This is a genomic window from Corynebacterium sp. HMSC068H04 (assembly GCF_001811255.1).
Classification (GTDB): Bacteria; Actinomycetota; Actinomycetes; order Mycobacteriales; family Mycobacteriaceae; genus Corynebacterium; species Corynebacterium hesseae.
Genome location: NZ_KV803998.1, coordinates 1 through 46,869, shown reverse-complemented (window position 1 = coordinate 46,869; position 46,869 = coordinate 1). Strand labels below are relative to the sequence as shown.

41 protein-coding genes, 1 tRNA gene and 2 pseudogenes are annotated in these 46,869 nt (G+C 61.6%); 31 read left to right on the top strand and 13 right to left on the bottom strand.

Going from position 1 to position 46,869, the window contains the following annotated elements:
* Positions 1 to 254 precede the first annotated feature (254 nt).
* Positions 255 to 758 (bottom strand): Cys-tRNA(Pro) deacylase, encoded by a 504-nt coding sequence (gene ybaK, locus HMPREF2792_RS07655; RefSeq protein WP_070532481.1) that lies wholly within the window; start codon positions 756 to 758, stop codon positions 255 to 257.
* Between the two features lie 37 nt (positions 759 to 795).
* Between ybaK and HMPREF2792_RS07650 the strand changes: the two genes are divergently transcribed.
* The gene (locus tag HMPREF2792_RS07650) at positions 796 to 1,401 is read left to right on the top strand and encodes a sigma-70 family RNA polymerase sigma factor (RefSeq protein WP_070532479.1); all 606 of its coding nucleotides are present in this window, start codon (positions 796 to 798) and stop codon (positions 1,399 to 1,401) included.
* Positions 1,401 to 1,673 carry a mycothiol system anti-sigma-R factor gene (gene rsrA / locus HMPREF2792_RS07645; RefSeq protein WP_070520186.1) on the top strand — a complete coding sequence of 91 codons (273 nt, stop codon included), beginning with the start codon at positions 1,401 to 1,403 and terminating at the stop codon, positions 1,671 to 1,673. Before HMPREF2792_RS07650 ends, rsrA begins: the two co-directional genes overlap by 1 nt.
* 59 nt (positions 1,674 to 1,732) lie before the next feature.
* Here rsrA and HMPREF2792_RS13455 read toward each other — a convergent pair whose 3' ends face one another.
* Together HMPREF2792_RS13455 and HMPREF2792_RS07640 are read right to left on the bottom strand one after the other, a co-directional pair.
* Positions 1,733 to 1,807: a 50S ribosomal protein bL37 gene (locus tag HMPREF2792_RS13455; protein ID WP_100227335.1), complete on the bottom strand. Its 75-nt coding sequence runs from the start codon at positions 1,805 to 1,807 to the stop codon at positions 1,733 to 1,735.
* An 85-nt stretch (positions 1,808 to 1,892) separates the two neighbouring features.
* On the bottom strand, positions 1,893 to 2,150 hold the full coding sequence (locus tag HMPREF2792_RS07640; RefSeq protein ID WP_010189168.1) for a WhiB family transcriptional regulator: 258 nt from the start codon (positions 2,148 to 2,150) through the stop codon (positions 1,893 to 1,895).
* A gap of 590 nt (positions 2,151 to 2,740) precedes the next feature.
* Between HMPREF2792_RS07640 and HMPREF2792_RS07635 the strand changes: the two genes are divergently transcribed.
* A complete protein-coding gene (locus HMPREF2792_RS07635; RefSeq protein WP_070532476.1) occupies positions 2,741 to 3,199 on the top strand; it encodes a hypothetical protein in 459 nt (152 codons plus the stop codon).
* Between the two features lie 10 nt (positions 3,200 to 3,209).
* On the opposite strand, the gene HMPREF2792_RS07630 is transcribed toward HMPREF2792_RS07635, so the two are convergent.
* Together HMPREF2792_RS07630 and HMPREF2792_RS07625 are read right to left on the bottom strand one after the other, a co-directional pair.
* On the bottom strand, positions 3,210 to 4,511 hold the full coding sequence (locus HMPREF2792_RS07630) for an Rv3212 family protein (RefSeq protein WP_070532472.1): 1,302 nt from the start codon (positions 4,509 to 4,511) through the stop codon (positions 3,210 to 3,212).
* Positions 4,508 to 5,896, bottom strand: a complete 1,389-nt coding sequence (locus HMPREF2792_RS07625) for a DEAD/DEAH box helicase (protein WP_070532469.1) — start codon at positions 5,894 to 5,896, stop codon at positions 4,508 to 4,510. Before HMPREF2792_RS07625 ends, HMPREF2792_RS07630 begins: the two co-directional genes overlap by 4 nt.
* Before the next feature lie 104 nt (positions 5,897 to 6,000).
* Here HMPREF2792_RS07625 and HMPREF2792_RS07620 point away from each other — a divergent pair, with 104 nt between their 5' ends.
* From HMPREF2792_RS07620 to HMPREF2792_RS07585, 8 genes are read left to right on the top strand one after another with little or no spacing between them, the layout of a single operon-like run.
* On the top strand, positions 6,001 to 6,222 hold the full coding sequence (locus tag HMPREF2792_RS07620) for a DUF3107 domain-containing protein (RefSeq protein ID WP_070520196.1): 222 nt from the start codon (positions 6,001 to 6,003) through the stop codon (positions 6,220 to 6,222).
* Positions 6,223 to 6,254: 32 nt separating this feature from the next.
* Positions 6,255 to 7,196: a DUF3152 domain-containing protein gene (locus HMPREF2792_RS07615; protein ID WP_070532466.1), complete on the top strand. Its 942-nt coding sequence runs from the start codon at positions 6,255 to 6,257 to the stop codon at positions 7,194 to 7,196.
* A gap of 33 nt (positions 7,197 to 7,229) precedes the next feature.
* Complete coding sequence (locus tag HMPREF2792_RS07610) at positions 7,230 to 8,003, top strand: hypothetical protein (RefSeq protein WP_070532463.1); 774 nt, start codon at positions 7,230 to 7,232, stop codon at positions 8,001 to 8,003.
* Between the two features lie 3 nt (positions 8,004 to 8,006).
* Entirely contained in the window at positions 8,007 to 11,183 is a 3,177-nt protein-coding gene (locus tag HMPREF2792_RS07605; RefSeq protein WP_232748496.1) for an ATP-dependent helicase, read from the top strand.
* Positions 11,176 to 14,388: an ATP-dependent helicase gene (locus HMPREF2792_RS07600; RefSeq protein WP_070532460.1), complete on the top strand. Its 3,213-nt coding sequence runs from the start codon at positions 11,176 to 11,178 to the stop codon at positions 14,386 to 14,388. The genes HMPREF2792_RS07605 and HMPREF2792_RS07600 overlap by 8 nt, the downstream gene beginning before the upstream one ends.
* Positions 14,389 to 14,430: 42 nt before the next feature.
* Positions 14,431 to 15,543, top strand: coding sequence for a potassium channel family protein (locus HMPREF2792_RS07595; protein WP_070520204.1), 1,113 nt, complete (start codon positions 14,431 to 14,433; stop codon positions 15,541 to 15,543).
* Positions 15,543 to 16,274, top strand: coding sequence for an NAD(+) diphosphatase (locus HMPREF2792_RS07590; RefSeq protein ID WP_070532457.1), 732 nt, complete (start codon positions 15,543 to 15,545; stop codon positions 16,272 to 16,274). The genes HMPREF2792_RS07595 and HMPREF2792_RS07590 overlap by 1 nt, the downstream gene beginning before the upstream one ends.
* On the top strand, positions 16,249 to 18,300 hold the full coding sequence (locus HMPREF2792_RS07585) for an ATP-dependent DNA helicase UvrD2 (protein ID WP_198530310.1): 2,052 nt from the start codon (positions 16,249 to 16,251) through the stop codon (positions 18,298 to 18,300). Before HMPREF2792_RS07590 ends, HMPREF2792_RS07585 begins: the two co-directional genes overlap by 26 nt.
* On the opposite strand, the gene HMPREF2792_RS07580 is transcribed toward HMPREF2792_RS07585, so the two are convergent.
* Entirely contained in the window at positions 18,297 to 19,127 is an 831-nt protein-coding gene (locus HMPREF2792_RS07580) for a TOMM precursor leader peptide-binding protein (RefSeq protein ID WP_070532449.1), read from the bottom strand. The two genes, HMPREF2792_RS07585 and HMPREF2792_RS07580, sit on opposite strands and share 4 nt — an antisense overlap.
* Positions 19,128 to 19,200: 73 nt before the next feature.
* Between HMPREF2792_RS07580 and HMPREF2792_RS07575 the strand changes: the two genes are divergently transcribed.
* On the top strand, positions 19,201 to 19,698 hold the full coding sequence (locus tag HMPREF2792_RS07575; RefSeq protein WP_070520212.1) for a M48 metallopeptidase family protein: 498 nt from the start codon (positions 19,201 to 19,203) through the stop codon (positions 19,696 to 19,698).
* Here HMPREF2792_RS07575 and HMPREF2792_RS07570 read toward each other — a convergent pair.
* The gene (locus tag HMPREF2792_RS07570) at positions 19,695 to 21,113 is read right to left on the bottom strand and encodes a zinc-dependent metalloprotease (protein ID WP_070520214.1); all 1,419 of its coding nucleotides are present in this window, start codon (positions 21,111 to 21,113) and stop codon (positions 19,695 to 19,697) included. The two genes, HMPREF2792_RS07575 and HMPREF2792_RS07570, sit on opposite strands and share 4 nt — an antisense overlap.
* Before the next feature lie 93 nt (positions 21,114 to 21,206).
* On the opposite strand from HMPREF2792_RS07570, the gene HMPREF2792_RS07565 reads away from it, so the two are divergent.
* A complete protein-coding gene (locus tag HMPREF2792_RS07565) occupies positions 21,207 to 22,283 on the top strand; it encodes a YlbL family protein (RefSeq protein WP_070532446.1) in 1,077 nt (358 codons plus the stop codon).
* A gap of 20 nt (positions 22,284 to 22,303) precedes the next feature.
* On the opposite strand, the gene HMPREF2792_RS07560 is transcribed toward HMPREF2792_RS07565, so the two are convergent.
* Both HMPREF2792_RS07560 and HMPREF2792_RS07555 read right to left on the bottom strand, forming a co-directional pair.
* Entirely contained in the window at positions 22,304 to 23,041 is a 738-nt protein-coding gene (locus HMPREF2792_RS07560; protein ID WP_369816012.1) for a beta-N-acetylglucosaminidase, read from the bottom strand.
* Between the two features lie 36 nt (positions 23,042 to 23,077).
* Positions 23,078 to 23,668 (bottom strand): PPA1309 family protein, encoded by a 591-nt coding sequence (locus tag HMPREF2792_RS07555; RefSeq protein WP_070520224.1) that lies wholly within the window; start codon positions 23,666 to 23,668, stop codon positions 23,078 to 23,080.
* A 123-nt stretch (positions 23,669 to 23,791) separates the two neighbouring features.
* Here HMPREF2792_RS07555 and HMPREF2792_RS07550 point away from each other — a divergent pair, with 123 nt between their 5' ends.
* From HMPREF2792_RS07550 to HMPREF2792_RS07525, 7 genes and pseudogenes are all read left to right on the top strand, one after another.
* Positions 23,792 to 26,770, top strand: a complete 2,979-nt coding sequence (locus HMPREF2792_RS07550) for a UPF0182 family protein (protein WP_070520226.1) — start codon at positions 23,792 to 23,794, stop codon at positions 26,768 to 26,770.
* 157 nt (positions 26,771 to 26,927) lie between these two features.
* Positions 26,928 to 27,004: transfer RNA gene (locus HMPREF2792_RS07545), tRNA-Met, on the top strand.
* 168 nt (positions 27,005 to 27,172) lie between these two features.
* Positions 27,173 to 29,713 (top strand): annotated as a pseudogene (locus HMPREF2792_RS07540) (type I restriction-modification system subunit M); the annotation flags it as partial.
* A 7-nt stretch (positions 29,714 to 29,720) separates the two neighbouring features.
* Positions 29,721 to 30,209 (top strand): restriction endonuclease subunit S, encoded by a 489-nt coding sequence (locus HMPREF2792_RS13295; protein WP_232748495.1) that lies wholly within the window; start codon positions 29,721 to 29,723, stop codon positions 30,207 to 30,209.
* A 90-nt stretch (positions 30,210 to 30,299) separates the two neighbouring features.
* Positions 30,300 to 30,947 (top strand): restriction endonuclease subunit S, encoded by a 648-nt coding sequence (locus HMPREF2792_RS13290; RefSeq protein ID WP_227485839.1) that lies wholly within the window; start codon positions 30,300 to 30,302, stop codon positions 30,945 to 30,947.
* A gap of 9 nt (positions 30,948 to 30,956) precedes the next feature.
* Positions 30,957 to 31,733 carry a type I restriction endonuclease gene (locus HMPREF2792_RS07530; protein WP_070532440.1) on the top strand — a complete coding sequence of 259 codons (777 nt, stop codon included), beginning with the start codon at positions 30,957 to 30,959 and terminating at the stop codon, positions 31,731 to 31,733.
* Positions 31,631 to 32,041: pseudogene (locus HMPREF2792_RS07525) on the top strand (Sir2 family NAD-dependent protein deacetylase); the annotation flags it as partial. The gene HMPREF2792_RS07530 and the pseudogene HMPREF2792_RS07525, both read left to right, overlap by 103 nt.
* An 18-nt stretch (positions 32,042 to 32,059) precedes the next feature.
* Here the strand turns inward: HMPREF2792_RS07525 and HMPREF2792_RS07520 are convergent.
* The gene (locus tag HMPREF2792_RS07520) at positions 32,060 to 32,581 is read right to left on the bottom strand and encodes a hypothetical protein (protein WP_070524723.1); all 522 of its coding nucleotides are present in this window, start codon (positions 32,579 to 32,581) and stop codon (positions 32,060 to 32,062) included.
* A gap of 125 nt (positions 32,582 to 32,706) precedes the next feature.
* Here HMPREF2792_RS07520 and HMPREF2792_RS07515 point away from each other — a divergent pair, with 125 nt between their 5' ends.
* The 5 genes from HMPREF2792_RS07515 to HMPREF2792_RS07495 are packed head-to-tail and all read left to right on the top strand — an operon-like array spanning position 32,707 to position 38,596.
* Complete coding sequence (locus HMPREF2792_RS07515; RefSeq protein WP_070524721.1) at positions 32,707 to 34,590, top strand: HtaA domain-containing protein; 1,884 nt, start codon at positions 32,707 to 32,709, stop codon at positions 34,588 to 34,590.
* Positions 34,591 to 34,633: 43 nt separating this feature from the next.
* Positions 34,634 to 35,692, top strand: coding sequence for a heme/hemin ABC transporter substrate-binding protein (locus tag HMPREF2792_RS07510; protein ID WP_070532438.1), 1,059 nt, complete (start codon positions 34,634 to 34,636; stop codon positions 35,690 to 35,692).
* On the top strand, positions 35,673 to 36,728 hold the full coding sequence (locus HMPREF2792_RS07505; RefSeq protein WP_070524716.1) for a FecCD family ABC transporter permease: 1,056 nt from the start codon (positions 35,673 to 35,675) through the stop codon (positions 36,726 to 36,728). Before HMPREF2792_RS07510 ends, HMPREF2792_RS07505 begins: the two co-directional genes overlap by 20 nt.
* Positions 36,728 to 37,534 (top strand): heme ABC transporter ATP-binding protein, encoded by an 807-nt coding sequence (locus HMPREF2792_RS07500; RefSeq protein ID WP_070524714.1) that lies wholly within the window; start codon positions 36,728 to 36,730, stop codon positions 37,532 to 37,534. Before HMPREF2792_RS07505 ends, HMPREF2792_RS07500 begins: the two co-directional genes overlap by 1 nt.
* A 3-nt stretch (positions 37,535 to 37,537) precedes the next feature.
* Entirely contained in the window at positions 37,538 to 38,596 is a 1,059-nt protein-coding gene (locus tag HMPREF2792_RS07495) for an HtaA domain-containing protein (protein WP_070524713.1), read from the top strand.
* 15 nt (positions 38,597 to 38,611) lie between these two features.
* On the opposite strand, the gene HMPREF2792_RS07490 is transcribed toward HMPREF2792_RS07495, so the two are convergent.
* Positions 38,612 to 39,787 carry an esterase/lipase family protein gene (locus HMPREF2792_RS07490; protein ID WP_070524711.1) on the bottom strand — a complete coding sequence of 392 codons (1,176 nt, stop codon included), beginning with the start codon at positions 39,785 to 39,787 and terminating at the stop codon, positions 38,612 to 38,614.
* A 348-nt stretch (positions 39,788 to 40,135) separates the two neighbouring features.
* Between HMPREF2792_RS07490 and HMPREF2792_RS07485 the strand changes: the two genes are divergently transcribed.
* The 6 genes from HMPREF2792_RS07485 to HMPREF2792_RS07460 all read left to right on the top strand — a co-directional run bounded on the left by HMPREF2792_RS07485 (position 40,136) and on the right by HMPREF2792_RS07460 (position 45,165).
* Positions 40,136 to 41,545, top strand: coding sequence for a SulP family inorganic anion transporter (locus tag HMPREF2792_RS07485; protein WP_070524759.1), 1,410 nt, complete (start codon positions 40,136 to 40,138; stop codon positions 41,543 to 41,545).
* Positions 41,546 to 41,723: 178 nt separating this feature from the next.
* Positions 41,724 to 42,386, top strand: a complete 663-nt coding sequence (locus tag HMPREF2792_RS07480; RefSeq protein WP_180963879.1) for a biliverdin-producing heme oxygenase — start codon at positions 41,724 to 41,726, stop codon at positions 42,384 to 42,386.
* Positions 42,387 to 42,512: 126 nt separating this feature from the next.
* Entirely contained in the window at positions 42,513 to 43,295 is a 783-nt protein-coding gene (locus HMPREF2792_RS07475) for an HtaA domain-containing protein (protein ID WP_083299245.1), read from the top strand.
* A 228-nt stretch (positions 43,296 to 43,523) separates the two neighbouring features.
* On the top strand, positions 43,524 to 44,012 hold the full coding sequence (locus tag HMPREF2792_RS07470) for a ferritin (protein WP_070524707.1): 489 nt from the start codon (positions 43,524 to 43,526) through the stop codon (positions 44,010 to 44,012).
* A 135-nt stretch (positions 44,013 to 44,147) separates the two neighbouring features.
* Positions 44,148 to 44,516 (top strand): hypothetical protein, encoded by a 369-nt coding sequence (locus HMPREF2792_RS07465; RefSeq protein ID WP_083299238.1) that lies wholly within the window; start codon positions 44,148 to 44,150, stop codon positions 44,514 to 44,516.
* A 442-nt stretch (positions 44,517 to 44,958) separates the two neighbouring features.
* Complete coding sequence (locus HMPREF2792_RS07460) at positions 44,959 to 45,165, top strand: HAD-IA family hydrolase (RefSeq protein ID WP_070524703.1); 207 nt, start codon at positions 44,959 to 44,961, stop codon at positions 45,163 to 45,165.
* Here the strand turns inward: HMPREF2792_RS07460 and HMPREF2792_RS07455 are convergent.
* Entirely contained in the window at positions 45,162 to 46,208 is a 1,047-nt protein-coding gene (locus HMPREF2792_RS07455) for an ROK family transcriptional regulator (RefSeq protein WP_070532436.1), read from the bottom strand. The two genes, HMPREF2792_RS07460 and HMPREF2792_RS07455, sit on opposite strands and share 4 nt — an antisense overlap.
* Positions 46,209 to 46,227: 19 nt before the next feature.
* On the bottom strand, positions 46,228 to 46,869 hold a 642-nt coding region (locus HMPREF2792_RS12650), incomplete at its 5' end, for an IS3 family transposase (RefSeq protein ID WP_118781213.1).

Sequence of the window (46,869 nt, the reverse complement as noted above, 5' to 3'; positions counted from 1 at the left end):
GGAAAACAACACGTTTTGTCGTTTAGGCCGGTATCAAAGGTATTTAATAAGCGTCCTGGTCAATAAAAAAGAGCCATCTGGCGCATACGTCCAGAAGACCCTTTTTAATCATAGCAAGGGACCATGTCCTTACTTTCTGACTCTGACTATAGGTGGCACGTCCCCGTGATGTCAAGATTCTTGACTAGTACGGCTATTCCACCGTCGTAAACGTCCAAAAAGCCACTAGACATCACAGTTCTAGCGCGTGAGGTTTAGGCGGCGAGCACGTCAGCGAAGGAAAGGTCGAGCACACGGGGGAGATCCTCCGGGTTCATCTCGATGTCGAGTCCCCGCTTGCCACCGGAGAAAAAGATGGTGTCGAAAAGCAGCGCCGTTTCATCAACCACTGTCGGGAGGATGTGCTTGTGTCCCAGCGGGGAGATGCCGCCGGGGATGTAGCCGGAGGATTTGGAGGCGTCGGCAGGCGTGGCCATCGTGGCCTTAGAAGCGCCGAAGGCAGCGGCGGCCTTCTTGAGACTGAGCTGGTAGGTAACCGGAAGGACGCACACGGCGAGCTGGCGCTTGGGGCCTTTGCCGGCGCTCAGGTCGATGACGAGGGTTTTGAAGATGCGCTCAGGCTCGACGTCGAGCGCCGCCGCGGCCGCGTCGCCGAAGTGCTCGCGGCCACCGTCGAAGGTGGAGACACTGTGGTCGATTCCTGCCTCTTCGAGGATTTTGAGAGCGGGGGTAGCGGCGTGCGGGGTCTTCTTGGCCATAGAATCCACCCTAGTCCGGAGCGCTAGGATGGTGAGCATGGCCACCGAAACGACGAGCGAGACGCTTCAGAAACAGCGATTGTTTGAGGAGCAAGCCTTGCCCTTGCTGGATCAACTGTATGGCGGAGCGATGCGCCTAACGCGCAACCCCCAGGATGCAGAGGATCTCATCCAGGAGACCTACCTCAAGGCCTATAGCAATTTTGATTCCTTCAAACAGGGGACGAATCTCAAGGCCTGGCTGTATCGCATCATGACGAATACCTACATCAACTCCTACCGGAAGGCCAAGCGCCGTCCGGTGGAATCCTCAGCGGATGAGCTGAGTGATTTTCAGCTCTACACCACGGCCGGGCATGACTCCACGGGCCTGGAATCGGCGGAGGTCGAGGCCCTCAAGCAGATGCCGGATTCGGAGATTTCCGAGGCCATGAATGACCTACCGGAGGACTACCGCATGGTGGTGTACTACGCGGATGTAGTGGGTCTGGCCTATAAGGAAATTGCGGACGTGATGGGCACACCGTTGGGAACCGTGATGAGCCGCCTCCACCGCGGAAGAAAACTGCTCCGCGCGGCGTTGAAGGACGTAGCACGTGAAAAAGGCATTGGTCGCAACCACCCAGAGATGGAGGAGAAGTAATGGAACGCGCAACAGGACGCAATTGCGGTGCGTGTAACTCTCCGGAGGTTGAAGCGCTCTTTAGGGAGCTGTTCGATGAATCGACGAGCTACGCGCGAGCTATGGCAATCCGCGAGCATCTTGCGCAGTGCGATGCCTGCCAGCAACGCCTTGAGAGCGAGGAAGTAGTTCGGGCACTCGTACGCAAGTGCTGTGGGGGACAGGCCGCGCCGCAGTCGCTGCGCCAGCGCATTAGCGTGCAGATTACGAGGACTGAAATTACCTGGGGATAAGCAAAGGGCTCGTTCCCGCCCACGGTGGTGGGGTGAGGAACGAGCCCTGAATGCTGACGTTATGCGTTAGGACGCTTGCCGCGGTTAGCGGACTTCTTGCGGCGATCCTTGCGCTTACGGCCACGCTTGCTCATCGCGTACTCCTTCTGTTAAGGGTGAATGAACTTATTCAACTGTAGCGGCAGGGTATGCCTGGGTGTTAATCGGGGGTGTGTCTGTTTAGGCAGATACGCGGGCACGGCCGCGGCTGCGGTTGCGGCGCTTGATAGCGCGGCGCTCCTCCTCAGAAAGGCCGCCCCACACGCCGGCATCCTGGCCGGACTCGAGGGCCCACTTGAGGCAGGAAGAGGCAACTGGGCAGCGGTTGCAGACCAGCTTGGCCTTAGCGATCTGGGTGAGTGCGGGGCCGGAGTTACCGACAGGGAAGAAGAGCTCCGGGTCCTCGTCGCGGCAAACGGCTTCGTGGCGCCAATCCATGATTGAAATCTCCTAACAAATTTTTGACAGCAGTGGGTGAAGTAGGCGCACCAAGGGCAGTCCACGGTGGTGAACTGAACTGAGTGCTACTGGGTGTAAGTGGACTGGTCTGCGGTCAGTGGGGCCCTGTCTCGAGTTAGGGCCAGCGTCGACGCCGCCGTGGTTCACTTTCTGTTAACTCGAAGGATTCTCCGAGTTAAGAACTGATTTAACAGCTCGTTGTTTTGCTACCTGAGAATAATGACACGTTTACTCAAAGTCCGCTAGGGGTAAAGGGCTAAAAGTGTCCAACGTCACTAAATAAATTCTTCCAATTTGCACTTTTCTAATGGGTGGGCGGCTGTAAGAAGCCTGTCAGTAGCGTCTCTACCTGCGGTGACGGGGAGATTGGGGTGAGTGTGGTGACCTGGATCGCGTCAAATCCATCAACCTCCTCGCTGCCCCCGAAAACACAGCAGGAGGAAAGTCGAAGCTGAGTACAGGAAGTGCGAGTACTGCGGCAATTGAATTGGGCAATTGAATTGGCAGTGGGTGAAGCTTTGGCGTGGAGACTGCCTAAACCATGGGGCAGGGAAGTAGACTAAACGCCCGTGAATAAGAAGAAGAACCAGCCCTCAACTACACCCGACCGAGCTGCCGGAAACCGTGCACCGCGTGCGGTGATGGCGGCTGCCGGCATCGCCGTGGTCCAATCCATCGCGGTTATCATTTTCGGCATCTTCCTCATCGTCCGTGAGGTTGCTGGCGCTGAGAACGGCTCCATGGTGTCCGATTCCGGCGCATCGAGCTTCGTGGGCCTGGGCACTGCCATCTTCATCTTTATCGTGTTCGGCTTTGTCATCGTCGGCTCGTGGGCCTTCGTCAAAGGCAAACGCTGGGGCCGCGGAGCCATCGTGCTGGTGGAATTCATCCTGGGCGCCATGGCTTTTCAGATGTTTAACGGCGGCTCAGCGCTGCTAGGCATCGTGACCTTGGCAAGCGCCGGGCTCGTCCTATACCTGCTCATGGCGCGGCCCGAGACGGCGCAGTGGGCTGAAAGCCACTTTTAGTAGGGCATGCCTAGGCGGCGGTGAGCGCCACAGCGGTGTCGCCGCGCTGCTCAACGATGACCGTGCCCGCTAGCGTTAGCGAAATCGGGCCGGAATAGCCGTCACGGTCAACGGGAATGGTTTTCTCGGTTTTCCCGGTAGACCAGTTCACCACGTCGATCCCCTCCTCAGTGGGGACGAGTAGGCGTTCGTCGACTGCGACGCCGGTTCCCACCGCTTGCTCGAGAATGTGATCCACCTTGAGCTCTGTAGGGGTAAAGAGGTAGAGACGCTCGCCGTCGAACCACGACATGTGGTGCGGCAGATCCGCAATCGCGGGCGCAAAGGGGGACGCGGCGTTGGTGATGGACTTCGAAGGCTCAACGTCCGTGGAAGACAGTGTTTCACCTTCGAAGCTATAAGAGACGATGCGCGGTGAATCGCCAGGGAGGAAGACTGCGGCCGCCTCCTGGCCGTAGGCGATGAGGCGCGCACCAGGATCCTCAATTTCGATGTCCTTTGTAATTTCCGGAGAACGGGAATCCTCAGGAGTGGCATTTTGGATGCGCAGCCACGTGGAGTCCGGGGAATCTGGGCAGGTTTCAGTGACACCCAGTGTTTCGGTGCGGGTCAGCGCTGAGGTGATGGCGCAGTCCTCGTGGGGCTGTAGGTTCGGCTCCTGTTTGGCGTCGACGTCACCGTACTCAACCGAGCGCACAAGATCCGAGCGCCAGAGCTCTACGCGCTCTGCGGAAACGGTGCCCACGCGGTCATTCGACATGATGGGGACCACCTCCTCGGAATTGCGGGCGCTGCGGGTATCGGAGTATTGGCCGGTGGCGGCATCGATCGCCACTACATCGCCGCAACCATTGCCTGCGTCATAGGAAGCCACAATTTTGTTCCACGCTGTGGTGAGCGAACACAGGTCGGCATCGCGGCGTTGATAGGTCCAGACTTCGTCGCCGGAGGCGTTCGAGGCGCTGAGCATATCGCCGTCATGGGTGATTAACAGGCCGTTGGAGGATACCGCGCGAGCCTGTCCCGGCACGAGAGTGTTGGGAAGGCTGAAGGCTTCGGTGAGGGAGCTCGGGATGGCATCGAGAAGCGCCGGTTCATCGTCGGACGCGGCGTCTACCGCCGGGGTGAGCTCCGCCTTATGAATGGGTGCGGTGATGACCGCGCCGCCGATGGCGATGGCGCAGACCGCACTGATGGCGCCCACGGCAATCCAGTCCGCCTTCGTGGAGCGCAGGATGGGAGCCTTCTTCGACGAGTCGACCTTTGCCCGGGCCTTATCCAGCTGGGCTTCCTGGGTGTGCTCGGTGCTCATCGATGCCCTCCTTGACGGGGATTGCGTTTGCGGGAACGGGTGCGGCGAGAGGCGCGGGTGGAAGCCGCCGAGGAACGCGAGGAGCCTCCACGCGGCGATTCCCCGCGCGAGCCCGAACGCTTCGCTGCGCCCAGCACCTTGGTGGGCGGACCAACGGTGTCAGAAACGCCCTCGGGAATATCGAGCGCTTGCGCAAGCTCAGGAGAGGTGCTGAACCACTGTGGCGGCTCGGGCTGGTCCAGAGAAAGCTCATCGTTGATAACCTGCCATTTGCTCAGCTCATCGTAGCCAACGAGCGTTACCGCCGTGCCGGTGTGGCCAGCGCGACCGGTGCGGCCAATGCGGTGGACAAAGGTCATGGGGTCATCCGGCACCTGATAGTTGATGACATGGGTGACATCATCGACGTCGATGCCGCGAGCGGCGACATCCGTGGCCACCAGAATCTCCACGGTGCCTTCGCGGAAGGCGGAGAGCGAGCGCTCGCGAGCCTTTTGATCCAAATCGCCGTGGACCGCGCCCACGCTAAAGCCGCGCTGCGCTAGCTCGTCTGCGACGGCGGCTGCCGAGCGCTTGGTGCGCGTGAAAATGATGGTGCGCCCGCGGCCTTCTGCCTGCAGGATCTTTCCCAAGACCGCGATTTTGTCCATGCGGTGTGCCTGGAAGGTGACCTTGCGCGTGGAGGAGTGGGTTTGTTGGGCGTCGCCGGACTCGGCGCGGATGTGGACCGGCTTGTTGAGGAAGGTGCGGGCCAGCGTCACGATGGGCCCGGGCATGGTGGCGGAAAAGAGCATGGTCTGGTGCGGGTTGCCGTGCAGGAGGGAGAGAATCTTCTCAATATCCGGCAGGAAGCCCAAGTCCAGCATCTCATCGGCCTCATCCAGAACCAGAACGCTGACCTGGTCGAAGGACAGGTGCTTCTTCTGGCAGAGATCGAGCAGGCGGCCCGGAGTGCCCACGACGACGTCCGCGCCCCTCTTGATGTGTGTGATCTGCTCTTCATAGGGACGTCCGCCACACAGGGTGACGATGCTGAGCGGAAGATTAGCGGCAGCAACCTTGAGGTCCCCGCTGACCTGGATGGCCAGCTCACGGGTCGGCGCGATGACCAGTGCACGGGGAGTGCCGTCGAGCTCCGGGATGTCGGCGTCATCGAAAACGCGATCCAGCAACGGCACGCCGAAACCATAGGTCTTGCCCATGCCGGTGCGCGCTTGGCCAATGAGGTCGTGGCCATTCAGGGCGATGGGCAGGGTGAGCTCTTGGATGGCGAAGGTGTGCGTAATCCCGTTCTCAGCGAGGGCATCACAGATCTCTACGGCGACGCCGAGCTCGGCAAAGGTAGGGGATTCGCGGGAATCGCGGGATGATTTCGGGGCAAGCACACCTTGATAGTAGAGGACGTGGCTATAGTGGGGCCATTAGAGCGCCGGGGGCGCAGGCCTCATGGCACGGACTAAAGAACACGATTTAAGGGAGTAGACACCACATGGACATCAAATTTGGCTTCGCCGATACCGCCCGCGAACTGGTCATTCACGCGGATGGTGAGCGAGAAGAGCTGACCCAGACCATCAACAACGCCTTGGGGGAGAACTCCACTCTCGAATTGAAGGACACCAAGGGCCGCACCTATATCGTGCGGACCGAGCGTGTGGTCTACGTGGAAATCGGCACCGTGCGCGCCCACACCGTTGGATTCGCAGGCTAAGTACGCGCTCGCTGCCTCAGCGGGTAGCCTAAATGGCCATGGATAATCCCGCGGAACTTAAGCAGCGCCCACAGTTCGTCTCGGCGGTGGAGCGTTTCGCTCGCGAGTACGGCTGGTGGCGAGTGGTGGCGATCCCCGTCATGGTCGTCATCACGGTGTGGGTGCTGGTTGATGTTTTTCGTTCCCCAGCCCAGGATGCGGAGGTGTCGGCGGCAGGGGAGACGTCGGCAAGCACTGCGGCTGCTGACGCACCCTCCCCCAAGGGGCCTGATCCCGCCAATGCCAGTGCAGTTGCCGCGGCCAAGGATGGCTTGCCCGCCGGCGGTGACTTCACGGAGCAAGGTGATGAAACCTACCGCGATGCCGGCCCTTCTACTATGCACGCGGGCAAGGGCGGAAAACAGACCATCCGGTTCTCAGTCGAAATCGAAAATGGTGTGGACACCTCCGCCTATGGCGGCGATAGGGCCGTCGTAGCGCTGGTCGACGCCACCCTGGCCGATCCCCGCGGGTGGACCGCCAACGGCGACTTTGAGTTCATCCACGTCAAGGCTGATGACAATCCCGATACGCACATCCGCCTCACCTCGCTGGGGACTACGGCGAAGTTGTGCGGCGCGCAGTTGGAATCAGAAACCTCGTGCCACACCACTATTACCGGGGAGTCCACGGTGAACCTCAACGAGTCTCGCTGGGTCCGGGGCGCTGCACCATTTGAGGGGGATGTGGGCAATTACCGCCAGTACTTGATCAACCACGAGTTTGGTCACGCCATCGGATTCGCCGCGCACCAGCCCTGCGGCGGCGCCGGTAAGCTCGCACCGGTCATGATGCAGCAGACGCTGAGCTTGAACAACGCGCAGCTCTTTGAGAAAGAGCCAAACGAGATCTATCCGGATGAGGATGTCACCTGTGAGCCGAACCCCTGGCCCTATCCGACTCCCGCAAGTTCCGATCACACTAAACCCGAGTAAATCGGCCCAAAGCTAAAAAGGACTGTTTCCCCAATGCCACTGCCTCCTGAGCCCGTTCTTGCAGCCTTTAACGCTGAGTTCCATCCCCGCAGAACGCAGGGAGAGCTCGTGGGGCCTGCCTGGGATAACGGGATTCGCGTCGGGGATATTGTCTTTGCCGAAGCTCGCGCGTGGACCAGCTGGTCCGCCAAGGTGCGTGAGAAGCTAAGCCTGCCGGGAGCGCGCATTGCCCGTCCGGTGCTGACGGCGGATGGGCGCTACACAGCTGCCGGGTGGAAGGCCACGCAGTTCGTGGAGGGGCAGTTGCGCGGGCGCATTGATGAGACTGCCCAGTTGGCGCTGCGGCTCGATGAGGCCCTAGATCTGGCGCCGCTGCCCACGATGGATAGGCGCGAAGATGTTTTTGCGCGGGCGGAGAGGGCTGCCTGGGAGGAGAGCGGTGAGGCCTATTCCGATACTGAGCTTGCAGGGCTTCCGCTGGTCACCGCGCACGTGGATGTCCTGGGGACCACGGTGTTCTCCGGGGCTAACCCGCCGGCGCTGACTGATATTGTGCCTTCCGCGGCCCCGCGCCCGGTGGGCTGGTCCGCCGCGGTGGTCATGGTGGATGGCCTCATTGCGGGGGCGGTGGACGATGAGATTTGTGCTCGCTTTGCGTCAGTGCCCGGTATACAGCAGTTGCTCTTGCGTGCTGTGGCATACCGCCGTTACGTCAATATCCTGCACCCGCGGTCAAAGGCGACCGTGCGTTCGAACATCGAAAGGGTAGAAGCGGCCCTCGTGTCCGCAACATCTGACAGACTGTAGGGCGTGAAGTACAGCAGCGAATCCCCCACACGTACCGGCGTCACGCTTCCCCCCTCGCCGGATGTCCGCCTTATTCCCCGAAGACGTCGTGCCGCCACGCGCACGTGGGACGTGCCATTGCCGCAACAGGGCACGTGGCGAGTCCTGGGAGCGGCGGGATCGGGAGTATCGAGCCTGCTTATCGACGTTGTCTTGGCACAACTGAACGCCGGCGCCGATGCCTCCGGCATCCTTGTCGTTGCCCCGTCCAAGGAATCCGGCTCGTTGCTGCGCCGCGAGTTAGCTGAAAACCTCGATGACTACGCCGCACAGACCTCGATGGTGCGCTCGGTACACTCGCTGGCTTTTGCGCTCCTGCGCCAAGGCAGCGAGGAAGAGCTGCGCCTCATTACCGGTGCTGAGCAGGATGCGGTGATCCGTGAATTGCTCCAGGGGCATGCTGCCGATGGCAGGGGCGCGTGGCCGGAGGAGATGCGCCCAGCCCTTGAGTACGTGGGGTTTGCGCGCCAACTGCGTGACCTGTTGCTGCGCTCCATCGAACGCGGCCTGGGGCCTTCAGATTTGGAAGAGCTGGGACAGCGCTACTCCCGGCCCATGTGGGCAGCCGCGGGCGAGTTCCTGCGCGAATATGAGCGCACCCAGGCGCTGGCGGGTTCGCATTCCTACTCCGCTGCGGAGCTGGTTAGCCAGGTTCTTCTGCGCCCGGAGCTGCTGCGTGAGCATCCATGGCACACCATCGTGGTTGATGATGCCCAGCTGCTGGACCCGACCTCAGGGCAATTGATTGCTGAGCTGGCGAAGACCGCTCGACTCACAGTGATTGGTGGTGACCCCGACCAAGCGGTCTTTGCCTTCCGCGGTGCCAACTCGGAATTCCTCACCACTTGGGAAGCAGAGAACGAGCTGCGTCTGAACTCTACGCACCGCACGCCTTCCCCGGCGTGCGTCAGCGTTGTGGATTCCCGCGGTACTTTGCGCGATGTTTTGGCTAATACGGTTCGCCGCCGCCACCTCGAAGACGGGGTGCAATGGCGCGATATCGCGGTGATAGTGCGCTCCACCGGGGATATTGGTCCCGCCCGTCGCACACTGCTTAGCGCTGGTGTGCCGGTACATATCAATCCCACAGACGTCGTGCTTGCGGAGCAGCGCTTGGTCAAAGCAGTGCTCCTGGCGTTGCGCGCCTTGGAGAACGAACTCGATCCTGCAGAGCTCGAGGAGCTAATTACCGGGCCTGTCGGTGGAGCTGACCCGGTAACATTGCGCCGACTCATCCGCGGCCTGCGCCGTTGGAAGCCGGAGCAGCGCGGAATGGAATCGCTGCGTGAGTTGCTGGACGGTGAATTGCCGGACTTTAACAACCTCCTCACGGAGCGCGAGGAAGCGATTCTGGCGCGCATTCGCGGTGTGCTGTCTGCTGGGCGTGCGGCCCTGCGCGCGGGAGCTGCCGTTGAGGAAGTCCTCTGGGAGGTGTGGCAGGCCACCGGTTTGGACACGCGCCTGCAGGCAGCGGCTCTGCGCGGTGGTGCCGCGGGCTCGCAGGCAGACCGCGACCTGGATGCGATGATGGCGCTGTTCGACGCTGCCGGTGATTACGCCGAGCGCCGTCCGGCGGCATCGTTGGAGTCCTTCATCCTGCACATCACGGAGCAGGAGCTGCCTACCGGCGTGCGCGATCGCCGCGCTGCCTTGCCCGATGCTGTAGAGATCCTCACTGCGCACGGCGCGGTGGGGCGCGAGTGGGACACCGTCATTGTGGCGGGCGTTCAAGAGGGCACATGGCCCTCGGTGGGGGAGACCGGCTCCCTCTTTGGGCAAGAAGACCTCATCGATCTCATCGACCGCGACATCACGCCCGGCACACCGGTGAGTCACGTGTCCGGGCGCTTAGCGGAGGAGCGCCGCCTCTTCCACGTGGCTACCACCCGCCACTTGAGCCGCCTGCTCATCGTGGCGGTGGATTCGCCGGAGGGCGATGTGGTGGAGGAGCCCTCCCGCTTCATCGACGAATTCCTTTCTGCACGCGGAGTCGATGTTCCCGGGGCACAAGCGCGCCGGGAGGCCGGCAAGCGCTTGGCGCGCCAGGCTTGGCCGCGCGAGTTGGGCCTTGAGGTTCCGGATCCGAGCCCGGTCACACTGCATAGCGGTTCACGTGGGGATGAGGAAGTGGATCCCCTCGATGTCTCGGTGTTGTCAGTGCCCTCCTTCGTGGCGCAGCTGCGCCGCCGCGCTACCGATCCGGAAACAGGAGAGGCGGAGCGCTCCCAAGCGGTACGGCAGTTGGCACGTTTGGCAAAGGCCGGGGTTCCAGGGGCGCATCCGGATCACTGGTGGGCCGCGCGCGGCGTGGCCTCCGAACTTCCGCTGCGTGGGTCGAGCACAGTATCGCCGTCCCGGGTCGATGCCCTGCTCACGTGCCCGCTCAACGCCGTGTTGGGGCAGCTGGCGGAGGATGATTCCTCGAACATCAACCTCGTGCGGGGCAACCTGGCGCATGCCTTCTTGGAGGCTTTAGGCCGCGGCGCGGCCGCTGAGCCTGCAAAGCAGCTGGTGCTGGATGCCTTCGACTCGCTCCTCGAAGGCCCCGCGTGGCACCGGGAAGCTGAACGTGCGGACTTTGAACGCCTCATCGACCGCACCCATGGCTGGGTGCTCTCGAGCTCAGTCTCACTCGAGCCCGTGGGCGTCGAGGTCCCCGTCACCGTGGATATTGGCCCCGATGTCACCATCCGTGGGTTCATCGACCGGCTGGCAAAAGCCGGCGAGGACTATGTCGTGGTGGATCTCAAGACGGGGACAACAGTCCCGTCGGCCAGCAGTGCCCAGGACAATACTCAGCTCATGACGTATCAGTTGGCGCTAGCACACGGCCAGCTCGTCGGGGCTGAAGCAGAACCAGGTAGCGAATCTCATGACGTGTCCATCCGGACCGGTGATGGCCTGCCGCGCGGCGGTGGTGTTCTGGTGTACCCGCGGTCGAGCGCTGCCTCCGTGTCCACCCGGGAACAAGCCACCAAGCCTCCGGAAGAGCTTGCAGAATTTGCACAAATGCTGCCCGCACTCGTGGCTGAGCTGCGCGGACCGGATCTGACCGCGCGCGAAAATGCCGATTGTGATCGCTGCCCAATCCGCTCTATTTGCCCCGTGATGAATGAAGGAGGTCTGGTGACCAATGCCTAAGAATCCGGCTCAACACTTCAGCCCTGAGGAGCTTGCTGCCGCGCTGGGCAAGCCTTTTCCTCCCACCCCGGAACAGGCCGCTGTTATCGATGGCCCGCTCGGTCCGAAACTCGTCGTGGCCGGCGCTGGCGCCGGTAAGACGGAAACGATGGCCTCACGCGTGGTCTCGCTCGTGGCGAATGGTCTGGTGAGGCCCGAGCAGGTCCTCGGCCTCACCTTTACCCGCAAGGCGGCCCAGCAACTGGAGCAGCGCATCCGCCGCCAGCTGTTGACGCTGCGTTCTTCTGGAATCCTTGCCTCGGGCAGCCCGGCGGCTGAGGCCGTGGAGAATATCGCCCCCAACGTGTCCACGTATGACTCCTATGCAGGCGATCTCGTCCGCGAGTATGGCTTGCTCATGCCGGTGGAGCCGAATGCCCGCATCATCACGGAGGCGGAACGCTACGCCATCGCTCATGAGGTGGTCAGCAACTACACGGGCTCGCTGAGCACCGATAACGCGGTGGCCACGGTGACCGCGACCTTGCTCAAGCTCGCGGAAACGATGGACGGGGAGCTCAAAGATCCGCAGGATCTCTATGAGCACGAGGACATCTTCCGAAAGACCGCTGAGGATCTAGAAAAGAGCAACCGGACTAAAGGTGAGTTCGGCAAAGACTTGCAGAAGTACTTGGATATCCAGCGCCTGCGCTTGGAGTACCTGCCCTTGGTGGAAGCTCTCAAGAAAGAGCAAGCGGAGCGCGGAGTGATCACCTTCGGTGAGCAGATGTCCATCGCCGCCACCCTGGCCAAAAAGTTCCCGCTTTTGGGTGAGCAACAAAGCGCGCGCTACCGCGTCATCATGTTGGATGAGTACCAGGACACCTCCCACGCGCAGCGCATCCTATTGCGCTCCCTCTTTGGCGGCGAGCGAGAGGGACTATCCGTTACTGCGGTCGGTGACCCCATGCAGTCCATCTATGGCTGGCGTGGCGCGACGGCCGAAAACCTGGAGGCTTTTGTCACGGACTTTCCGCAGCCGGATGGCACCCCGGCGCCGAAGGATCAGCTCACCACCTCTTGGCGCAACCCGTCGACGGTGCTGGGGCTGGCCAATGACGTGGCTTCGGAGCTCTTCTCCTCAAGCCCCGGCGAGCGCCCCGTGGATGAGCTGTCGCCCAAGCCCACGGCACCGGCTGGCACGGTTGAGCTGGGTTACTTCGCATCTGAGGACGAGGAGCGCGCCTTCATCGCTGATCACCTTCGTCAGCTCTATGAGTCCACGCCGGAAGGCGAGGATTTCAGCGCCGCCGTGCTCGTGCGCACCAATAGGCAATCGCCTTTGATCGCCGCCGCCTTGGATGAGGCTGGCGTGCCCAATGAGATCTTCGGCCTGGGCGGCCTGCTCTGGCAGCCAGAGATCCAAGACCTCGTGGCAGTGGCTACGCTCTTGGTGCGTCCACAGGACAGCGCGGCGGCACTGCGTGTGCTGACCGGTCCGATGTGCGGCTTGGGCATCGCCGATATCCAGGCGCTGCATTCGCGTCAGCGCAACCTCGCAGGCGCCACCGAGGGCCGCACTCGGTGGGAGGGCGGTGATCCTTTGGAGCACCTGGCTATCCAGGTCGAAGAGATCACTGCGGAGGGCCCGGACCAGGTGCTGGGGCTTGCCGACGCCCTCGCAGACCTCGGCGAACGCGATCGCTACAGCGCCGAAGGATTGGAACGCATGGAGGAGGTCTCCTCCAAGCTGCGTTACTTGCGCACCTATTCCCTGGGGAAGTCATTGAATGACATCATCGCCGACATTGAGCTACTCTTCGGCCTGCGCACCGAAGTCCTCGCCTCCGGCAAGGCTGGTGGGACTACGCACCTCGACGCTTTCGCTGACTTCGTCGCGGGCTTCCACGGGGATGGCCTGGCGGGCCTCTTGGACTACCTTGAGCTGGCCAAGGAGAAGGAAGATGGACTCGAGCTGGGAGAGGTCCCGCTCGTGCGCAACCGCGTGCAGATTATGACGGTGCACAAGGCCAAGGGCTTGGAATGGGAGCACGTCTGCGTGGCACATGCGGATTCCTCGAGCTACAAGGCGCAGGCGGAAACCTTCCTGACCAAGATCGAGAAAGCCCCAGGCGATGAGGACGTCATTGATGTCCCCGAGGATGCGGTGACACGCACCGACTTCGATAAGGCGTGCACAGCATTCAAGGAGCAAAACCGCGAGTTCCAAGCAGAGGAAGCAGCGCGTCTTTTCTACGTGGCCATGACCCGCACCGAGTCCACGTTGACGGTGACGGGCTCCGGCACCAACAGGATGAAGGGCAAGAACAAGAAGGGACCTTATTCCTACCTGCAGTTGCTGGCGGATAAGCACCCAGATCTGGTGGTCCATTGGGAGGTCCCCGAGGTTCCGGAAGAAGAAGTAGAAGGCGCGATTAACGAGGCGTCTTTCCCCTCGCTGACCCCGCAAGCGGAAGCGCTGAAAGCAGCAGACGCGGTGCGCACGGCGATGGAGGATTTACCGGCGCTGCGTGATGGCGAAGTCTTCGGGCTCTGGGAGCAGGAGGCGAGTGCGCTCATCGAAGAACACAAGGCCCTGCAGGCCCCCGTGGTCGATGTTGAACTGCCTGGCGAGCTGACGGCCTCCGACATGGTGGCTATGTCGGCGGATCCCACCCAATTCGCGCGCCGCCAGCGTCGCCCCATTCCCTTCAAGCCCAATTCCTATGCCAAGCGCGGCACAGCTTTCCACGCCTGGCTGGAGGATCGTTTCGGTTCCCCAGCCTTGCTGGGGGAGGACGAGCTGCCAGGCTCGCACGACGAACCGGACCATGACTTGGAATCCCTCAAGGAGTCTTTCCTGGCCTCCGAGTGGGCACAGCGCACTCCCGCTTATGTCGAGGCCCCCTTCGAGATCACCATTGGGGACTCGGTTGTCCGCGGCCGCATGGACGCGGTATTTCAACAGCCGGATGGCTCCTGGCTCATCGTGGACTGGAAGACCGGCCGCCGTCCGCAGGGCGCCGCATTGGCCTCGGCGCAGATTCAGCTGGCTGTCTACGCAGAAGCATGGCGGCGCATCCACGGCGTGGAGACCGTCCGCGCGGCGTTCTTCTATGTGCATGAAAACTATCTCTTGGAGCCAGATGACTTGCCCACCGGAGCACGGTTGGCTGAGCTTTTAAGCTCCGCAGTTTCCACGCCACCGGGGTTGAGTCTAAGGTAGTCTCACGAGGAAATCCGCACTGTCTAGGGAGGTTGGCACTTCGTGCCCAAGCACTTAGGTAAACGCTTTACATCGCGTTTCTTGTCGCAGGTTGAGCTGACCTCGCAGCCAGATCATGCGCTGATCGACGTCATCACGATTCCGCGCACGCAGAGCACCAGCCCGTGGAAACAGCTGGCAAGCCGCGTTATTTGGGCCATGGGGCTGTTGGTCTTCGTCACCATCGTCGTCTTTTTCGACGGCGATGGCTACAGCGAAGACCTGTCCTTCCTCGATGCCGCCTATTATTCAGCGGTGTCGTTGACCACTGTGGGCTACGGCGATATCGTCCCTGTGACCCCCACGGCGCGCTTTATCAACCTCGTTATTGTTACTCCGGCCCGCCTGCTCTTCCTTGTTTTGTTGGTCGGTGCTACCTTGTCGGTTCTGACGGATCGAGCCCGTCGCACGTTTGAAATCCAGAATTGGAGAAAGCAATTGCGTAACCACACCGTCGTCATCGGCTATGGCACCAAGGGCGCCGGTGCGGTCGCCGCGCTTATCGCCGATGACGTCCCAGCCTCCCAAATCGTGGTCGTAGACAATAACCGTGCGGCCCTAGCCAGCGCCGAGCACCATGGCCTTGTCACCATCTATGGCTCCGGAACCAAACAGGATGTCCTGCGCATCGCCGGCGCGCAGCACGCCTCTTCCGTGGTGGTGACGCCGTCCACGGACGATACCGCGGTGCTGTGCACGTTGTCTGTGCGCGAGCTCAACCCGAAGGCCAAGGTTGTCGCGTCTGTGCGCGAATCCGAAAACCGCCACCTTCTCCTGCAGTCCGGTGCCGACTCGGTGGTCACCTCCGCGGAAACGGCCGGCCGCCTCCTGGGCCTTGCCACCGTGACGCCGACGGTGGTGGAGATGATGGAGGACCTCCTCTCTCCGAATGAGGGCTTCTCCGTGGCCGAGCGCGCTGTACGCGAATTCGAGGTGGGCTCTAACCCGCGCCACCTCGCGGACATTGTCCTGGCCGTCCTGCGCAACAACGAGCTGCACCGCGTCGACACGGCAGATGCCTACGCGCTCAAGCCCGGTGACCGCCTGCTCTACATCAAGCACGAGATGCAGCAAGCCGCGGAAGATACCGATGAAGATGAGGACGAAGGCAACTAATGTTCCTGCCCGTCACCGAAGCCGGCCGCGTTCCGGTAACGCCGCAAGGGCAACCTGTTTACCTGGCTGAGCCGGCCGGGGATATCGTGGTGACAGCCGGGGCTATTCACGCTTTCCTCGTGGACACTGAGTCCGCCGAGCGGCTCGGGACGTTGCGCGATGCCACCTTTTTCAACGGGCAGCGCGATATCCTCAAAGCGCTGCACCTGATTCGTAACCGTCGTGAAGCGCGCTTTGATCCGCGCACTGGGCGTGAGCTGTTCTATCCTGCCCCGGGGGCCGTGGGCCACGACGGCGAGCGCCTCGTTTTCCCGCGCCTCGATCCGGCAGTCATCGGCATCATCCACCACCCGGAAACAGACCGTATTCTTCTGGCTCGCAACCGGCACCGTTCAGGGTTCTTTTCACTCATTGCCGGTTATGTCGATCCCGGCGAGACCCTCGAAGAAGCCATGGTCCGCGAGGCTTTGGAAGAAACCGGTCGCCGCGTTGAATCAGTTACCTACTGGGGCTCGCAACCCTGGCCACCGAGCGGTTCGCTGATGGTGGGCTTTTCCGCGGTCACGGAGGATGTCCGGCCCGTGTGCGATACTGACGGAGAGCTCGCGGAAGTGCGGTGGGTGTCCCGCGCTGAACTGCCAGAACTGACCATTGCCCGCAAGGGCTCAATTGCACACACGATGATTATGGAGTGGTTCCACGGTGATGAGACCGGATCTGTCCCTGCTTGATGAAGACCAGCGGGCCGCAGCCACGGCGCCGCGCGGTCCGGTCTGCATCCTCGCGGGTGCCGGTACGGGCAAAACGCGCACGATTACCTATCGCATTGCCCACATGGTGGACCAGGGCTTCGTCAACCCGCAACGCGTTCTGGCCGTCACGTTTACTACTCGTGCCGCAAGCGAAATGCGTGAGCGTCTCAATCACATGGGCGTCGGGGGAGTGCAGGCCCAAACCTTTCACGCCGCGGCGCGCCGTCAGCTGAAGTACTTTTGGCCGCAGGTTGCGGGGGATCTGCCTTGGCAGCTCATCGACAACAAGTTCAGCCTCGTGGGGCGCGCGGTGCGCTCACTCGGATTGGACAACAACAAGGACACCATCCGTGACTTCCTGGGGGAAATCGAGTGGGCAAAGTCCTCGCTGATCAGCCCCGAGGGCTATCCCGGAATCATCGAATCCACGGACCGCGAGGCACCGGGGGACCCAGCCAAGGTGGCGGAGGTCTTCCGCCGCTATGAGGACATGAAGGCCACCCCGGATCTCATGTACCTCGATTTCGATGATTTGCTCATGCACATCGCCGGTGCCATCGAGAACGTTCCTTCGGTGGCTGAGGTATTCCGTGAGCAGTACCGCACCTTCGTGGTGGATGAGTACCAGGACGTCACGCCGCTGCAGCAGCGAGTATTGGAGGCGTGGTTGGGGGAGCGCGATGACCTGACGGTTGTGGGCGATGCTAACCAGACCATTTACTCCTTCAACGGGGCTTCCCCGGAGTACTTGCTGAATTTTTCCCGCACTTACCCGCAGGCCACCGTGGTGAAGCTGCAGCGAGACTACCGCTCCACCCCGCAGGTGACGGACTTGGCCAACGAAGTTATCTCGAAGGCTTCGGGCCGCGCTGCGGGAACCCGTCTGGAGCTGCAGGGTATGCGCGAGCCAGGGCCCGAGCCCACGTTTAAGGCCTATGAGTCTGAGGAGATTGAGGCCAAGGAGGTCGCGGGCCAGGTTCTGACCTTGCTCAACCAGGGAGTTAAGGCCTCGGAGATTGCGATCCTCTACCGCATCAACGCGCAGTCGGAGCAGTTTGAGCAGGCGCTTGCCGACGCCGGAGTGGTCTACCAGGTCCGCGGCGGCGAAGGCTTCTTCCGCCGCCCAGAGATCTTGGAGGCCATCCGCGTGCTCATCGCCGCCACGCGCCGCGATGATCTGCCGAACGATCCGGTGGCCGTGGCGCGCGCGGCCTTCGTGGAGCTGGGACTGTCCGCCACGGAGCCGCAGGGCGCGCAGGCCCGTGAGCGCTGGCAGTCGCTCACCGCACTGGTGGATCTTATCGCACAAATCGTGGAGGACCACGAGGGCATCGATCTTCCCGGCGTGCTCGGTGAGCTGCACCGCCGTTCCGAAAATAAGCACAACCCCACGATGGAGGGCGTTACCTTGGCCACTATCCACGCGGCCAAGGGCTTGGAGTGGGATGCGGTCTTCCTCGTTGGCCTCACCGAAAAACTGCTACCCATCAACCACGCCATCAAGGCCGGCGATGAGCACGTGGAGGAGGAGCGCCGCCTGTTTTATGTCGGCATTACTCGTGCCCGCGAACACCTAGCCCTGTCGTGGGCGTTGGCAAAGACCACCGGCTCGCGGGCCTCGCGTGAGCGCACTCGTTTCTTGGATGGCGTGGTGCCAGGAATCGAAGAAAGCCAGTCCTCCAACCGCCGCTATCGCCCGCGCCGCTGCCGGGTGTGCTCGGGCCAGCTCAGCAGCCCAGCGGAAAAGGTCTTAGGCCGCCACGAGTGGTGTGAATACGAGGGCGATGAGGATGTCTTCAACGCACTGCGCGCGTGGCGTGCATCCGTGGCGAAGGACGCTCAGGTACCTGCTTATGTCGTGTTCTCTGACGCCACCCTGCAAGCGATCTCGGAGGCGCTTCCCACAAACGAGGCGGAGCTGCTCGATATCTCCGGGGTAGGCCCTTCCAAGCTGGAGCGCTATGGCGCGGAGGTGCTGCAGATCATCGCGTCTGCCCGCGGTTAAACACCGGCGCAGTACGCGCAGCGCGGGTGCTCAATGAGCAGGCGGCGTTGCTCCATGCCGTAGAGGTCTATCTCCGTGAGCTCACCTGCTAGCGGTTTACCGCCGGGTGCCCCGGGTGGGGCGGGTCTTCCCAAGAGCCGGCGAATGGTCACCACCGCATGCATCACTATCGCCGTGCGCACGATGGGATCACCCGGTGGCTCCACCGCCGCGGCGCGGTGAGCCACCTCGTGCCACTGCTCGTCGGCTTCGATGCGATGCAGGTGCGCGCACATCGGGCAGGGGCCTGCCCCAGCTACGCGGACCGGTCCGATGATGCCGCGGGCATCGAGCATGGACACTGGCAGCCAGGTCGCCGGGGAATTACTCAGTGCCTGTGCCCATTCCGTGGCGCCATCCAACATATCGACGGCTACGATAGGCAGGTGCCCGGCCACGTTCGCGATGTACTCGGCGGGGGTTTCGCTGTGGAGAGGGGAACGGGGTTGGAAGGAATCGCTAAGCAGGACGTCGCGCAGCTCATTGGCCAGGGCCGAGGTTCCCAAAACCGCCACGCGCTGGGGACGGGGAGCCGGCCACAGAACGCGATAGCTAATCAGATCATCGACCAGACTGCGAGCAGCGGAGGCGCTAACGCCTGTGTTCTCGATGGACTTTTCAATGGTCTGCCGGGTCAGCGGAGTGCGCAGCCGGTTGAGCAGCCCCGCCAGCTGCGGGTGGGCTTCGAAGACCCCGACGCGCGTGGCATCCATCCCACACTGGAGAATTCCAGGCTCGCGTTCAATGACCACGGTTTCTGGCGCCAACATGTACGTCTTAGCACTCATGTTTTCCTCCCCGTTCTTTAACCCACCCCAGTTGTGTTTAGCCACCATTGCACCACAGGTAGAATGCCCTGTCATGTCGAGCAATCCCGAGGTGCGCGTTATTCGCTCCGCCCGGCGCCGCCGCACTGTCCAAGCCCGCGTCGTTGATGGCGTCGTGGAGGTGCGTATCCCCGCCTGGATGTCGGCGGCGGAGGAGCGCGAAGCAGTGGATGGCATCGTGGCGAAGGTCCGCAAGAAGCACAGTTCTTCGCAGCTTTCCGACGACTCCTTGTCTTCCCGCGCCCGTACCCTGAACGCCCGCTTTCTGGAGGGCCGCGCCACGGTGGGATCCATCCGGTGGGTGAGTAACCAAAAATCCCGCTGGGGTAGTTGCACTACCTCAACGGGAGATATTCGGATTTCTGACCGGCTGCAGGATGTTCCCGACTACGTCCTCGACGCCGTCATCATCCACGAGCTAACACACACCTTCATCCCGGGCCATGGCCCGGAGTTTTGGGAGTGGGCCGATCGAGCCCCCAAAGCCGAGCGCGCGAAGGGATACCTCGAGGCCTACCAGCGCTTCCGCTAGTTCTCGTCTTCCGGCTTGTCCTTTTTGTTTTCTTTATCCTCGCCAGCGTCCGTGTTCTTGTCCTCGCCAGCAGCATCGCTGGCGCTGGCGTCCTGCTGGCGGAGCATCTCCTCCAGCTTGGAAAACTCTTCTTCAAAGCCCTCGTCGGGGGTGTCATCGAGCAAACCGTCGATGAAGGAAGCCGGGTTCTCTAGGTGCTCTGCGGTAGGCAGCAGGTCCGGGTGGTCCCAGGCGGAGTCACGCTTATCGGCGCCCACTGCGACGGTGGCGCGGCGCCACAGCTCAGCTGCCGCCTCTACCTTCGGCGCGTTTAGCTCAATGCCAACGACCTGGGAGAAGGCCTTCTCCGCAGAACCACCGGTGGAGCGGCGGTGAGCCCACGCCTCATTCATCGCCTTCGTGGACGGGATGCGCTCACCCAGGGCCTCGGTCACTACGTGCTCGACCCAGCCCTCGACGAGCGCCAGGAGAGTCTCCAAGCGGGAAGCCGCGCCCGCGTTGCGGGAGGTGATCCGCGGGGACAGGTCCATGCCCTGCAGCTTGTTCATCGCATCTTGGATGGCCTGCGGGTCACCGGACTCTAGGTTGAGCTCGCGTGTGGCTTCCTCGATGTGAGAAGTGTCGATGACCAAGCCCATGGCGTATTCCTCCACGGAGGAGACGAGGCGCTCAACCAACCACGGCACGTGCTTGAACAGGCGCTGGCGGGCGGCCTCGCGGGCGCCGATATAGACCAACACTTCTTGGCCCGGAACATTGAGATCGCGTGCGATGGCCTGAATATTGTGTGGCAAGAGTGCGGTGGTGCCTGCGGGGGAGACCGGCAAGCCGAAGTCAGAACCGGTAAGAGCCTGTGCGGCCAAGTCACCCAGGGCGTGGCCTAGCTTCATACCGAAGTTCATGCCGGACATCGAGTTCATCATCGAGGTCATCGGCCCCATCATCTCGCGGGCTTCTTCCGGCAGGGATTCCAGCTGCGCGGAGTTCATGTGCTCCGCCACCGGGGTGACCATGCGCTGCCACATCGGCAGAGTCTCATCCAACCATTGCGCAGAATTCCACGCGGTCACGGTGCCGGAGGCAGTGGGCAGAATCGTGGCATCATCCAGCCACAGTTCCGCCAACCGCACGGCTTCCTGCACTGCAGTGCGGTCTTTATCATTGATCTCTTTATCGCCGGAGATCTGCTGGTGCGCGATGCGCTTGGCCAGGTCATAGTTGACCGGGCCGGCACCCTCCGGGGAATTCATGGAGGAACCCATGCCGGAGAGCATCTGGCCAAACTGATTCAACAAGTCTCCTAGGCCACCGTTGCCCGCGCTGAAGCCGAAGGCGCCGAACGGGTTCTGGTCGCGACGATCGTTATCATCGTCATCGTCGTTATTGGGGAAGGAAAAACCGAATCCGTTGCTCATGGGGCCTAATCTACTAGGTTTCCTAGTGCGGATTCTAGGACCACGGCAACGCTGAGAGCGAACAAGCATCACGAGGCTGTAGGCTGATCCTCCGTGAAATCTTCGCAGAACCCCCGAACCCGCCGCCTGTCCACCTTGACGTGGGGAGCCATTCCGGTGGTGTTGACGGGAACCCTGCTCAGCGTCGACCACATCCCCGGCACCGATATCACCCTGTCGGTGCCGTACGCCGCCGAAGGACCAGGTCCTACCCTGGACACCTTGGGTGAAGTGGAAGGGGAGCCGGTGGTCAACGTCGAGGCCCCGGAAACGTTCCAGCCGCAGGGGCATCTCAACATGACGACGGTCTCTGTTCGCACCAACATGACGTTGGCTCAAGCTTTGGGGCGGTGGCTTTTCACCGATGACACCATCGTCCCCATCGGCAGCGTCATCCCGCAAGGCAAGACGGATGAGGAAGTTCAGGAAGCCAATCAACAGGCTTTTACCCAGTCTGAGTCAGCGGCCACCGTCGCAGCCATGGACTACCTGCACAAGCCCGTGCGTATCGAGGTAGCACAGGTGCTCGACGACAGTCCCGCTGCGGGCGCGCTTGACGACGCCGACATCATCACTGCCGTCAACGGCGACAAGGTCACGGAGCCTGGCCAGATACAGGAGAAGATCCGCGCTCTTAAGCCCGGCGATGAGGTGAAGCTGGGGATTATTCGCAAGGGCGAGGAAAAGACAGTCCCGGTGACCCTCGGCGCACACCCAGAGCACGACGACGTAGCTTTGCTGGGCATCCTCATGACCTCAGTGCCCACCGAAGACATCACCGTGGATTACAACCTACAGGACATCGGTGGACCGTCGGCCGGAATGATGTTTACGTTGGCGGTGATCGACAAGTTGTCCGATGAGGATCTCACCGGCGGCCGGTTTGTTGCCGGCACGGGCACCATCGGTGAGGACGGCGAGGTCGGCCCCATTGGTGGCATCGTCCACAAGGTACACGCCGCGCAGGAAGCGGGCGCCGAGCTCTTCCTCGCACCTGCAGATAATTGCGCGGAGGCGGTCAGCCGTGGCACCGGCGACATGGTGGTGGCCAAGGTCCACACGCTGGATGACGCCATCACAGCCATGCACGACTTTGCAGAGGGCAAGCCCGTCGAGACCTGCGAAGGCTAGCCCTAAAGGAAGTTGCGGTCCTAGACCAAGCCAAGCTCCTTGAGGCGCTCTTCCGGATCGTCCTGGTCCGTGGAGATCATCTGCTGCATGATGAGGCCTTCGTCGTTGTCCACGACGGTGAGGATGGCCGTGTTGCCCAGCATGGACCAGCCCACCACGCGGTTGCCACTGTCCTCGATGACGCGGGAGCTGCGCAGCTCGGTGAGAACTTGAGTGGTCTGGGAAGCTTTGGTCTTGGACTTGAAGAACTGGAACTGTCCCACCTCGGAACCGGAGCAGTTGAAGGAATCCGTCACGCCGTTGGGATCGCAGCGGTCGAATTGAGCGAAGATCTCCTCCGGGACGAGCCCACCGAAGATCTCATAAGCCTGCTCCACAGAGTCGGTGAACTTGCCACTGGGCTCAGCGGACTCGCTGGAGTCCTTGTCTTTGTCTTTTCGGTCGGCGGAGCTGCGGGTTGAGGATTCTTCCTCCGCGTCCGAGCTGGTCTCAGTCTCGGATGCGGCAGGAGAGAGCGTCTCGGATTCCTCGGCAGTGGTTGCCGGGGCCGGCGCGCTGGATTTCTCCGCGGCTGCAGTGGTTTCTTCGCTTGCAGGAGCCGGCTCGGGGGAGGGCGCATCGTCCTTCCCACATGCGGTGAGCAGGCAGCCGGTGGCAAGCACGGCCGATGCTGCGGCGGTGAAGCGAGATGTCAAGCGCACGAGAGACTCCTCTATCGATTCCGTGCCCAGCCCCGAGAGCTGAGCGTTAATGGCCACTGCAGACTGAGTTTAGTCGATGAGAGGTTGAGCCGATTAGAGCATCTCCTCCGGATCTTGCTCCAATCCGTAGCGCAGGGCGGCGATGACCCCCGGTGCCACGTTCGGGCCGCCGCGCAGCTGAATATCGTCCTGCGCGAAGGGGCCAGCTTCTGCCAGTTCCTCCTCCGTGGGGCGCAGCTGAAGAAGCGTGAGTTCGGCGCCGTCCTCGTCGATATCCTCCGAATCGGCTGTGGAACTGCCGGCCATGGCGGTAGCCCGCAGGACTCCGGAGAAGAGGCGCGCGGGGCGGGCGTCGCCAAGCGCGGCGTCCGCGGTGTCCTTGAACATGATCTCCTGTGCCAGGATGACGCCGGCGATCTCCCGCGGCCACGCCAGCCGCGAGACGTAGTCCGCGAGGTGCTCCGAGCCCGGCTCGATGCCCTCCGGCAATTCCTGCACCACGAGGGTGAGGGGAGAGGAGTCATCGACGTCACCGAGCTGTGCGGCCACCAGCTCAGTGGGGACGAGAGCAAAAAGGGTAGGAGGTGCATCCCAACCCTCGGCGTGGATGAAATCCACGGCCTCGCGCATGGCCTTGTTGAGCGCGCGGTGTACAGCGGGCTGGGAGGAAGGTTGGGAACTCATAAGCGTCCTTGTTCGTTGACGGTCATAGTGCTTCTCTAGACTAGAAGCTTGATACCTCTATATTCGCACGACACTTGATTGGAGCTGGAGTTGGCTTCCGGACTCAACCGACCCACCGCCCCGATGAAACGTCCGCCCAAGTTTCTCTCGTGGGTTGTCGCCATCATCGCGGTCCTCTTGTTCATTGGCCCCATGCTCGTGGGCTTCTACACGGATTGGAAGTGGTTCGGCGCGATTGAGTACCGCGGGGTCTTCACCAAGACCCTGATCACGCGCATCGTGCTCTTCATCTTCTTCGGACTAGTGGCGGCGGCCGTCACCTACGTAGCAGGGCTGATTGTCTGGCGCGGGCGCGGCGATTCGATGGACATGGCGGATTTCAATTCCCCGGTTTATCAATATCGCAAATCCATTGAAAGCACGATGAGGGTCTTCCTCAAGGTCATCCCAGTCCTCGTCGGCGTTGTCTCTGGCCTGCTGGGCCAGGCAAATTGGCGCACCGTCATGCTCTTCCTGAACTCCCATGACTTTGGGGTGGCTGACCCGCAGTTCAACCACGATCTCGGCTTCTACGCCTTCCGCCTGCCGGTGTGGTCGATGTTGGTCAATGCTTTCTCCATGCTGGTCGCTGTGTGCTTCCTTATCGCACTGGTGGGGCACTACATCCTCGGTGGCATTCGCCTGGGTAACCGCGCCGCGGGTGTGCGTGGTTCGCTGTCTAAGTCGGCGCGCACTCAACTTGCTGTGACCGCCGGAATCTGGATGCTGCTTCAGGTGGCTGGATACTGGCTGGGCCGCTATGAGTTGTTGTATAACCAGCACTCGCTGTTTACGGGTGGCTCCTACACGGATATCAACGCCTACCTGCCGGCGAAGATCATTCTGATGATCATCGGCGTGTTCGTGGCCGTGGCAATTTTCTCCGCAGTGGTGATTAAGGACCTGCGCATCCCGGGCCTCGCTGTGGTGCTCATGGTGCTGTCCTCCCTGGTTATTGGTCAGGGCTGGCCGCTCATCATGGAGCGCTTCTCCGTGAACCCGAACCGCCAGGCAAAAGAGGCGGAGTCCATCTCCCGCAACATTGAGTCCACGCGTTTTGCTTATGGCCTCACCGATGACAAGGTGACCTACGAAGAGAACTGGGGTGCTGACGACGTCTCCGATGACAAGGTCGCCTCCGATGACTCCACCATCTCCAACCTGCGCCTGCTGGACCCGGACATTTTGGCGCCGACGTTCACCCAGATGCAGCAGCTGAAGAACTTCTACGGCTTCCCAGAAACGCTAGCCATGGATCGCTATGAAATCGACGGCGAGCTGCGTGACTTCGTGGTTGCCGCGCGCGAGCTGGACCCCAACGAGCTGCAGGAGAACCAGCAAAACTGGATCAACCGCCACACCGTGTACACCCACGGCAACGGCTTTATCGCCGCGCAGGCAAATACCGTCGATGAGGTGGCTCGTGACGCCGGCTCCGCCCGCGGTGGTTTCCCCATCTTCACTGTTGCTGACCTGCAGACCCAGGCGGGCAAGGACGCCGAAGGCGAGGGCGAGACCAAGAACGCTGAGGAATCCCTCGGCATCAAGGTTGACCAGCCGCGCACCTACTTCGGCCCTGTGATCGCTAGCGCACAGGATGGCATGGACTACGCCATCGTGGGCAAGACCGGCGATAAACCGGTGGAATACGATACCGATACCTCCACTTACACCTACGACGGTAAGGGCGGCGTAGACATCGGAAACATCGTCGACCGCACCGCCTACGCCCTGAAATACCAGGAGCTAAACTTCCTACTCTCGGACCGTGTTGGCTCGGAATCCAAGCTGCTCTATGACCGCGATCCGCGCGAGCGCGTGGAGAAGGTCGCCCCATGGCTGACCACGGATTCCTCCACCTACCCGGCGGTTATCGACGGCCGCGTCAAGTGGGTCGTGGACGGTTACACCACACTGGATTCCTTGCCGTACTCGCAGCGCACCTCCCTGACGGAGACCACCCAGGACACTCAGAACCCGACGGGCACGACGCAGCGCTTGGTCAACGACCAGGTGGGCTACATCCGCAACTCGGTCAAAGCGACTGTCGACGCCTACGATGGCACCGTCGATCTCTACGAGTTCGACACCGAAGACCCCGTGCTCAAGGCGTGGGAGGGTGTGTTCCCGGGCGTCGTCAAGCCAGAGTCGGAGATCTCCGACGAACTGCGCCAGCACCTGCGCTACCCGGAGGACATGTTCAAGGTGCAGCGCAATCTGCTGGCCAAGTACCACGTGGATGACCCGGGCGTCTTCTTCAACAACGATGCCTTCTGGTCCGTGCCGGAGGACCCCACCGCCGGTGAATCCCAGGGTCTGAACCAGCCACCGTACTACGTGCTGGCTGCCGATCCGGAGACCAAGAAGCCGAGCTTCCAGCTCATCACTTCCTACCGTGGCCTGAACCGTCAGTTCCTCTCCGCACACATGGCGGTGTCCTCGGACCCGGACAATTACGGCAACATCACCGTGCGTGTGCTGCCGACGAATACCCAGACCCAGGGCCCGAAGCAGGCACAGGACGCGATGATGTCTTCCGACCAGGTGGCGCGTGACCGCACGCTGTGGCAGGGGTCGAATGACCTGAAGAACGGTAACCTCTTGGCGCTGCCGGTGGGGGATGGGGAGATCCTCTACCTCGAGCCGATTTACTCGCAACGTAAGGGCCAAGAGTCCGCGTTCCCGAAGCTGTTGCGCGTGCTGGTCTCTTACAAGGGCCGTGTGGGCTATGCCCCGACCATCGGTGAGGCCCTCGACCAGGTTGGAATCGACCCGAAGGCCGCTCAGAACATTACGGAGATCGAAGGCGATACCGGCAAGGACGGTGACCAGGCCGGAAACGCTGGCGGTGACAAGAAGGATGCGGCTGACTCCAAGGACTCCGACGCTTCCGCACCGGCCTCCGCTCCGAAGGCATCGAGTGAAGGCGAGGCTATCGACGCCATCAACAAGGCTCTCGATGGCGTGGACAAGGCTAAGAACGGTTCCTTTGAGGAGTACGGCAAGGCCTTGGACGAGCTGGACAAGGCAGTGGAGGAGTACCGCTCGCTGCAGTCTCAGTAGTAGCTCCGCATAGTCCAGAAAAATGGCGCCTGCCCAGGGGATTTGGGTAGGCGCCATGGCGTCTGTATAGTTACATGAGTCGCCGGCACACGGGGTAACAATCCCAGTGATTAACCACAGTGTGCTGAAGCGCTTGATGTTCGGAAGTACATCTCGACGCGGGGTGGAGCAGCTCGGTAGCTCGCTGGGCTCATAACCCAGAGGTCGTAGGTTCGAATCCTGCCCCCGCTACCAACTTCCCGCCCCTACCAGTGGAAACACCGGTAGGGGCCTTTTCTGTTTTGTGCTGGAATCGCCATTTGGGGCTTTGAATCCTGCACCACGTAGGACTTCGCCGCTCCCCCCAAGCCATGCACTTAGAAAGTAAAATCTTCTCGCTGTACGGTATCGTCGGTACGCTCAAAGATCGAAGCGCAGGATTACAAGGACTACATTCTCGGCTTCATCTTCTATAAGTTCCTGTCCGACCAAGTAGAGCAGTTCATGCTCAATAACGACGCTGAACCGGAAGACCTGCCCGATGCGCTCGTTGAGACCGACACTGACACCGTGGCCCTGGTGCGTAACAACTTGGGCTACTTCCTCACTTACGAGAACCTGTACTCGACGTGGCGGGACATGGGTAACGACTTTTCCATCGCTCACGTGCGCGACGGCCTGGCTACCTTCAAGCGCAACATCGCCCCGGAGCACAAGCACGTCTTCGAGGGCATCCTTAACACCCTGGACACCAGCCTGTCGAAGCTGGGCACAACCGACGCTGCCCGTACCTCAGCCATCAAGAAGCTACTGGACCTTATCGATGACATCCCCACTGATGGCAAGCAGGGCTATGACGTGCTGGGATACATCTACGAGTACCTCATCGAGAAGTTCGCGGCTAACGCGGGCAAGAAGGCAGGCGAGTTCTACACCCCGCATGAGGTCTCGCTCATCATGAGCAACATCGTCGCTGACCACCTCAAGGACCGCGACGAGATTCAGATTTACGACCCGACCTCCGGCTCTGGCTCCCTGCTGCTTAACATCGGCCATGCCGTCGCCAAGCGCATGGGGGACCCAGACCGTATTAAGTACTTCGCCCAGGAGCTGCGCGAGAACACCTACAACCTCACCCGCATGAACCTGGTCATGCGCGGCGTGAAGGCGGACAACATCGTCGCCCGCAACGGTGACAGCTTGGCCCATGACTGGCCGATGTTCGACGAGTTCGACCCGGTACAGACCTACCAGCCGCTCTATGTGGACGCCGTAGTCTCCGACCCGCCCTACTCCCAGAAGTGGGAACCCGAAGACAACGAGGCTGACCCGCGATTCGCACGGTTTGGTCTAGCTCCGAAGACCAAGGCCGACTACGCCTTCTTGCTGCATGAGCTGTTCCACGTCAAACCCGACGGTATCCTCACCATCGTCCTGCCGCACGGCGTGCTGTTCCGTGGCAGCTCGGAGGCCGACATCCGCCGCAATCTCATCGAGGCCAACCACATCGATGCCATTATCGGCCTGCCTTCCAACATCTTCTACGGCACCGGTATCGCGACCATCATCATGGTGCTCAAGCAAGAACGTGACCGCGATGACGTGCTGTTCATCGACGCCTCGCAGGGCTTCATCAAGCAGGGTAAGTACAACCACCTGCGTGCCCGCGACATCCAGCGCATCGTCGATGCCGTCCGCAACCGCGTTGACGTGCCACACTTCGCTAAGGTCGTGACCCGCGACGAGATTCGTGCCAACGACCACAACCTCAACATCCCGCGCTACGTGTCCGCCACCCTGCCGCCAGAGTCTGTAGACCTGTACGCCACCATGCACGGCGGCATCCCCACCAGTGAGATTGCCGCCTTGGAGCACTACTGGACCGCCCTACCGGGACTGCGTGAGGCGCTGTTCACCGAGAAGGTAGAAGGCTACGCGGAGCTGAAGACCGCCAACCTGCGCGAGACCATCGACAAGCACCCTGCAGCCCAGGCACTGCGTAACCAGGTTGACGCTGCACTATCCGACCTCCCGGAGAAGCTGCACGCGCTGCTGGTGGACGGCGCGGCCACCGTGCCCATTACCACCACCGAGGACCAGCTTAAGGCAGACCTGTTCGACCGACTCGACCCTGTACCGTTGGTTGATGCCTACGAGGGCTACCAGGTACTGCATGACAGCTGGGTCAAAACCGCCGGTGACCTAGAAGTCATCCAGACCGAAGGCTTCGATGCCCTGCGGGTCAACCACCCCGTGATGGAGTGGAAGACCAAGGAAAAGAAAAAGGTCTATGTCCAAATCGGATGGGACGGGCGCGTTGCTCCCAACGAGTTGGTGCAGACCTTCTACCTGGCGCAACAGAAGGACCAGGTAACGCAGCTAAGTCGCGACGTGGACACAGCTGTATCTGAGCTAACACAGCTTGTCGAGGGCTTAAGCGAAGTCGACAAGACCGACCTGACCGAGATACTTAACGACAAGCAGGACGCCTTCAAGAAGACCGAGCTGAACAAGGCCATCAAGGACCTGCCGAAGCTGGCCAAGGGCGAGACCTGGCCGGAGGACAGCACTGAGGCTGCCATGCTCAGCGCCAAGGCACTTATCGCCCAGCGGGACAAGCTCAAGAAGAACCTCAAGGCTGCGCAAGAGCAGTTGGAGAAAGACACCTACGCGACCATTGAAGCGCTTACCGAAGCGCAGGTCGATGAGGTGCTCACCGCCAAGTGGATTACTTCACTTATGGATGACCTGCGCGAAATCCCTGGTCACGTGCTTGCAGGCCTGGCCGGCCGCGTCCAGGCGCTGCACGACAAGTACGCCGTCGCGCTGACCGACCTCGACGTGAAGATTCGCGAGACGGAGCAAGAACTCGCTGGCCTACTGAGCGGGCTTACCGGCAACGCCGCCGACATGCAGGCCGTGGCTGCACTCCAGGAGCTGCTGGGCGGTGGTCGCGATGCATAGTCACAACGTGCCCGCACTGCGCCTGGAGGGCTTCGATGGTGAGTGGGAATTGAAAGCCATTGGAGACCTCAGCGAAAGGACTTACGGTGGCGGTACGCCATCTAGCGATGAACCGGGCTACTGGTCCGGGGACATCCCTTGGATTCAATCCTCTGATGTTGCGGAGCAGGGGGTCGCCCCGGTCGCCCCTCGTAAGCACATCACCGAGGAAGCTATTTCACGCTCTGCTGCTATGCAGATTCCTGCCGACTCTGTTGCAGTCGTCACTCGTGTTGGCGTTGGCAAGGTCTCTTTTATGCCGTTCCCTTACGCCACCAGCCAGGACTTTGTATCGCTATCAGACCTTTCCGGTGACCCTGAATACATCGCTCTTACTGTTAAGCGGCGTATGGAGGGACTCGCTGACCAGCTGCAGGGTAGCACCATCAAAGGTATCACGAAGACTGAGCTGTTCAATCAGGCTGTTTATTTCCCGCCCGCTCTCGAAGAACAGTAGGCCATCGGCGCTATCTTCACCAACCTCGACGATGCCATCAACCAGCACACCAAGAAGCACCAGGCCCTGCAGCAGGCCAAAACTGCTCTCATGCAACGGATGTTCCCGCAGGAGGAGGGGCAGACGGTGCCGGAGTTGCGGCTGGAGGGCTTCGACGGTGAGTGGAAGACGACAACACTGGGTGAACTCGGCTCGTTCAAGTCAGGCGTCGGATTCCCGGAACGTGAACAAGGCGGGGAAGCAGGCCTACCTTTCTACAAGGTATCGGACCTCTCCGCACCAGGGAATGAGCTGCAACTGCGCTCCGCCAACCACTATGTGACGGAGGAACAGATTGTTCGTAATCACTGGGTGCCTGTAACAGCTGTACCTGCGATTCTGTTCGCCAAGGTTGGTGCTGCTGTCTTCCTAGGGCGCAAAAGACTCGCTACCGATACATTCCTCCTCGACAACAATCTCATGGCGTTTTCCTTGGACACCAAATCTTGGGATGTTCAGTTTGCCGATACCTACCTCAAGACGGTGGACCTGACCCGATTCACTCAGAGCGGTGCTTTGCCGTCACTGAACGCCCGTCACTTGGCAGAGGCGGCGGCTACCATTCCACCCACCCTTGAAGAACAACAGGCCATCGGTGCAGTGTTCACACGGCTGGACACGCTCATTGCTACCGAGGCCAAGTACATCGAGTCCCTTAAGCAGGCCAAGGCGGCGCTGCTGCAACGGATGTTCATCTAAGGAGCAGCTATGACCACACCATTTCGTTCTGAGGCTGAGTTCGAGGCGGTACTCATCGACCTGCTAACCCGCCACGGCTGGAGCAAGGAGTTGCTGCGCTTCCCGACAGAGCAGCAGCTCATCGACAACTGGGCGAACATTCTTTACGCCAACAACCGGGGCCGTAACCTGCTTGGCGACGTGCCGCTCACCGAGGGCGAGATGGCGCAAATCATCGAGCAGGTCAACAACCTGCGTACGCCGCTGGCGCTCAACGAGTTCATCAACGGTAGCACCGTGACCATTACCCGAGATGCACCGCAGGCCGCCAACTTCGGCTCTGAGGTTAGCCTGAAAATCTACGATCGCCTAGAGATTGCCGGTGGCCAGTCGCGCTACCAGATTGCCGTCCAGCCGCGCTTCCAGACCGCCAATGAGCTGCTGCCCACCCGACGTGGCGACTTGATGCTGCTCATTAACGGTATGCCGGTCTTCCACATCGAGCTGAAGCGCTCCGGCGTGCCGGTCTCCCAAGGTACGAACCAGATAGCCAAGTACGCCCACGAGGGCGTCTACCAGGGAATCTTCTCACTGGTGCAAATCTTCGTCGCCATGACCCCAGAAGAGACGATCTACTTCGCCAACCCGGGCGCAGGCAAGTTCAACCCGGACTACTTCTTCCACTGGGCAGACTTCAACAACGAGCCGCGAATCCGGGCTATCTGGAGCGCTGGGTCGTGCGCGCGGATGAAGTTAACCCGGACGGCGACGTCGCGCTGTCGCAGCAGGCGGTCGACGAGTTCGTGATGGCGCCGTGCGTCCGCTGCGGTTCGGAGCTGCTCAAGCCGGACGTCGTCTACTTCGGCGAGCCGGTTCCGGTGGAGCGGCGGGACGCCGCGCGTGCGCTGCTTGCGGACTCGCGCTCGCTGCTTGTCGCCGGTTCGTCGCTCGCCGTGATGAGTGGCTATCGCTTCATGCTCGACGCGCTCAAGCAGGGCAAAGAGGTCTCTGTGGTGAACGGCGGCCCCGGACGCGGCGACCCGAAGGCGACGACGCTGTGGCGCACGCAGGTAGCGCCGGCTTTTGATGAGCTACTGGATCTGCTTGATGTGTAAGGCTGGGGTACGGCAGGCCTAAAGCTTCTCGAAGTACATGACTGCGGTGTCGGTGTTTTTCTCTGGTGCCGGGGGATCGGTCTGCTTGCCTCGCCACAGGGGGCTGATGCCTGGCATGAACCAGGCGAGCAGGGCAACGAGAACCGCGATGACGATGGCGGCGGGAGTTGCATATTCGAGCGGCACGAACCAGTATCCGGCCGCGCACAAGGCGATGATGATGCAGACCCACAAGGGGACTAGGACGCCGAGGTTGAGCCGCCGCGTGGCGCGGTATTCGGCCCAGTCTTCGCCGGGGAAGCGAGTGCGCGCTTCGGAGCGAATCCGACGCGCGGTCTTGTGCTGTTGCAGCACCGAGGCGATGAGGGTGAAGGCCACGCCGGCGCCTGCAACGAGCATGTCTGCGGTGACGGCTCCATAAGCTGCAATCGCGAGCGCGAGAGACAGCGCAAGGCGCTCGGAGACGCTGAGAGGTAGCCCACGCGTGGGGTCTACGTCGGGATACAGATTTTTGAAGGCGCTGGTAGACGACGATGTCATGACCGAATGAGGGTGTCCTTTGTTGGGGGTTGCTTACCTAATCTAGGTTAGTATAGCCTATACAAAACTGCTTAGGTATGTGTAGCCTAACTTCTGATTCTTTTTGTTCATCGCATCAATACTTCATGAGGACTCTCTCCGTGATTCTCCGTCGAATATTGGGCACTCTTGCTGCCAGTACTCTCATCGCACTCCCTTCGGTCGCGCTCAACGCTCCTGTCGCCTCGGCTGCCGGCACTTGCTCCTGGAATTGGGGCATTAAGCAGTCCTACCGAAGCTATATCCAAGGCCAAGTCGCCAAGGGCCAGTGGGAAACGGACGGCATTGGTTTTACCGGTTCCGAAACCGGCGCAGACGGTGCTTTTACCTTCACTCCGGGCAAGGCTTCCGTAAACGGCGATACCGTCACCGTCCCCTTCGGCGGCGTCATCCACTTCACTGGACACAACTACGGCGGCGACGATCTGTTGGATATGACGCTGACAGACTGGCAGATTCAGGCCTCCGGCAACCGGGCGGCGATCGTGGTGGATTACGTCTCTTATGAATCTGACATGGTGGATAAGTCCGCACGCGGCCCGCAGATTACCGGCGATAACGTGGTCATCGCGGGGATCGATCTAGATCAACCCGTCGACGCGTCCGCGCACACGCTCGACCTTTCCGGCGACGTCACGCTCACCGACGAAGGACACAAACTCTTCATTGCCTATGAGTCGGGACAGTCGATGGACCCCTCGTCAGGGACCGTGGCCACGGATGGCAGCTGCGGCGGGTCCTCTGGCGGTTCAGGCAGCGGTTCGAAGTCCTTGGGGACAATCTCGGGCACGTTTACTGGTCGCAATGCAGAAGCCATGGCGATTCTGAAGGAAACGAACGACACCATGAATGGCCTGACCACCTTCATGGGCAACACGGAGTCCTTCCTAGACCAGCTAGAATCCTTCCGTTCTCGCACGGAAGCCGCCACGGGCACGACCACCAGCACTACCACTAGCACCACGAGTGGTTCAGGCGCGTCGGGAGCCAACACTTCGGGCACCGCGAGCCCTTCGGGTGCTTCGGGTAGTACTTCGAGCACTTCGGGTAGTACTTCGGGCAGTACTTCGGGTACTTCCGGCACTACTGGTGCTACTGGAACCACAAGAACCGCGCGGCCACAGGACCCCGGGTCCGCGGCTAGTGATGGGCAGTCAGAAACCTGCGTAGCCACGGGCGTGCAGGCTGCGACCGCCGAGTGGGGTGTCAAGAAGTCCTTCCAGTCGTATATCACCGGCTCCATCGCCAAGGGCGCCTGGACGCTCGACGGCGTAGGGTACGACAACTCGCGTTTCCAGTTCACGGGCACCGGCGGAGATGTGGATACTGCGGCGCAGTCAGGTTCCATCCGCTACGGCGGCGCTATGCATTTTACCGGCCACAACGGAGTCCTCGATCTCAATATCGCGAACCTGGAAGTCCGGTTCAACGGGACGAGCGGTCAACTCATCGCCGACGTGCGTTCCTCCAACATGGAGGGCGAGCGCAAGGACTTTGGACGCACGGTGCTCGGAGACGTGTCGTTTAGCCTGCTCGACGTGAGTGACTCCGCCGTCGACGGCGAAGCCACCGTCACGCTGACCGCAGCGGGCAATGATGCGTTCGCGAATTTCTATGAGCCGGGCACGACCCTTGATCCGCTTTCGTTGCATGCACAACTTGGCGGATCCGGGGACTGCGCCGGGGCGAGCGGAACTACGGCACACACTGGTGCGGCGACGACCTCCGGCGGTCAGAGCGCTGCGGCGGCAAAGCGGGCGGCATCGGAAAGCTCTGCGGGAGACGGCCCGCAGGCCGCGGCCGGCACGAGCACGTCTGGTTATGAAGACGGCAGCGGCAACTTCCAGATCAAGAAGGCCGCGGCCGCGGGCTCCTCGCCGGAGGCGAGCACGTGGCTCCTGCTGCTTATCGCAGGCCTCGCCATCGCCGGCGGTTCCATGGGCTCCGTCGTCCTGCGCAACCCGGCGTAGCGCACCCCTTGTTACCCAAGACTTGAGAAAGGATACGTTTCGCATGAAACGACTTTTGGTGGCGTTGGCGTGTGTCTTCGCCCTCACAGGGTGCGGCGTCCAAGGCGCCTATGAATCTCAAGACGCGCAGCTGCGCGACGCCCTCCCAGACGCGCAGTCGGCCAAAGACCCGCGCTCGTTTACGGGTGTGTCGAATGTGACGGACTTCGAGGATGTCGTCGCGGTGGCGGAGTCGCCTACTCCCGCGCTGCCGGTAGAGCTCACGGATGCTGACGGCTACGACGTCTCCGTTACGGATGTGTCCCGAATCGTGGCATTGGATCTCTACGGTACGTATACGAAAACCCTCGAGGGCCTAGGGCTTACGGACAATATCGTGGGTCGCACGGTGTCGTCGACGGAAAACGCTATCGCCGATCGCCCCGTCGTGACCCAGGGCGGACACAACATCAACGTGGAAGCCGTGCTCGAACTCCGGCCCACGCTGGTCATCGTCGATCATTCGATCGGCCCACGCGACGCCATCGACCAGATTCGCGCCGCAGGGGTGACCACCGTGGTCATGGAGCCGAAACGCACCATTGACTCGGTGGCCGAGGACATCACAAACCTGGCCGCGGTCGTGGGTCTGCCAGACGAAGGCGAAACGCTGGCCAACCGCTCCGTCGAAGAAATCGAAAAAGATAAGGCGGCCATCGCAGACATCGTGCCGGAGGAGCCAATGCGCATGGCGTTCCTCTACGCGCGCGGCAACGGCGGCATCTTCTTCATCATGGGAGAAGGCACGGGTGCCAAGGACCTCATTGAGGGTGTGGGCGGCGTAGACCTCGGCACCGAATACCACCTCTCTTACGCCGAACCTGCCAACGCCGAATCTTTGGCAAAGATTAACCCTGAGGTCATCATCATGATGACGGGCGGCCTGGAGTCGACCGGCGGCGTCGAAGGCCTCCTCGAGCGCCCCGGCATTGCACAAACCACCGCGGGCCAAAAGCAGCGGATCGTGACCATCCCAGACGGGCAATCGCTCGCCTTCGGGCCCTTGACCGGACAGACCCTTCTCAAACTTGCGCAGGCAATCTATGACCCAGACAATGCTTAAACCGGCGGCCCCCACGGAGGTTTTCGCTCGGCGCTCCCGCCTGCGGGTTGGTGTATTCGTATCGCTTGGGGTGCTGCTTGGTGTCGCCTTCATCCTGTCGCTTGCGCTGGGGCAGTACTACGTCGCGCTGGGTGACTTGGTGCAGATTATGGCCGCGGGCCCTGGCGGTGGCTTGACGGCCAACGTCGTGTGGCAGATCCGCCTGCCGCGCATTCTGCTCGGTTTCTTGGTCGGCGCGTGCTTGGGAGTGGCGGGCACGCTCATGCAGGCCGTGTTCGCCAACCCGCTGGCTGAGCCCTCCATCGTGGGCGTGACCTCCGGTGCCGGTGTAGGCGCGGCCGTGGTAATCGTCTTTAATATCTCCGTCCTGGGTACCTTCACGGTGCCGCTCGCGGCGTTTGCTACGGCGCTGCTGGTTACCGCGCTGATCTACCAGTTGGCGCGCTCACGAGGGCGTGTGGCGGTGGTCAATCTGATCCTGACCGGCATTGCTATCAACGCGGTGTGCAACGCCATCATCTCCTTCATGATGTACCTGGCGCCTACCGCGAACCGCGAGCAAATCATCTTTTGGCAAATGGGTTCGCTCAACGGTTCCCAGTGGAAACACGTGTGGGTGGGCCTCCCCATCGCCCTCCTCGGGATGGCCATTGCGCTGCGTCTTGGCCGCCAGCTAGATGTGCTCGCGCTGGGCGAGCGCGCCGCGGAACACACTGGCGTCGACGTCAAGCGACTGCGCATTATCGCCATCGCTGCCTCGGCGATCCTTACCGCCGGCGCAGTTGCTTTCGCCGGACTTATTGGGTTCGTCGGCCTTATCGTGCCGCACCTGCTGCGTACGATCATCGGCCCAGAAAACAGGGTCTTGCTGCCGGCCTCTGCGGTGGCGGGCGCCGTACTCATTGGCTTTGCCGACGTCGCTGCGCGCACGCTCATTCCTTTCGCCGACCTTCCCATCGGTATCTTTACCGCGCTCGTGGGTGGCCCCACCTTCTTCGTGCTGTTGCGCCGGATGATGAAGAAGGGAATGCATTGATGATTAACGTTGCGAATCTTTCCGTTTCGATCGGCGAGCGGAACCTGCTTTCCGATGTCTCCTTTGTCGCCCGCCCAGGGGAGGTCACCGGCCTCATCGGCCCGAATGGTGCGGGCAAGTCCACGCTGCTGGCGGCCATCGCCGGCGATATTGATTACACCGGTTCCGTTTCCCTCGTGGGGCAGGATCCGGCGGTGTCCTCCCCAGGGGCGTTGGCCCGTGCGCGTGCGGTGATGCTGCAGGACGTTACTGTGTCCTTCCAGTTTCTCGTGCGTGATGTAGTGGCCATGGGCCGGCGCCCTTGGGAGGGCACCGCCAGGCAGGCCGAGGACGACGCGATCATCGACGCAGCGCTTGCGGCGGTGGATGCGACGCACTTGGCCGGCCGCGATATTGCCACGCTCTCTGGCGGGGAGCGTGCGCGTGTGGCGTTGGCCCGTGTACTGGCGCAGCAGACCCCGGTGATTCTTCTCGATGAGCCGACTGCGGCGCTGGACATCCGCCACCAAGAACAAGTCTTGGGATTGGTGCGCTCGATCGCGGCGCAGGCTGGAGTGGCGGTGCTGGTGGTACTCCACGATTTGGGCGCCGCTGCGGCCTATTGCGATCACATCGTGTGCCTAGCAGACGGGGCAGTTGCCGCCGCCGGCCCGGTGCGCGAGGTCTACACCGACGAGATTTTGTCGCAGGTCTATCGCTGGCCCATCCAGGTGAGCAAGGCAGACGGCCACATCTCAGTCCATCCCGCGCGATGTCAGGTCGCCGATCCCGAGCAGTCTTTTGTCGATCTACTTAAGGAGTCTTAACTCATGCGTATTGTCTCTTCTTCTCTCGCGCTGGCGCTGACCGCCTCGGCGCTGACCGTTCCGGCAGCCTTTGCTGCCGATGCCCCCACCTGCGCCCCTGGCCAGACCCTGGAGACCCGCATTGTCTCCGGAACTGTGAATTGGGGCATCAAGGAATCTTTCCGCAACTACATCACCGGCCCCATCGCGAGGGGTGGGTGGACCACGTCCGGCGCGGTAACGCAGGACGAGGGTAACAAAGGCGGAGCAGACTTTCAGTTCCACTTCGAGGTGGATCCTTCTGCGTCCTCGGTGAGCCTGGGCGAAGACGGCACCGTCACGAAAGCCGATATTCGAACCAAGGATTCGACGCTGGAGTTTGAGGGCCACCACGGTGCGCTGTACACCAAGATGCTCTCGCCTTATGTCCTCACGGAGGCAGGGCAGGCAAAGGCGGGCACGTCCTACGAGGGCTACTACGTGCCGGGCAAGGGCATGACGGAATACACCCCGGAGGACCGCACGGAAGAAAACAAGAAGTCGGGCACGGATACCTTCGCTGAGGGCAATGCCGCATGGTCGAAGGACGGCGATATGCTCACGCTGAATGCGACCGACGTGACGTACAAGCCGAAGGCGGGTACCTACTACGATCGCGAGTCGAAGATCCAGCACATCGAGGGTATCGACGTGATCTTCATGGGCATGTACAACGAGAGCTACAAGCCGGAACTTGATGATGCACAGGTGACCTTGAAGACCGCGTCCGAGTGTGTGGGTCCTGCCGATGAGGGCACCGAGACCACCCCAGGGGAGCAGGACGAGCCGGGCCGCGACGAGCAGGGCAAGGACCAGGCAGGAGACCAAGGAAAGACTCCTGAGAAGGACCCAGAGAAGAAGCCGGAAAAGGGGCGGGATCAGAACCAAGGCGGCACGGATAACAAGGGCGAAGAAGGCTCTTCTTTTTCCAACGTGTGGAATATCGTGTTGGCGCTGACCGCTCTGGGCGGCATGTTTGCGGTCATCGGCGGCGCCATCGTGCAGTCCGGCGTTCTTAATCCCCTGCTGGCGCGCCTGCGTTAGCGAACCTGCACGGGTCTATTCCGAGTCGGCGTGACCCGCGTTGGCAAGGGCGTGGCTTTGGGCGTCGTGAGGATTGTCCAGGGTGGGGGAGAGCTGTTTGAGCACCGTGCGCACGATGGCGCGCACGCGCTTGTCCATGGGCATATCCATGTGTGAGACGACGGCGCGTTTGTCGACGTCTTGCACATAGACATTGCGCACCGTTCCGTCGGGAGTGTCGCCGGGATCCAAGAAACAGGTTTCCGGCGGCACGACGATGGAGTCTTGCTTAGTGGCCACGCACGTGTAGCTCACACCGGGGGCCAGGTCACCGTTGCGGTTGAGCTCCTCCAGCGTCGCGCTGCCCACGATTTGTTCCATGCCGGCTGGGCCGAAGTAAGCGTCGATGATGGAGCGCATGACGTGTTCTTGGCGGCGGCTGGAAATCAACGAGCTGACGATTCCACCTTGGGTGGTGCCGTGGTTGGGCGCCGACAGGCAGATGATGTGGCGCACGCGGTCCACCGCATCGTGGTTATGCATCCAGTAGCGGGCGACGATACCGACTTGAGAGTGTCCGATGAGCACGACCTGTTCCGCGCCGGTGACGGCTTGGACCGCGTCGATATACGCGCCGACCTGATCGGCGGAGGCGGCGATGGGGCCGGTGGCGCGGGCGCCATAGTCCGGTGCGAACACGGTCCAGCCGTCCTCGCGCAGCTCGGAGCCGAGCAGCTGCCATACGCCTTTCGTATCCGTCGTCCCGTGGATGAGAATGATGGGCCATGGGTGGTCTTCATCCGGGCGCGCTGCCCAGTCGTCTTCGAAAACGCCGCGTGGCTTCAGGCGTGCGCCGAGCGGTAGCGATGCCAGGCGTGCCGCGGTCTCTGCCTCGTGGTCGTCGCCTGCGGACCCGCGTGGATGGCGAAAGTCGAGGTCGAAGAAGCTGCGGCGCTCGGCACGCAATAGCTCGGCGATTTCGTCGGCCACTTCCTCGCGCAAGGCGTTAGCGGGCGCAGGGGTGGTAATGCCGTGGCGCGGAGAGTCTGAAACTTGTTCCGCCGCCGGTGTCTCCGGCAGGCCTTCGGTGGCGTCGTAGCTGACGGAAGGGGGAGTCGGGTCTGAACGCCAGAACCGCCCGAGTCCCTCGGAGATGAGGGTTTCGAGTTCTTTGAGCGGTTCTTTGAACGAATCTGTTGCCATAACTCTCATCCTATTTCGTGCCGCGATACATTAATTTTTCGGAATTATTAGTGGTAACGGTGATATTTCGCGGGATCGCGGGAGAAAGTTCTCGTTCCCCCTTGACCATCCAACTAAAGGTTTATAAACTAAGCCTTGCCTAATCACGGGCGGTTGCTTACTAGGAAGGTCGCGCTCCACTTCCTTCTCACGGTAAGTGCCGAAAGATTAGTCATGGGGAGAAGGCCCGTCAGCGCGCAGCTGACGGGCCTTCGTTTATCTCTGGAAGTGGTAGTTGGGGGACGAGCCCAAATTCCTGCGCCTACCGGCGTGCTCGCGAGCTTTCGCTACGTCTTTTCTTCCCCCGCGCGCCTGCGCATGGAAGTCTTCGGCGGCCTCGCCGTCGCCCTCGCGCTTATCCCCGAGGTCTTAAGCTTTTCGATCCTGGCGGGGCTGGATCCACGCGTTGGACTCTTCGCGTCCGTCATCATGGCAATCTCCATCTCCTTTACTGGTGGTCGTCCTGCCATGATCTCCGCCGCGGCCGGCTCGGTCGCGTTGGTCATTGCTCCCTTGTCTGCCTCCCACGGTCTGCAGTACGTCCTCGCGGCGGTGCTGCTGGCGGGAGTCCTGCAGATCGTTCTCGCTTTCCTCGGGGTCGCCAAGCTCATGCGTTTTATCCCGCGCTCCGTTATGACTGGCTTCGTCAACGCGTTGGGCATCATGATGTTTACCGCGCAGCTGCCGCACCTCATGCACGTCCCGTGGATCGTCTATCCCCTCGTGGCGCTCGGTGTGGTCATCATGCTTCTGTGGCCGAGGCTCACGGAGGTCGTCCCCGCCCCGCTCATCACGATCCTCGTCATCACAGTGCTCGTCGTCGTCTTCCGCTGGGACATTCCGGACGTCGCGGACCAAGGCGAGCTACCCACGAGCCTGCCGGGCTTCGTTTTCCCTGACGTGCCGCTCACGCTCGACACGCTCACGCTCATCGGCCCGTACGCGGTAGGCGTGGCCCTCGTCGGCCTCATGGAGTCGCTGCTCACAGCCAAACTTGTCGACGACATTACGGACAGCCACTCGGATAAAACGCGCGAGTCCCTCGGTCAGGGTATTGGCAACGTCCTTGCGGCGAGCATCGGCGGCATGGGCGTGTGTGCGATGATTGGCCAGACGATGATTGGCGTCAAAGCTTCTGGTGCTCGCACGCGCCTGTCGAGCCTGCTCGCTGGCATCTTCCTCCTCATTCTCATCCTTGTGTTGGGCGATACCGTGGGTGCGATTCCCATGACTGCGCTTGTCGCCGTCATGATCCTCGTCGCCGCGGACACGGTGGATTGGCACTCGGTGCGCACCATCCACCGCATGCCGCTGTCGGAAACGCTGGTCATGCTCGTGACGGTTGTGGGGACATTGGTTACTCACAACCTGGCGGTCGGCGTCATCGCCGGCGTGCTCACGGCCATGATTGCGTTCGCGCGTCGCGTCGCGCACCTCACCCAGGTCGAGCTCGTTGCTTCCGATGCCACCCGCGCCGCGTACCGCGTCACCGGCCAGCTTTTCTTTGCTTCGTCCAACGACCTTGTCTATTCCTTTGACTACACGCTGGGAGTCTCTGAGGTCGATATCGACATGTCGGCTGCGCAGGTATGGGATGCCTCGACTGTGGCGACGCTGGATGCGGTGCGTGAGAAATACGCGCAGCGCGGCGTGACCGTGGATATTCGGGGTCTTGATCCGGTCAGTCAGCAGCGCCTCGACCGGCTCTCGGGCAATTTGGGGGACTAAAACCTGGGGGAGAGATGTGCGCTGAGCATGGGGGTGCGACGATTAGTCATACTTTCGGTCGAATATGCGTCACTGTGGGCATGAAGTATGGCATAGGTCTTGATATGTAAGGCTTGCCTTGTTTAGACTATCCACATTAAGGTTAGGCAAGCGTTACTTAATCAGGAGGAATTTGGCCATGACCGTTGCCATGACCACGACGCCGCTTTCGCAGATGCTGCGTGAGGAAACCGCGCGAGCGCACGCCAGCGCAGAGGGCTCAGATTTTATGACCCGCTTGATGGCGGGTGAGCTCAGCGCAGAGGCACTCGCCACCTTTACTGGGCAGTTGTGGTTTATCTATGAGGCGCTTGAGCGCGCGGTCCGCACGGTAGCGGATACTCGCATCGCCGGAGCGGTGGCCGACCCCCGGTTGGAACGCCGCGATGCGCTGGAACTCGACCTCGCGGAAATGTACGGCCCGCAGTGGCGCGACGAGGTGCGTATCCTTCCCGCCACCGCACGCTACGTCGCGCGCCTGGAATCGCTCGATACGCCGGGATCGGAGCCCCGGGTCGTTGCTCACCACTACGTGCGCTACCTTGGCGATATCTCGGGTGGGCAGGTTATTGCCGCGCGCCTGGGGGCTCTCTACGGTATCGACCCGGATGCGCTCAATTTCTATAACTTCGCGGCGATTGGCAAGATTCCGCCCTACCGCAGCGCGTACCGCAAGGCGCTCGACGAGCTCGCGCTTTCTGATGCCCAGCGTGCCGCTCTCATCGCCGAGGCACAGGCCGCCTTCGCGTGTAACTCGGCAGTCTTCGCCGAGCTAGCGAAGCTGTATCCGGGCGCAGCGTAGCGCCGGGTTCACTATTTCCTCTCTTCCCCCTTCTTGTTTTATCTGTATTTCTAAAGTGACCTGGAGGTCTGTCGCGTGAAGAAAATCTCTTCTGCTTCTCTCGCATCTGCTCTTATCGTCTCTGCAATGGCTGTTCCGGCTACTGCTGCAACGCAGGACCTGACGGCGGGTACATTCGCCTGGCCCATCAAGACCTCATTTATGGAGCATCTTGCTGGCCCAATGGCAGCTGGCCGTTGGACGACCACGGATGGGGCGACGTATAAGGACAATCAGCTGCTCTTTCCGGTCAACGTCGCTGAGACGACGTTAGATGCGGACGGCAACGGCACCATCGTCCTTGACGGTTCGGCGCATATCGTGGCCTACAAAGGCCTGGGCGCGGGCGGCTCGGCCGGCCTCGATCTCACCTACTCAGATCTCAAGCTGCAGGTGCAAGGCACGAAGGTCGAGCTCGTTGGAGACTACGTTTTGTCCGGGGATCCGGGCGATAAGGGCGCGCAGGTCGACAGGGATGGCGATGATGACGTGCTGGTCACGTTCACCCTCGATGCCCCCATCGCGGTTGGGACCGATGTGAGCGCGCAGGATCGCCAGGCCACCGCGGGTGCAGGCCTGGAGGGCTCGCTACTGCGCTATAAGGAAGGTCAGATACTTGAGGGCGGCGACGTTGATCTCGTGCTGGACTTCGCTGATGGCAAGGACGCCGGGGTAGTCGAGGGGCATAAGTCGACGGGACTTGCCCGGGCTTCCGCGCAGTTGGGAACGCTGAGCTCGGAGGAACCGTCGAGCGAGGGTATCGGCATCCTCGTGGGGGTGATTGCGGGCGTTGTGGCGCTCGTGGGTACCGCGGTGGCAGGGATGCCTTTGGTGCTTGATGCGCTCAAGCGGGCGGGCATCCGACTCTAGTTCGATTGCTTCCGTTTGTGTGGATTCGGGCGTTGATCAGGTTGCGGTAACTTAGGTTACCGTGACCAAAATTGTCTTTGGCCTGCATGTTTGGGAACCCTAACCTAGCTAGCGGCATTTTTGAATATCTGTATTATGGGAGACTATACCGCCGGAAACCCGTTGGATAGCCGTCGGAAAAGACAGAAATTTACCTATTGAACAGGTACCGAAAGGCAAGGATATTCAATGAACGAGAAGCTGCAGAGCCTGCTGAACGCACAGGTTATTAACGAGCACGGCGCCGCCCTCATCTACACCCAGCTGGCCTACGAGATGGATGATCTTTCCTTCCCGGGCATGCGTGACTGGTTCTACGCTCAGGCTGCGGAGGAGCGCGAGCACGCTCAGAAGTTTGCCAACCACCTCCTCGCACGCGGTTACCGCGTGGAGCTCACCGATGTCCCGGTTCCGTCTGTGAAGGCCGCGACCCCGCTCGACGCTTTCGAGGCTGCCTACGCACACGAGCAGAAGGTCTCCGAGCAGATCCGCGAGATCGCTCGTACCGCTGATGAGGTGAAGGACCTTGAGTCCCGCCAGATCGTGAACTGGTTCCTCGACGAGCAGATTGAGGAAGAGGACACCGTCACCGAGATTATTGACCAGATCAAGCTCGTGGGCAACGATGGCTCCGGCCTCCTGCGCATCGACGCCACTCTGGGCTCCCGCGCAAAGTAGTCACGCGTGGCCATCAAGGCCTAGCTAATACACAAAGGTCAAGGGACAGTGACCATGCGGTAACAAACCCATCAAGATTGTCCTAATATCTCCCACCAACCCCATGGTTGGTGGGAGACTGCGTTTTATATGTCTATGAAGCAGAAAACCTGGACCGTGGTCGTGCTCCTCGCGCTCGCCGTCGCCTTGGGCGTCGGCATGGCGTTGAGCAGTACGCACGTTGCGCTCGGCACTTTTCTGCTTGGTGCGGCACTCATGCTGGGGCCCTTCGCGGGGGCGGGTCTCTTTCTTTTTGCTGCGCTCATCGCGGTGAGCCTGCCGCAGAAGTCCATTGCGTCAGTCGGCGGCGCGCTCGTGCTTGCCGCCGTGGGCTTGGTGATCTTCACGCCGCTCGGCATCATTCCGGACGCCATTGTGCCGCTGTATGCAGGAGGCGCGGCGCTGGGTGCCGTGGCGGTGCTGCTCGTGCCCACGGGGCTGCCCGGACGCTTGTTCCGTTTCTAGAACTCTGTCGTTTTGGGACGAGTCTGCGCGGCTTTCCGTAGTCTGGATGTATGTCGACGTATCTTTTCGATTTCTACGGAGTCTTGCTCCGTCATCGCCCACCGGAGCCGAAGGAGGCGCTGCTACGTCTCGTCGGTGCCGAGGATCCGGCCGCTTTTTGGACGGCGTATAACGAATTGCGCCCGGCCTATGACGCGGGCGTGGTGAGCGACGAACGCTGGTGGCGCCAGATGCAGGTGCGCCTAGGCCTTCCGGACTTCGATATCTCTGAGGCCGTCGCTCAGGACTTCGAGCCGTGTACGGCGCCGGACCTCGACGTCGTGGGGTCGCCCAGGAGTTGCTTGGCGCGGGCAATGCGGTGGGCGTGCTGTCCAATATTCCGGTGGGACTCGGTCGTATGGTGCGCGAGCGCAACGACTCGTGACTCAAGGAATTCACCGCCGTGGTGCTCAGTGGCGAGATTGGCGTGGTCAAGCCCGACAAGCGGGCCTTCGACGTGGCGATGGACGCGTTGGGTGCGAGTGCGAAAGACACACTCTTTATTGATGACACCCAGGGCAACGTCGACGCAGCACGGGCGGCAGGGCTGCGCGGGTATCTCTACGACGGCAACCTTGCCGAACTGCGTGCGGAGTGCGGGCTGGCCTAGGCGGCGCGCACCTTCGCGGTGTTCAGCTCAAGCGGCGTGCGCAGGAGCGGGTCGAGCGCGACGGCGCGGGCGATGGAGCGGACGATCTCCTTGTGGTTGGGGATCATGCGCAGCTCCGTCGCGGACGCGAGATCGGGGTCGAGCTCGCCGCGTGCGGCCGAGGCAAAGAGCTTCGGCGCGGTGGGCACGTCGTAGAAGGCGGAGCCGGCGATGACCACGGTGTCGGGGCGGTGGGCATCGATAAGCTGGGCCGTAAGGCGGCCGAGGTCGGAGGCGCGCTGGGCAAGGACCGAGGGGGCATCGGCAGCCTCAGCGAGACGGGGCGCAAGCGCGGCGTTGACGAGGGTGTCGCGTGGGTCGGCGCCGTCGAACTGTGGGAGCTCGATGGAGGCAACGCCGTCCTCATCGGACAGGGCGGCGCCAATCGAGTCATCCGCGAAGAGGACGAGCGTGCGGGCTTCGTCGCCGAGAGGAGCGGCCTGCGTCTCCGAAGCGAGGATGGCGGGCACGGCCGGGGTGACAGTGACGGGGACGCCGAACTGGAAGTCGAGGCGTCCTGCGATATCCATGCCGTCCCAGCCGAGGTTGGCCGCGTGGACCTTGCCTTCTTCGTCGACGGAGCCGGAGGTGGTCACGCCGACGGAAACGAGTGTGCGGTCGACACCGGTGGTGAGCCGGTTGACGCCAGCGATGACGTGCTCGACGAAGTCATCGGGGCTGAGCTTCGAGACCGGGGTGGGAACGTTGTCTTCGCGGATAATGCGGCCGCGGGTGTCGTAGAGGCCGATATACGTCGAGGTGGTGCCGACCGCGATGCCGGAAAGGAGCCAGCCGTTATCGGAGGCCTCGAGCGGAACCGTGGGGCGGCCGCGACCTTGGGAGCGGGTGAGGTCCGTGCGCTCTTGGATGAGGCCGGCCTTGAGGAGAGCGGCGGTGGCGCGGGTGATGGTGGGCTGGGACAGTCCGGTGGCCTCCACGAGCTCGCTGCGCGTGATGATGGGATTGAGGCGTACGAGGTGGAGACGGGCCTGACCCCCGGACAGTGGACACGTCGGGGGTTAGCTATGCTGCTTGGGTCAGTGTAGCTGATGTGAGTGCTTCGAAGTCATCGGGGGCTAGAAGGTTGCACCAGGAATGTCGTCTGCGCGTGTTGTAGCGCATGCACCATCGAAAGACTTCTTGGCGGCAGACGATGGGATTGTCAAAGACTTTCCGATCACGCAGGACTTCACGCTTTAAGGTGGCGTTAAATGATTCTGCCAGGGCATTATCGGCACTCGTTCCCACTGCTCCCATGGATTGGCGAACACCAAGCTGGGTGCAGTGGTCCCTAAAGGCTTGTGAGGTGTACACACTGCCGTGATCGGAATGGAATACAGCCCCGTCAAGACTGCCACGCACACCGTGCGCGTGGGCTAGTGCATCGACGACCAGTGACACTCGCATGTGGTCTGCGATCGCATAACCTGCAAGTTTCCGTGAATACGTGTCAATGACTGTGGCCAAATACATGTTCTTGCCACCCTTACAGGGCGGGTAGGTAATGTCGCCAAGATAAACGCGGTTCGGCTCGTTGGCTGTGAATGTACGTCCTACTAAGTCCGGCATGACACGGTGGCCAGGCTTGCGCCTGGTAGTGACACATCGGCGGCGCTTGGTAAAGCCTTTAAGTCCCATGGATTTCATGATGCGTGCGACCTTCTT

What these genes read in the sequence shown, in the direction of transcription:
- HMPREF2792_RS07590 (WP_070532457.1), top strand. Translation starts at nt 15,543, where the DNA reads ATGTTCCTGCCCGTCACCGAAGCCGGCCGCGTTCCGGTAACGCCGCAA.
- HMPREF2792_RS07615 (WP_070532466.1), top strand. Translation starts at nt 6,255, where the DNA reads ATGGCCATGGATAATCCCGCGGAACTTAAGCAGCGCCCACAGTTCGTC.
- HMPREF2792_RS07650 (WP_070532479.1), top strand. Translation starts at nt 796, where the DNA reads ATGGCCACCGAAACGACGAGCGAGACGCTTCAGAAACAGCGATTGTTT.
- HMPREF2792_RS07490 (WP_070524711.1), bottom strand. Translation starts at nt 39,787, where the DNA reads ATGAGAGTTATGGCAACAGATTCGTTCAAAGAACCGCTCAAAGAACTC.
- HMPREF2792_RS07640 (WP_010189168.1), bottom strand. Translation starts at nt 2,150, where the DNA reads ATGGATTGGCGCCACGAAGCCGTTTGCCGCGACGAGGACCCGGAGCTC.
- HMPREF2792_RS07600 (WP_070532460.1), top strand. Translation starts at nt 11,176, where the DNA reads ATGCCTAAGAATCCGGCTCAACACTTCAGCCCTGAGGAGCTTGCTGCC.
- HMPREF2792_RS07555 (WP_070520224.1), bottom strand. Translation starts at nt 23,668, where the DNA reads ATGAGTTCCCAACCTTCCTCCCAGCCCGCTGTACACCGCGCGCTCAAC.
- ybaK (WP_070532481.1), bottom strand. Translation starts at nt 758, where the DNA reads ATGGCCAAGAAGACCCCGCACGCCGCTACCCCCGCTCTCAAAATCCTC.
- HMPREF2792_RS07620 (WP_070520196.1), top strand. Translation starts at nt 6,001, where the DNA reads ATGGACATCAAATTTGGCTTCGCCGATACCGCCCGCGAACTGGTCATT.
- HMPREF2792_RS07570 (WP_070520214.1), bottom strand. Translation starts at nt 21,113, where the DNA reads ATGAGCAACGGATTCGGTTTTTCCTTCCCCAATAACGACGATGACGAT.
- HMPREF2792_RS07630 (WP_070532472.1), bottom strand. Translation starts at nt 4,511, where the DNA reads ATGAGCACCGAGCACACCCAGGAAGCCCAGCTGGATAAGGCCCGGGCA.
- HMPREF2792_RS07505 (WP_070524716.1), top strand. Translation starts at nt 35,673, where the DNA reads ATGACCCAGACAATGCTTAAACCGGCGGCCCCCACGGAGGTTTTCGCT.
- HMPREF2792_RS07580 (WP_070532449.1), bottom strand. Translation starts at nt 19,127, where the DNA reads ATGAGTGCTAAGACGTACATGTTGGCGCCAGAAACCGTGGTCATTGAA.
- HMPREF2792_RS07575 (WP_070520212.1), top strand. Translation starts at nt 19,201, where the DNA reads ATGTCGAGCAATCCCGAGGTGCGCGTTATTCGCTCCGCCCGGCGCCGC.
- HMPREF2792_RS07550 (WP_070520226.1), top strand. Translation starts at nt 23,792, where the DNA reads ATGAAACGTCCGCCCAAGTTTCTCTCGTGGGTTGTCGCCATCATCGCG.
- HMPREF2792_RS07530 (WP_070532440.1), top strand. Translation starts at nt 30,957, where the DNA reads ATGACCACACCATTTCGTTCTGAGGCTGAGTTCGAGGCGGTACTCATC.
- HMPREF2792_RS07495 (WP_070524713.1), top strand. Translation starts at nt 37,538, where the DNA reads ATGCGTATTGTCTCTTCTTCTCTCGCGCTGGCGCTGACCGCCTCGGCG.
- HMPREF2792_RS07465 (WP_083299238.1), top strand. Translation starts at nt 44,148, where the DNA reads ATGAAGCAGAAAACCTGGACCGTGGTCGTGCTCCTCGCGCTCGCCGTC.
- HMPREF2792_RS07470 (WP_070524707.1), top strand. Translation starts at nt 43,524, where the DNA reads ATGAACGAGAAGCTGCAGAGCCTGCTGAACGCACAGGTTATTAACGAG.
- HMPREF2792_RS07475 (WP_083299245.1), top strand. Translation starts at nt 42,513, where the DNA reads ATGGCTGTTCCGGCTACTGCTGCAACGCAGGACCTGACGGCGGGTACA.
- HMPREF2792_RS07520 (WP_070524723.1), bottom strand. Translation starts at nt 32,581, where the DNA reads ATGACATCGTCGTCTACCAGCGCCTTCAAAAATCTGTATCCCGACGTA.
- HMPREF2792_RS07485 (WP_070524759.1), top strand. Translation starts at nt 40,136, where the DNA reads ATGGAAGTCTTCGGCGGCCTCGCCGTCGCCCTCGCGCTTATCCCCGAG.
- HMPREF2792_RS07480 (WP_180963879.1), top strand. Translation starts at nt 41,724, where the DNA reads ATGACCGTTGCCATGACCACGACGCCGCTTTCGCAGATGCTGCGTGAG.
- HMPREF2792_RS07610 (WP_070532463.1), top strand. Translation starts at nt 7,230, where the DNA reads ATGCCACTGCCTCCTGAGCCCGTTCTTGCAGCCTTTAACGCTGAGTTC.
- HMPREF2792_RS07585 (WP_198530310.1), top strand. Translation starts at nt 16,249, where the DNA reads ATGAGACCGGATCTGTCCCTGCTTGATGAAGACCAGCGGGCCGCAGCC.
- HMPREF2792_RS13290 (WP_227485839.1), top strand. Translation starts at nt 30,300, where the DNA reads ATGCAACGGATGTTCCCGCAGGAGGAGGGGCAGACGGTGCCGGAGTTG.
- rsrA (WP_070520186.1), top strand. Translation starts at nt 1,401, where the DNA reads ATGGAACGCGCAACAGGACGCAATTGCGGTGCGTGTAACTCTCCGGAG.
- HMPREF2792_RS07500 (WP_070524714.1), top strand. Translation starts at nt 36,728, where the DNA reads ATGATTAACGTTGCGAATCTTTCCGTTTCGATCGGCGAGCGGAACCTG.
- HMPREF2792_RS07510 (WP_070532438.1), top strand. Translation starts at nt 34,634, where the DNA reads ATGAAACGACTTTTGGTGGCGTTGGCGTGTGTCTTCGCCCTCACAGGG.
- HMPREF2792_RS07515 (WP_070524721.1), top strand. Translation starts at nt 32,707, where the DNA reads ATGAGGACTCTCTCCGTGATTCTCCGTCGAATATTGGGCACTCTTGCT.